Here is a 57213-nt window from a genome sequence, read left to right on the forward strand (position 1 = left end):
ATATCACAGTTAACAACGATGCTAAAAAAGCCAATATAGGAGTTTATTCCAAAGGTGAAAAGGTAGTACTGTCTTTAGAAAAAAATCTAAAATCAGAAATAAATGAGATAGATACTTATTTCAATACACCTATTTCGACAGATATTAAACTTTTACTCAACCAATGGGATGATGATTTATTAAAAACTTTGCAGAAAGATTTATCATCTAATTCTACAGGAGGTGAATTAAGACAGCTTTTAAAGACAGAAGACGATTTCCTTAAATGGAAATTGATAAAAGAAGACCCTGCCTATGCCTTTGAACTTTCTAAAGAAAGTAGTTCTTGGACAAAATGGGGAAAAAGTAATTTCTTTAAAACAAATACACAGTTAGGAAGACAATTTGAATCTTTAGTAAGTTCTAAAATTAGAAACATACCTCCTTTTAGTACTCTTTATAAAGACTATACACACTTAAAACAAGTATATTTAAAAGGAGTAAAAGACAATATTATTGCTGATGATTTGTTTGTAAAAGAACTACGCGATGAACGAGGAAGGAGCTATTTTAGAGCCATAATAAGTGACAGCAAGTTAAACGCTACCTCGCCTTGGACAGCTAACCAGAAAAGCGAATTAATAGATGTCTTTAAGAATAACCCTAATAAAAAATACATAGAGTTTCAAGTAAGAACAAATAATACCCTTTTGAAAGAAGCAAATGCTCCTGAAAAATTCAGACAAGGAACAACAATTAGAATATATAGAGAGGATGTATATAAAATCATTAGCGAAGGAGAAAATATAAAGATTCCACCAATAAAAATGAATAGTATTAATTTTAAGAACTAACATAATGAAAGAGTTTAGAAAAGTTTTAATCTATATTGATAGTATTCTACTACCAAAGGGATTCAAATTATTTGAGAGTGAAGAAAGTGGTTGTATAATTTGTGATTATAGAAAAAGTACAAATCAATCTATAAATAGTATAGCCTTTTTGAAAAGAGAAGATAAAATAAAAGGATTTTACTATGCTGTTAATTTTATAGAAATGGAACTCATAATAATACCTATTCTGACAAAAAACAAGTTATTTGGCGATGTAAAGCCTGAAAATATTGATGAATCTTTTTGGGTTCAAAAAGATACAAGATACACACTTTCTGATGATGGAAAAGACATCTCAGAATATGAAGAGGTCGTGAATATATTTAATCTTTTTTATAAACAAGAAGCCCTTCCCTTCTTTGAAAAATGGAAAGATTTAAATGTTTTATATGAGTATATTAAAGATAAAACAGAAGAAGAGTTATGGGATATCTTAGGGCAATTTGCACCAATGAAAAAAGCGGTTATTTTAAAACTTTGTAATGATAGTAACTATCAGGGATTTATGGATAGCTATTTTCAAAAACAGAAGGAATATTTTGATGAAGACCCTGAAGATATTGATAATATAAGATATTACAGTGCCTCTAAAGAACTTAAACAAGTTTTAGACAATACAAAGCCTATTTACAATGTGTAAGTAATTGCAGAATAAGTGTTTATAAAATCATTAGTGAGGGAGATAATATAAAAATTCCACCTATCAAAATGAATGATATCAACTTTAAATAATCAAAAAATGGAATTATCTTTTATACATAATTTTTTAACTAATGAAGGTTTCATTCTAACTAAAACGAAGGAATTAAATAATAATGTGTTTAACTATCGTAAAGAACAAGATGCAAGTATTTTTCGTATAGGGTTCATTATTAAAGAAGAAGATGGAAAAAATCTTTTTTGGGGTTTTTCTATTTATATCAATTTTCTAAGTATTGAGAATATCTTAGTGCCAATACTTGCAAAAAATAATTTAGTAGGAAGAGCATCATCTCCAAAAGATATATATAATTCATTTTTCGTTGATTCCGATTTTAAAATTCCTACTATAAAAAAAGAAATAAAATCAGATAATGACATTAAACAAATAGAAGATGATTTCTATCTATTCTTTAATACAGAAGCCCTTCCCTTCTTTGAAAGATGGAAAGATTTAAATGTTTTATATGAGTATATTAAAGATAAAACAGAAGAAGAGTTGTGGGATATTTTAGGGCAATTTGCACCAATGAAAAAAGCGGTTATTTTAAAACTTTGCAATGATAGTAACTATCAGGAATTTATGGATAGCTATTTTCAAAAACAGAAGGAATATTTTGATGAAGACCCTGAAGATATTGATAATATAAGATATTACAACGCCTCTAAAGAACTTAAACAAGTTTTAGATAATACAAAACCTATTTATAATGTGTAAGTGATTGCAGAATAAGTGTTTTTGAAATATTAACGAAGTTAATAATATCTTCGTTTAAACAAATTGTTCAGGGAGCAACTGCAAAAGTTAAAAATGACCTAAAAGCTTATATAGTAGCAGCTAATATGGAGTATGAAATAGCTTCTTTGCGCTATTTAGATGCTCTTGACGGTCAAAAATTACTCCTTACACCAAGTGTTGTAATAGTTGATAACACATTAGGTTACAAAAAAATAGGCACTTTAGAAAACGTTTATATCACAGTTAACAACGATACTAAAAAAGCCAATATAGGAGTTTATTCCAAAGGTGAAAAAGTAGTACTATCTTTAGAAAAAGAAATTAATTTATCTGATGAAACAACTCTGTATATTAATAATTTATTTAAAGGAGCTAGGGAAAGAGCAATAGCTAAATTTGGTAAGGAAGCAGAAGAACTTATCTATTTCAAATTTAATAAAGACGGAGGTGCTGTTGCTGAAATTATAGACCACTATGGAGCAGAAGGACTAAAAGCTCTTAAAAAAGCAAATAAAATAGATGATGTAGCAAATGAATTAATAAAAGGAAAAATAGCTTACAGACATATAGGTTCTAATGCTAATTATTTAGAGCAATTAAAATCTTCAGGTATTATTCCAGAACAAATAGGGCAAGGACAAACATATTTCTCATTAGATAAAATAGATGATCCCCTAATCGCTATTGATAAAATGCAGTTAAATGCAAAATATACAGACGCTGTTTGGCGTGCAGAGTTTGATGCTAACCAGCTAATAAATAAGACTCATATTCCAAAAGCAAAATGGAACAATGCTGAATATATGGAAGTTTTAACAAGGAGCTATCCAAATTTTGGAAAAGGAGGAGCAACGCAATTTATAACACAATCTCAAATAAAGTTGAAAAGATTAATTAACTTAAAAACAGGTGAAATAATCAATTTTAAATAACACTATGCTATGAAACGTTCAAAAATAATAGAGATAATAATTGATAATATTTGTTATGATCCCTCTGCCTATAATCCTAAATGGAGATGGAATGCCTTCTCTAAAAATATCAAAGCTGAATATCAAAAAATTTTGCCAATTCTCAAATACTGGGAAGAAAAAAACTATATTTCTATAATAAATGATGATGAATATATATTTATGTTATTTCCCGAAAATTTACCCGCAAGAGATGTTCTATTATTAGAAAGTTTATCTTATGAAAACAAAAGCAATAATCGATAATTTTCTATATAAAATAGAATTGTTTTATAGGAATTTTGGGAATGAATGGTCTATTAATGATTTTGCTGAAGATAAAAATCAAAAAAATGTAATAAAAGAGTTTTTACCTTTTTTAGAAAGCAAAGGAATTATTGAAATTGTATCTGAAGAAAAGTTTAAAATTATAGACTTACCTTCTAATAGATTATGACTCTTTCATAAATTATTAAAAACGTGAGGAAAATAATAATATTTAAAGAAATATGAAGCGTAAAAATCTTATCAAATTATTAGTAGACACTATTTACCGTGATAATATTTATTTAATAACTCCAATAATAGATTGGGATTTAATGGATATAGTGAATAAACATTTCAGAGATAATTATAACAAAGTGCTACCTGTTTTATTGAAGTGGCAAGAAAAAGAATATATTTCATTGATAAATGATGATAATGTTATTTTTATTTTTTATCCTGAAAAATTACCTTTAAAAGAAGATTTGTTAGCAGAGAGTATTCTATAAAATATTAATGTTTTTATTTTTAAGTTGAAGTCGTGTTGTTTTTCTAAAAATATTTATAATACATTCAATTAGTAAAAAATGTACTAAGGTGAAGAATAGTTCTTGTTTTATCATACTAATTTCATTTCTATTACTTTTACTTTCATTTAGTAAGCATAGAAAAACCCTAAAAAATATACGCCTGAAAACATTGAGCATTTAGATATGAAGTTTGAAAAAGGTTTAGATGATATCTGTGCCAACTGCCGTTATGACGTGAAGTTTAGGGAAGGACAAAAACCTTTATATGAGGAATTTAAAAGCTATAACAGCGAAACGTGGAGTAAAATAGCTAATGATAAAGGGTTTATCAAACAATTTGAAAGCTATTTACAAGAAGTTAACAAAATAGAAGATTTAGCTTATATGATCAACAGTAATAAAGCTAATATAAATGAGGTAAAACAAGCTTTTAAAGAATTGTTTAATCGTAGCAGTGATGAAATTTTAAAGTTTATGAATCCTAAACTAAAGAAAAGTTTAGGTATTATAAATCCTAATGATAAAGTAAGATTAGAAAAGTTGATAAACGATACAAATTCAGCACTCTATAACTTTATAAAATCACAATAAAATGTTTAAATTAATTTCTAAAATAGGTAATGTAAGAGATTATGTTATCTATAAAGGCAAACCTTATTACATCAATACATCTGATGAAATTCAATGTGGCGAAAAAAAACAAATGCTTTACAAAACTCCACTAAGTCCGCTTGCTACTTTTAATGGTAAATTCTATTGTAGTGAGTGGGAGAATAATTATAAAATCTTTGACGAAAATTTAGAATTAATAGAAGAAGGAAAAGACAAAGCTTTTTTGTATTTATCTAAAGAGTTTTTAGAAACTTATTTTTTAGATGAACAACAAAAAATATTCATTACAGCTCTTTTGGATAGAGAAGGGAATCTTATGGTATTGGGAAATATTGACAAATTTTCTATAAGTTTTTTCCAAATGGGTATATATATATATATATATATACAAAAAGGATAAAATATACGATGATGTAATGTCTATCAGAGCCTTTTCTATTCAAAAGAAAGAACATCTTTGGGAATTTCCTCTTTCTTCTCTTGGGAAGTGGAAAAACCCATATACCGATGAAGAGATAGATTTTCAGGTACGGAGATTTATAGGTATATACAACAATATTTTTTGGGTTTTTCTAAATGCAGAAGGTTTTATAGGTTTAGATATTGAAACAGGAGAATTAAGATATCGTATCCCTGAATATCACCAAGCTATAGGAAAAACAAGTACGAGTTCTTATGATGATAGCAAAGGCTTTTTTAGAAGTGATTATCTCTTAGACAATGAAAAAGGAAAAATTTTAGGCTTAGCAGTAGATGTCTTTATTGAAATAGATTTAACCCAAGAGCCTCCTTTTGTTACTCAATATGGTTTACAAGAGGAGTTTGAAAAGTACAACATCAAAAAAGCAAATGATACTGCAGGAAGTTATGTTGTTCAAGATAATTTATTGTATTTTTATCTTGCTGAACAACTAAAATTTGGCATTTTAGACATCAATACCAAGGAAATTATCTATATTTCAGAGCCTATTGCAGTAGTGGAAAGGGATGATAGTTTTACTCGCCTTAGAGATTTAAAAGTCTCAGAAAATAAGGTGTATATCTTAGATAGTAATCATACGTTACATATTTTTGAAAGAGAAGAATAGTTCTTGTTTTATTACTTTTACTTTCATTTAAAAGCATAGAAAAACCCTAAAAAATATACGTCTGAAAACATTGAGCATTTAGATATGAAGTTTGAAAAAGGTTTAGATGATATCTGTGCCAACTGCCGTTATGATGTGAAATTTAGGGAAGGACAAAAACCTTTATTTGAAGAATTTAAAAGCTATAACAGTGAAACGTGGAGTAAAATAGCTAATGATAAAGGATTTATCAAGCAATTTGAAAGCTATTTACAAGGAGTTAACAAAATAGAAGATTTAGCTTATATGATTAACAGTAATAAAGCTAATATAAATGAAATAAAACAAGCTTTTAAAGAATTGTTTAAGCGTAATACTGATGAAATTTTTAAAACGAATCCAAATATATGGAAGCAATTTGATAGAGTTGATGGAACTGGTAAAATAAATAGTCTTAAAAATTTCAAAGATTTAGTAGAAGACATTTCTTTTGATGCTAAACACCCTATTTTTAACTTTATAAAAGCTGAATAATTATGTTTTGTGAAAGTAGAACAATAAACAATGTAATAGCTTATGTGAATGAATATTACATTAATAGCAAAGGACTCTTTAATGCTCAATCAAATGAATGTCTATTAGAAATTTCTGGACAGCAAGAACTATATCCCTTTGGAAAAGACCATTTGATATCAAGAGAGATTGTGTATGGAGATTCTGCCATAATCAATATTAACGATTTAACTATTGTTATTAATAATTATAGGATAGAAGCTCAAAATTACCCTTACTTTTCTTTTTATGAAGTTGATGATAAACCACAAGAAGGGATTTATGATTTTGAAAAGAAAAAAATACTTTTTGAAGCTACAAGTTGGTTAGGAAGAAGTATTATAGACAAGTATATATTTCGTAATTTTAAAAAGAAAATAGCTTGTAGAAAAATAGATTCAGATTCAATTCTTTGGGAGTTTCCTCTTTCTTCTCTTGGTAAAGGTAAAGATTATAGTACAGATGAAGAATTTGACTATGAAGTAGAACAATTTGTAGGAATATATAACAATATTCTTTGGGTTTATATAGAAAGAGGTGGATTTATTGGTTTAGATATTCAAACTGGGGAATTGAAACATCGTATTCTAGGGATACCCAAGGGGAATTTATTAGGCAAAGTTGATAGTTATGTAGATAGTGAAGAGTTTTACATTTTTTATCGTGCAAAATTTATTTTGGATGAAAAAAAAGGAATAATTATCGGTTTAATAGCTGACAGATTTTTTGAAATAGACCTCAATAAAGAAAAAATAACTCCTATGCTATATGGTATGTGGGATAAAATGGAGAAAATGAACCTAAAAAAATATGGAGTTAATGGGAATACAAGTCTACAAGAAGATTTATTGTATTTTTATAATGACAAAGAATTACAATTCGGCATTTTAGACATCAATACCAAAGAAATTATCTATATTTCAGAGCCTATTGCAGTAGTGGAAAGAGATGATAGTTTTACTCGCCTTAGAGATTTAAAAGTCTCAGAAAATAAGGTCTATATCTTAGATAGTAATCATACGTTACATATTTTTGAACGTGAAGAATAGTACCTAATAACAACATAAAAACAACAACTATGAGTTTATACCGATATTTTACCATTTGCTTAATAGCTTTTTCAGTCGTTTCTTGTTATCAAGAAACAGAAGTTCCTGTGAAAGCTTCTTTTCAAATGAGTTTTAAAAATGGTGATGAATCTGTACCCGTTTATGTAAAGATGAACAACACCTCTTCAGGGGGAGAACATTACTTGTGGGAGTTCGAAAGTGGTACTCCTAATACCTCTACTGAAAAATCTTCTGAAGTGCTCTACACACAACACGGCTCATACAAAGTAAAACTAACAGTTACTAACGAGTATAAAGAATCAGATACTCAAGAGCAAACTATCACAATAAAAGATGCTATCAAAAAAGCAAGCTTTACAAAAGAGATTGTAATGAATAGCTACCCTCCTGTAACGGTGAAGTTTACTAATACTACTCAGGGAGAGAACCTCACTTATAAATGGCTTTTTAAAGGAGGTATCCCCGAAACCTTTGAAGGAAAAACACCTCCTGCTGTGGTTTTTTCTACAGAAGGCAAACACGAAATAACTTTAGAAGTTTCTAATGGGTATGATCGTCAAACTTTTTCAGATTTTGTAGAGGTAAAACCTGCTATTAAACCTACTTTTTCTTGGAAGATACCTATTGAGGATGAGGATTTACAAGTGCCTGTAAATATCACCTTGCAAAATAAAACTGAAAATGCTATTTCATACCAATGGACGTTCCAAGGGGGTGTTCCTAACACTTCTACTGAAGTAAATCCTAAAGTAACTTATACTAATGCTGGTACTTATACTATAATACTTGTAGCCTCTAATGGTAAAACTACCCAAACTTTACAAAAACAAATTACAGTATATCCCGATACAGGGATTTATGTATTAGAAAATGTGAAATTAGGAATTAATTACGCCCATAACAGCGAAAAAGTAGCAGCTTTCTATTCCACAAAACTGAAGAAATCTTTTTTCTCTAAAGAAGTTACTGCTGAAAATGCTCCTTTGATAGATATAGTTTTTCAAGGAGGTAGCCCTACTTTTGCAAGCAATAAATTTGTATCTCCAACTGAGGCACAAAAATATGCTTTCTTTCCTATTACAGGAGCTAAAGCTACTATTTTTGTCAATTCACAAGAAATATGCAATTGCGGGCTCAATTTTACTGAAGAAAATTTTAATGCAATGGTAAACGATACTCCTTTGAAGGCACTCACCATTGTACATTCGGCAGCAGGAGCACAAGCATTTACAAATACATTACCTCGAATAGTGTTATTTCAAACCCACGATGGTAGAAAGGGAGCTATCAAAATAAAACAATTTGTAAGTAAGGGTGCAGAAAATTCATATATTTTGTGTGATATAAAAGTTCAAAAATAAATAGATAATGAAACTATTATTAAAGTATATGCTTTTGGGAGGACTTTTGTGTATATCTTTTGGTACCAATGCTCAAGATTTAGACATAGAAGCAATGACTAAAGATACAAAGTTTAGAGTAAGTGGAGGCGTCAATGCTGATGCTATGTTTTTTAATTCTTCTGCTGAAAAAAGTACCTTTACTTATATGCTTACAGGAAGTTTGAATTTTAGCTTTCTTACATTTTCAATGCCTGTGAGCTACTCTATTACCAATCAAGGAAATGCTCTGAACTATAAAGTCCCTTTCGACTTTAATAGATTTAGTATTGCTCCTAAGTACAAATGGATAAAATTGTACTTAGGCGACCACACCCTCACTTACTCTCCTTATACGCTCAACGGACACCCTTTTCGTGGAGTAGGGCTAGAATTAACACCTAAAGGAGCATTGAAATTTAGCACAATGGGGGGGCGCTTGCTCAAAGCAGTAGAAGAAGATAAAAATATAGGTCAAATGGCTGTTTTTGAGAGATATGGTTCAGCTATGAAGCTTAACTTTGACAAAGAAAAATATAAGATAGAATTTAGTAGCTTATACGCTTGGGACGTTAAAAATTCATTGGAACATCCTACTGATATTTCTCCCAAGTCTAATTATGCTAATGCGTTAAAATTTGCCACAACTTTTGTAAAAAACTTGAGCTTAGAAGTACAATATGCACTTTCTATCATTCAGGAAAAGACCCCTCATAAAACTGAGGATAATTCGTTAGACTATTTGCTTTCAACCTCCAAAAGTAGGGCTTTTGATGCCCGTTTAAATTATCTGATTGGAAAAGCAAATGTAGGAATTGTATATGAGAATATTGATCCTACTTATCGTACTTTTGGAGCTATGTATTTCAATAATGATTTAGAGAATATTTCTCTTACATTTGCCCGTCCGTTTTTTAAAGATCGTATAAGTATAGCCACTCAATTGGGATACCAACGCGACAATTTAAAAGAACAGAAAAATCAAACCTCTGTGAGACTAGTAGGAAGTGCAAATCTGAATGCAAAGATTTCAGAAAAATTAAATGTATCAGGTTCATACTCTAATTTTACATCCACTACTAACCGCCGTTTAAACGAGTTCGACTATATCAACACCCCCAATATGAATCCTGCCGATACACTTACTTATCGCCAGCTTTCTCAAAACGGAAATGTGAATATGAATTATGTTTTTGGAAAAGATAAAAGTCAAAATGTGAATTTCAACTACTCTATTGCAGGACAAGCCAATGAACAAGGAGGTATTATCGGTAGAGGACAAGCCAGTTTGGTGCAGAATTATAATGCTGCTCATACCATTAGCTTTTCATCTCTGCAAATGAATGTAAATACTTCTGCCAACTACACTCAAAACAAAGTAGGGAGAGAGATAACCGATTTTTATGGTGGGAGTGTTACAATCGCCAAAAAATTCTTTGAAAATAAGCTCAATACAAGTTTAGGAACGCTTTATAATCGAACAAATGACACTTTTGGAAATAGTGTTTTAGGTATCAAGTGTAATGTGTCGTATGTACTGCTTGAAAAACACAATTTTTCATTCTATGGAATGCAGATGTTTAGGCACTCACAGCAAAAATCTGCTGAGGATATAACGCTTAATATAAATTATAGCTATAGCTTTTAAAATAGTTTCACCTTAAAAAATAACATACAATGCGAAATATATTTTTATCCATACCTTTTGTTTTTTTTAGCTTCTGGAGTTCTTCTCTCTTAGGGCAAAATACTGATAACAATGAACTTACTACTGAATATGCTGCACAACAAATGCAGAAAATAGAAAGGAAGGAATTGTGGGTAGATAATTTGTCTTTACAGAATATTACTTCTTTGCCCATCGGTATAAAAACGCGTAAGAGAGGTGAGAATGCTGCGGATAACGCTACTTATTCAATAGGTATTATAAAGGCTACACTGCACTCTGATTATACCGAGTTACAAGTGTTTGCCAAAGTAGATATTCCTCAAAAAGGGGATGATGGTCGCCCTATTTCTTTATTTTTTGGTGCAAACAACATCAAACTCTCTCATAGTGGGGGTATCATAGGAGATGCCAAATTGGCTTTGCTGGGAGATGTAGCCATTCCTATCCATAAAGATGCTTGGCAACTTACCCTCTATGGCGGGTTTAACAAACAAACAGGTCAAACTGAAGATTTGACTTATGCAGTAATTGATTGTGATGGTTTTAAAGAATTTCGCCTCTCAGGAACTGTTGAGTTCTCAAGAGAGCTTATCCTCCCTTTAGAAAATGGAGTTGTAAATGAAGCCCAACAAACAGTACCAATTACATTGTCTAACGGACGTGTTGTTGAAGCTCCTAACAGAGTAAGAGGTGATTTTAGCATCACAGCTTCCGCTTGGAATGATTTGATAATGAACGTATCTCTTTCTCCTTTTGTATTAGCTAAAAAACAAAATGGAAGAGACTACGATGGCAATTTTCAGTTTTTAGTATCAAAAGCGGTTCTTGACGTAAGCGATATAAAAAACGACCCTTCTGTTGTTTTCCCAAATATGTACAATACCAAAGGGCTACTCTTTCCTGCGCAAGAGAGTTGGAAAGGAGTGTATGTCGAGAACTTTTCAATAGGTCTCCCCTCTCAGTTTAAAACAAAATCAACCGCTGAAAATGGTAAACGTATAGAGTTCTCTGCCAAAGGACTTCTTATAGATAAGTTTGGCGTTTCGGGGGTCTTTTCTGCAGAAAATATATTTCCTTTGAAAGAAGGAATTACTGATAAGAACAATGCTTGGGCATACTCATTAGAGCATATTGAGGTACAAATAGAAACAGGCGAATTTGTAAAAGCAAATTTTAATGGAAAAATACTACTTCCTATTACCAATGCCTCCAAGAACAAAAATATAGAACAGTTGGGCTTGCAATACGACGGACTGATTTCAGAAGAAAGATACAGCTTGAATGTAACGACCACTGATGAAATACAATTTGACCTTTGGCAAGCAAAAGCCTCTCTTTATAAAAATAGTTCCATAGAACTAAAAGTAGAGAACAATCGTTTTCTTCCTAAAGCTGTTTTACACGGTAATATAAACTTTGCCGCCAACAAAACTGCAGAAAAAGAAACTCAGGAAAATCAGGAGGAAAGCAAAACCGTAGATTTTAAAGGAATTACTTTTGAAAATTTGAAATTACAAACAGTTTCTCCTATGATTTCTGTGGGAAATATGAGATATAAAAATGAGGTTTCTTTTAGCAACTTTCCTGTAAGTATTAAAAGCGTAGAAGTGAGAACTTTAGATAACAGAGCAGATGTGTATTTTGATGTAGCACTGAACCTAATGGATAAAAGTGAACTTTCAGCACGAGCTAATATTGGTATTTTAGGTGAGCTAACTTCAGAAAATCACACTTACAACTATAAATTCAAAGGCTTAGACCTTTCTGCTATAGCTATAAAAGGTTCTTTCTGTGGATTTTCTATGGATGGTCGGCTTGATTTACTCGAAAATCACCCTATATATGGCAACGGATTTAATGCCGATTTAAAAGTAGAAATCAAAGGAGCTTGCAAGGTAAAAGCTAAAGCTATTTTTGGAAAAAAAAGAATTTAGATATTGGTATTTTGATGCCAGTGCCAAGATATCAACGGGTTATTTCATCAATGGTTTTGGTGGAGGAGCTTATTATAATATGAAACGAAATGCACTCGCTGACCCTGCTGAATTTTCTCCTTCAGGACTTACTTATGAACCTTACCAAGAAGGAGGGTTGGGACTAAAAGCATTAGTGAGTTTTGCTATAGGTTCAGACAAGGCTTTCAATGGAGAAGCTGCTTTTGAAATGTTATTCAACAAAAATGGAGGATTAGATTTTGCAGCCATCTATGGAAAAGGAAATGTCTTAGCTGATATACCTGGAATAGAAAATATACAGAATTTAGTTTCAAAAGTATCAGGAAGTTTAGAAAATAAAGCCTCTTTCTTAGGTTTAGAAAGTAATAACGATAAACGTACAGGTTTTGAAAAACGTTTCTTACCTCTTGCTGAAAAAGCAATACCTACTACTCCTGATAATAAGGCTACTATCCAATTCAAGACAGCTATTCAGTTTGATATAGTCAATCAAACTACACACGGTACTCTTGATGTCTATATCAATGCAGGGTTCATCTCAGGGGTAGGTGAAGGAGGTAGAGCAGGTTGGGCTGTTTTTCATAAAGACCCTAACGATTGGTATCTACACATTGGCACCCCTGATGATAGGGTAGGTATAAAAATGGGGGTAGCAGGTATTTCTCTTAAAACAACTTCTTATCTTATGGCTGGTACAAAATTACCTGCTTCTCCACCGCCTCCTCCCAATGTAGCGAGCATTTTAGGAGTACAAGCACAGGAACTCAATTATATGCGTGATGAAAATGCTTTAGCCAATGCAGGAGGTTTTGCCTTTGGTTCTGATTTAAGTATAGATACTGGTGATTTATCATTCCTAATTTTCTATGCTAATTTCAAAGCAGGTGTTGGATTTGATATAATGCTTAAGAATTACGGAGAAGCATCGTGTAGAAATACAGGCAAACAAGTAGGTATAGACGGTTGGTATGCTAACGGACAATCTTATGCTTTCTTACAAGGTGAATTAGGAGTACGTGTAAAGTTGCTTTTTATAAATATGAGAATTCCTATTATATCATCAAGCGTAGCTGTATTAATGCAAGCTAAATTACCTAATCCTGTATGGTTACGAGGTTATGTAGGAGGTGAAATGGATGTCTTAGGCGGACTTATCAAAGGAAAGTTCAATTTCAAAGTTACTATTGGTGAACAATGTGACTTTGGAGCAGCAGGAGGTGCTTTTGAAGGAATGAAACTCATTGCTGATGTATCTCCTAAAAACAATAGCAATGATGTAGATGTATTTGCTGTACCTCAAGCCACTTTTTCAATGAAAGTAAACGAACCTTTTGAAATTCCTGAAGATAATGGAAAAAGTACTTATAGAGTAGTTCTTGAAAAATTTAACGTTCTTGATGATAAAAATCAGGAAGTTAAAGGTAGATTAGAATGGTCACACTTAAAAGATAGAGCTAACTTCATCCCTGAAGATATTTTAGCTCCTCAAAAGAAATTTAAAGTACAAGTAGAAGTTAGTTTCCAAAAACAGGAGGGAGGTATATTTAGACCTATCACCCAAAACGGACAAGTAGCTAAAGAGTTTGAAGAACGTACATTTACAACAGGCACAGCTCCTAATTATATCCCATTACAAAATATAGAATACGCTTATCCCGTAGTATCACAAAAATTTTTCTTAAAAGACGAGTTTGAACAAGGGTATGTAAAACTCATACAAGGACAAGACTATCTATTTGAAGGTAATCAATGGGAGAATGGAGTAAAAATTATAGATAATCAAACCCATAAAGCACAAGAGGTAGCATTTATCTATAACAAAGATGCTAATGAGATTACTTTTGCTATGCCTAAACTACAGACAAAGTCAGTTTATAAAGTTAGCTTTTTTAGTAAGCCTGTAAAAACTAATACAAAAAATGAAAAGAGAAAAGTTACTGAAAATGTAAAGAGAACTCAAGAAGAGGGTAATGATTATGAGGTCTTGCAAAAACAAGCACAATCATTAAGTAAAGAAGGTGAGATAGAACGATTAACGTATGATTTCAGTACTAGTAAGTATAAAACGTTTAATGAGAAAATAAAAGCTATCAAAGTTTCTCATTACAATTTTGTAATACGTCGCTCTAATGCAATTTCTCTTGCTAATACTCTTCAAAAATCAGAACCTTTTGAAGTAGTAGACCTTGTAGGTAATGAGTATTCTAAGAAAAAACCTCTAATTGCAGTAGAAGCTACTTTGCAGGATGCTTATTTTAAACAATACATAAATCCTACTTTGTATAGCCAATTACCAATTGCTGGAAAATATCAATTAAGAAGAGATACAAAAGAGTGGGGACAAATACCCTCAAAAGCAATTTCTATTGATAATAAGTATTTAACTAATGTACAAAACGAAATTTTCTCACAAGAAGTAGAAAATTATTTTCCTTATCAATATGATTTAGCATTAGCTTATAAGATGGATTTTGTAGATATCTTTAGGCAGATTACCAATGATTTAAGTAAAGGGATAATATCTTTCTCAAGTCCAGCACATCAATTTCTAAAAAATACTTCTTTTATACCTATGAGAAAAGGCGATTATTACATCAAACTTATATATACCTTACCTGGGGATAAAAAATCATCAGAAGCTTTACAGATGTATAAAAATCCTATTGATGATTAATAGTATTTACACAACAAAAACTCCTGTTTATAGCAGGAGTTTTTTGTATATAGCAGTTAAAAAGCGTATTGCAATGAAATTCTAAGAGAGTTACTTAATGGATTAACTGTTTGAGCAGTTGAAAAAAGATAAGAAAAGTCAAGTTGCCAATGAGACACATTAAAACCAGTCCCAACGGTAAGATATTTTTTATCTCCTTTGTTTGGGTGTTGATAGAAATAGCCAGTGCGCAAACACCAATGTTGTAAATAGGTATATTCAAATCCTAATGCCCAAGAGATTTCTCGCATCTCTTCTGAAAAACCATTGGGAGCATCTGTAAACGAAGTAAAAATGCCTTCTAAAAAATCAGTCTTTTTATGTTTCTGTGTATCAGAAGGGACTAATAATTTGTTGAGCTCTACAAGTAAAGAAATATCATTTTCGCTATCTACTGATAGGGTGTAACTCCCACTGAGTTTAAGATTAGTGGGCAGGAAAAACGATTGACCTAAGTCCTCGTATTTGATTTTGCTTCCTATATTGGAAATTTGGAAACCTAATGAATAGCTTCCAAAATGATTACCTACAAGATGTTTTTCAGAAGTATAGTAACCTGAAATATCAAATGCTATCCCTTGGGCAGTAGCTTTTTCTTCTGCGGGTGATCGTAAATTGGAATGTAGATAACGTACCAAAATTCCCATTGAATAATATTCACTTAATTTCAGATTATATGAAAGATCTAATAGCCACTCAGATGGTAAAAAGTTTCCTAATCTATATATATCACTTCCAAAAAGTTGAGTTTGTTGGACTTCTCCTATACTAAAATACCTAAGGTTGCTCCCCCAAGCACTTCTGCTCCCTTTTCTATAATAACTGATGTTTGCTAAGAAAATGTCACGAGATAGTTTGTTTAAGTAAGGAGTATAACTCATTCCTATTCCTGATTTTTGCAGAGAGAAAACATATTTTGATGAATTCCAATATTGTGAGAAAACATCAGGAGAGGAAGCGCCCCCTATATCTCCTCTGCCTGAGGCTATAGCATCAGGACTTATAAGTAAGAAAGGAAATGCCGTAGTAATGGGGTGTTCTTTCTCTTGTGAAAAAACATAAGAGCAACTTAATAGTATAATTAGGAGATAAAATTTCATAGTGAATATTCAAAATATTTTTCAAAGATACAATATTATTTTAAATATCTCCTCTTTTGGTAATTTTTTTGAAATATTTTTTACCAAACTACTCACATAGCAAATTACTCACATAGTCTACTATAAAAAGACATACAAGAACGATTGTAAGTGTAATCATCCTCAAAAAGATTTCCAGAGGCTTTAGTAAGGTAGTTCACTACATCTGCTACACTTGCATAGGTTTCTTATTTTTATCAACAAGAGAGCAATATCACTCTACATTGGGCTAATTTTCTTTTTTAAATCTCTAAACTTTGAAGTAGCCATACTCACAACACAACGCTCAGAGAGAATGCCCCCGTGTCGGTTCTTGGAAATGATGATTTCTACCTCATTTTTGGTACTTTCATTGTTGTATTCCTTATCCCAATGGTCAATTCCGTAATATTCAGGACGATAGAGGAATACCACTTCATCGGCATCTTGTTCAATAGCGCCAGAGTCTCTTAGGTCAGAAAGAAAAGGACGCTTGTCTGTGCGCTGTTCTACATTTCGTGACAGCTGAGAAAGAGCAATCACAGGGATATCGAGTTCTTTTGCAAGTCCTTTCAAACTGCGAGAAATAAAGGAAATCTCCTGCTCTCTATTACCAGCTTTAGGATAGGTAATAAGCTGTAGATAATCAACAAACAATATGTTGATATGATAGCGAAGAGCCATTGACTTTGCCTTCATTTTAAGATTTTCAATTGAAATAGACGAAGTGTCATCTATATGTATTTTCATTTGGGTAAGATTGTCTTTCAGAGAGATATAGCGATACACTTCCTCATCTTTAAGTCCTTTGCGAAGGATGGAAGAATTAGGAATGTCAGTATAATTAGTAATAATTTTAGAGGCAATTTGCTCTGCCGACATTTCCAACGAAAATACCCCTACCGAATATCCTTGAGCTACCATATCTACAATTTGTTGTACTAAAAAAGTAGTTTTCCCCATACCAGGGCGACCCGCAACAATGGTAAGATTAGATTTCTGCCAACCTCCAAATACTTTATTGATAATAGTTAGAGAACTTTGTAATCCTGTGAGCTTCCCTTGATGAATACTCTCGAAATTCTTTTGCACAGCCTCTACTAATTCAGGGAACTCACGCGTTTGACGGTTATTTTCAATAAACTTATCAATAAAAAGGTTATTAAAGCATTCAAAAGCCTTATCGCGTATATCGAATATATCATTCTCTTTCTTTTGAGCCATACTGAGAAGTAAGGAGAATTTATTGATAAAGTCACGCTTTACAGAGGCTTGTACCAAAAGCATTATATGGTACTCTATATTAGCAGATGAAATCGCAAAATTAGCCAAATCAATACAGTAAACAGTGTATGAATTTAGCTTTTTCTTCTCAAATTCTTTTCCTAATAGTATCAAATCTACAGTGCCGTATTGTTTCCAAACTCGCACAATAGTTTCGTAAATAGCTTGATGTTGTGGTGCAGAAAAAAGATAAACACTCAGCATATTATAGTATTGTGCAATGAGTTGGGACTCACTCACAAGATTGCCAAGCACGTATTTCTCTATATCTATGTTTTCATTCATTGTAAGTAGATTTAGGTCTGTTTATTTTTGGAACATTAAAGATGTTTTTATTGTTTGACCTCAGATAAGGCATAGTGTTCTTAAGAGTTTGCTTCCAATTTACAATAGGTTTGTTATATCCACTTACCCAGCCATCATCTTTCCAAGTTTCATATTTTATTTTTAAGTGTACATCTAACCCTTCTTCATAAATATCTAAAGTTTTAGCAAAGTTCATAAATTCTTCAAAAGAAGGAATATCAATGTTTTTAGAAATGTTTTCTTTAGGAACTTCTCTTGGAAGTGTTAGACTTTCTTTTTTAGGCATTTCACTTGTTTTTAGAAATTCTCCTAATTGAGAAACAGACTTCTCTTCCCGTTTTTTAATAACTTGTTTAACGATTGTTTTTTCTCTTTCTACAACAAAATTTCTAACAAGGTAGTCAGGAATAATTCTGTATAAGGTAGGAAATCCATTAGTAATCTGATAACTAATAAGACCTAAATTCCGTAAAGTATCTTTACTTGTTTTTATGGTCTTTCTATTTATTTTCAATCTTTTACTCATTACTTTGTCAGAAAATTCAAAATCTTTACTCCCTACCTTATCCCAATTGTCTAACAGAAAAAGATAAATAGCCACTATAGGTGCTGATAGTGGATAAACATCATTAAAAGTCCAAAACTTTTTTGTTAAACTGAGATAGTCCATTATTCTTTGCTTTTTTTGAGTAGCTCTAAGGCTTTTTCTTTATCAATTATTATGAGTTTACCATTCTGACAAATAGCTTCATCTAAAATCCCCGAACTCTTTATTTTACTTGCTGTACTACGCGAACAACCTAATAATTTTGCTAACCCCTTCAGTCCATACTCATATCTTTTGCTCTTGGTTACCAATGCAAGTTCTATTTCTGTTTTCTGAAGTTCCAAGAACTCTCCAACAGTAAGTTGCCATAAAGGCGTATTGTTATTTAGTATACTCATAGCTTCTTTGTAAATACTTAAAATACTTTTATTCCTTTGTGATAACCATTCCACTTTTTAGGAGGAAAAAACTGTTTCCTTTTCAGAAGCTCTCTAAGAACAGTTACTTCTTCCAAAAGCTCTTCAGGAACTTTCTTTAATTTTTCCCGAGACTCTTCTATCTGTTCTTGCTCTGAACCTTGTAACATAGCAATAAGTGTTTGAGTGTCTTTTTTGGACAATTCAAACTGATTAACGGTTTTATAGGCTATCTGTACAAGAGAGTTCATTGGTTAAATCGCTATACAAAAGCAAACTATTACACTTATTTTATATATAAAAATAATTTTTTAATACAAAATATATTATATTTTATATTTATTATTCCCCTTCTTCTGATGTGGTTTCTGAATTTTTTGTATTAGAATTACAAAAAATCTCTTCCTCAGTAAATCCCTGTTCTTTGTAAAATAGAACAGCTTCCCAAAGAGTCAAATTCCGACTGTTTCTACGAGCTAAACCTAACACTGACTGTTGTTGGTTACCTAATCTTTTAGCTAACTCAATGCTAAAATTATTGTCGTTCAAAATTTTTTCGATGATAATTTTACTTACTTTCATTTTTTATTTATATATTTGCAAAATAAATTTAAATACATTTATATTTAAAAATGTATAAATACTTTTGTTTTCGGTTGCAAATATATAACAAGTTATATAAAATAGCAAACTTTTTTGATGCGAAAATCAATTAAAAATAATTAAAATGTTAGAAATCAATGATTTATTATGGAAGAAATAGAAAGCTTATTAGTGAATGTGTTAGAATTAATGAAAGAATACAAAATTACTGCTTATGAAATTGAGCGAAATACGGGCTTAAGTGCTGTTGGAGTGCAAAAAATAATAAATGGAGAGACAAAAAGGCCTCAACCTAATACTTTAAATACCATTATGGAATACATAAATGGAAAGTATATAAATGTGAAAATATCAAAGAGTAATTTGTATGCTGGAGGTAAACATAAAATAAATCAGGGAGGAGTATACAATGATGGTGAAAACACTAAAGAACTCATCAGTGATTTAATGAATATGATCCGCGAGAAAGATATACAAATTTCAAAGAAAGATGAACAGATACAACAACTGCTACAAATCATAGCAGGGAAAAGTTAATCGCTATAATTTTAGTAAATCCAAAATTTATAGAAATAAACAATAGTTTATGAATCATTGTAACACAGATATTTCCATGTATTAATTAACACTAAAATAGAGTATATAACCGAGTATTTTTATTAGGTTTTTGGGGGTTTTTTGAACCTAAAAAGCATTGATAATCAACATATTTTTAAATCAATGCAAAATTCATAACCCAAAGGTCACGGGTTCAAATCCCGTCTTCGCTACGAAATAGGCGTAATTAGTTTGATAATCAACTAATTACGCCAAGTTTTTTTTTTAAAATAGATGTGTCAGTTTTTAGATTTCTCTATGTTCATTATCACTTTTTCAAATGTTCTGCTATAAGTTCTAATTCTTTATACCATTCTTCTCCAAATTTTCTAATAAGGGCTTCTTTTACAAACTTATAAATTGGCATCTCTAACTCTTTCCCTAAAGTACAAGCTTCATCACATATAGGACTCCAACGATGATAATTTACCGCTGTAAATGAACTATACTCTTGCAAACGTATGGGATATAAATGACAAGATATAGGTTTCTTCCATTCTATTTTTTTATCATTATATGCTTGTTCAATAGCACAAAGTGCCCAACCTTTTTCATTTCGTACTACATAAGCACATTCTCCCCCATTTATCAATGGGGTTTCCCATTCTCCATCTTCTCCTTTTACATATATTCCTTGCTCCTCTATAGCTCTCTTTCCTTCTTCAGTAAGGTATGGTGCCACTTCTGGATAAATACGTTTCATTATATTGAGTTCTCGCTCTTCTATAGGCGCTCCCGCATCTCCTTCTATACAACAAGCTCCTTTGCAGGCGCTAAGGTTACAAACAAAATCTCTTTCTACTATATCTTCTGAAATAATAGTATTAGCTACTTGTATCATTTTATTAAATTATTATGTTAACAATAAAAAAATAAAAGAGTAAAATGTTACTTTTAACTCTTTTATCTGTTTTAAAAATTTTAAAATCAATATACTGACCTACTCTTAATTTAGATTTTCTTAAGTTGTTGTTGCATCATTTTTATCTGTTCGGTCATAAGATTTTGCTTGTCTAACTTTTTAGCTTCTGTAAGAAGCTCTTGGGCTTCGCGTTTTTTGCGTTTTTGCATCATTATACCTGCTAAACTCAATTTTGCCATTGCTACATCGTAACTCATTGTGAGCCCTAATTGCAAGGCTTTACGAAAGTATTTTTCAGCTTGTGTAAGATTTTTTTGTGAATAAATAATTCCGTACATATAGTTGTAATAGCCTTGTTGTTTACGTAATAAGGCTGTTTCAGGGTCTACGATTTTGCCAAGCCATTTTTCCATTCCTGCAAAATCTTGTTTTCGCAAACGCAAAAAGGTAAGCAATATAAACTCATTGCGAAAATACAATAAAATAGGAATAAGTGATAGAAAAATGAGAGCAATGCCATTTCCTATATTTCCTCGAGTGAATTGGTATATTGCCCAAGCTACAATAAGGACAGCTACAACTATTTTTAAGTATTTGTTTTGTAGATATTTCATTTATAGTTTTATTTAAAAAGTTTGCAAAAGTAGTGAATTTCACTGAATAATACTAATATTTAATTGATTTTTTGAATAAAGAGCTCTTCAGGATACTCTATATGAGTGAGAAACAATCCACAAGCTGGCACTGATGCTCCTGCTTTATTTCTATTCTTGCTGAGAATAATATCTTCAAAGTCTGTAAGTGATAGCTTTTGTAATCCAACATCTATAAGAGTTCCTACAATAGCACGCACCATATTGCGTAAGAAACGATCAGCTGTGATGGTAAAGATAAGTTGTTTGTCTATTTTCTCCCAATGTGCTTTATAAATTCTGCATATAAAAGTCTTTACATCAGTATGAGTTTTAGAAAAACATTGAAAATCGCTATAATCAAGGAGTATTTGAGCAGCTTCATTCATTATTGCTACATTTAATGGATGAGTGAAAAACATTGCATAATCATACGCAAACACATCTTTTTGAGTACTAATATGATACTGATAGGTACGTTTGAGAGCATCAAATCGGGTATGAGCATTTGGTTTCATCTCATATATGTTGTGAACAGCAATATCTTTTGGTAAGAAAGCGTTTAATCTGTGTACAAAGTTGGTAGGTAAAGGTTCGGTTACATCAAAATGAGCAAACATTTGTGAAGCATGTACACCACTATCAGTACGTCCTGCTCCTACTACACTTACAGGAGTTCGAAGTATTGTTGAAAGTCCTTGCTCTAAAACTTCTTGCACAGAAATAGCCTTCGGTTGAGATTGCCAACCGTGATAGTTTTTACCAAAGAAAGAGAGTTCTATAAAATAACGCATTTCGACAAAATAGAATATTTTATTGAATAGGAATAAAAAAATAGGAATTAGACTTTTCTCTCTAATTCCTATTTTTCATTTTCATAGGATTCAATTATTGTCCTAAAAGTTTTTTTACACGTTGGAAATTAGCACTATCTCCTAAAGCTCCATAGATGTTTTTCAATTGTTCTAAGATGTTTTCAACATTACCATTTGCTTTGGTATAGTTTTCTAATACTTCAGCACCTTTTTTGAATAAACTATCTTTTTGATCTCTCAATGCTTCAAATTTAGCAATATCAGCTTTAGAGTTTCCTAATTTGTTCATTTGCTCAATCAAACTATTTCCCTCGTTGATGTAGGTAGTAGAGATATTCAAAGCGGCATCGGCGTAGTTAGGTTTAATTTTAAGCGCTTGTTCAAAACCTTTGCGAGCTTCTAAAATATTACCTTGTTGCATATTGATTACCCCAATATTGTAGTGAAGGTCAGCATTATTTGGATCAAGTTGAGCAGCTTCTTGCATTAGTTGTTTAAATTTTTCTTTATTGTCTAACTGCAAGTATACATTAGCTTCAGCAAGGATGATGTTCGCATCTTTAGGATATGCTTTTTTAGCATCTTCAAATGCTTTGATAGCCTCATCAACTTTCTTTTGTTCTACATAGATAAAGGCTATGTTTTTTATGATATCGGCACGTTTAGAAGGCGTTTTTTCAACTCTTGCTTTTTCGTGAGTCCCTGCTTTTACCATTAGTTCAGCTTGGTTTTTATCAGCGAAAGTCTCATCTTGTTTAGTTTGTTTATTGGTTGCGATATAAAGTGTTTCAGCTCCATCATAACCAAGGTCTTTAAGTTCTGAGTACAATTTCACGGCTTTATCATAGTCTTTACCTTCCACTGCTACTACAGCAGCATTGTACAAGAACACAGTATCGCGAGCGCTAAGACGATATACTTGTTCAAAAGCTATTGAAGCATTTTTGTAATCCTTAACTTTATACTTCTCTTGAGCTTGCCCTACTGCAAAGTTTATAGCTTCATCAGCTAATGATTGTAACTGATTAGTATATTTTCCTTTACCGCCTTCTAATTGTTTTACTTTAGCAAAAGCAGCGGTAGCGTTTTGCAAAGAAGCTAAACTTTTGTTTTTCTTAGTAAGCTCAATATTAGCTTGAGCTTCTAAGAAATAGAACTGAGGAGCGAACTCAGTACCTTCTATACTTCCTTTAATGGCATTTAAACCACTTTGAGCTGATGTTAAATCACCTTTACGGATTTGCTTTTCAATCTCTTTAAGTTCTTTTTTTTGTCCGAATGCGACTGCCGAAATAAGTAGAGCAGCAGCCATTAATAATGGTTTTCTCATATTGTTTTGCAATTTTAAAACAGTTTTTTGTTTTATGTATTCATTTATAAGTCGCAAATGTAGTGCTTTATTTTAAAAATACCAAATATTTTTAACTTTTTATTTAGAAACAAATATTATACCAATTGTATTATTTTGATTATTAGATTATTACTTTTTCAAAGGAATAGATTACATCCCTAAGAACCTCATCACTTTGTTGTTATGACGGGTAGTAACATTGAGTTGTTGTGTGAAACTAATTCTAAAAGTAGAGTTTTTAATACTTACAAGGTCGGAATCATTAAAATATACACGCTTGTTGTTATGCAATATTGAAAAATCTATTGTTGAACTTTTAATTTTGTAAGTAAGAGCTATGTTATATCTAAAATTTACATATTGATTGATTTTCATTTTACTTATAGGAGCTGTTTCTCCACCAAAATAAAATCCTAATCCTATTAAGCCGCTAAAAGTGAGATTGGGGGCAAGTTGCCAAAGATTGGCTACCCCTCCACTAAATCCAGCTTGTATATGTTTAAAATCGTCAGTTCTATCTGGATCCACAAGAGGCAAGCTGAGTTTATGATGGAAAATACCTCCTCCAAAATAGAAACTGAAAAAAGGTTTTAGCGGTTCACCTTCTGGATTAAATATATTTTTTAAAGAGGTTTCTCTCCATTTGGTAAAATACAAAAATTCACTTCCTATCTGTTGTACACGAGCATCTTTGAGAAGGTGTATATTTTGACCATTTTCATAATAGAAACCTTTATAACTTTGATAATAAATATCTAACAAAAACTTATTGCTAATAAAGGAATGTAATTGAAAATCAAAATAGCTCGTTTTTCCATATTTATTTTCGTTGCGCAAAGGCATTAAACCTCTAGCATAATCAAGGTTTACATAGGTATTATGTACTCCTAATCCCAACCCCATTGTAAGAGGATAGTTAGGTAATATTGTTTTATTTTTCAAATCTTTATTAATAGGAGCGTCTTCTATATCAACTGCGAGATAATTGATACTCAATGAAGGTTTTATCCACACTTTATAGTGGTATCTTTTAGTAGCTGTGGTATCTTGTGCCCATAAAGTAGTGATTGATAAGAAAAAAAGAATTATGTATTTCATTTTGTCAGAAGTTAAAGAAAAAGGAGTTAGGGCTTGTAGAACCTTTGTCAAAGTCGTAAAGGACTTTGACAAAGGTTCTACAAAGTTTATACCTTAAATTTTAGTAACCTAAGATTTTTAGCATTTCATCAGCTTTTTGTTGTTCCATAAAGAGACGGGAGGTAAGGTTACCATTTTTATCTTTATCGATAAGTACGATTTTAGGTTGTGGAATGAGGCAGTGTTGCAATCCCCCTACCCCACCAATACTATCTTGGTATGCTCCTGTATTGAAGAAACCTATATAGAGTGGTTTATTTTTGTTATATTTAGGCAGATAGATAGCGTTCATATTTTGTTCGCTGTTGTAATAATCATCACCATCACAAGTGAGTCCTCCGAGGAGTACGCGTTCGTACTCATCATTCCAACGGTTGATAGGTAATAATACAAAACGTTTATTAATAGCCCAAGAATCGGGTAAAGTAGTAATGAAAGAGGAATTAATCATATTCCATTTCTCGCGGTCGTTTTGTTGTTTTTGGTACATTATCTCGTAGATAGCGCCTCCTGCCTCACCCACTGTAAAACTACCAAATTCAGTAAAAATGTTGGGTACGGGTACTTTTTCTTGGTCGCAAGTAATTTTTATCTGACGGATAATCTCATCAACCATATAGGCGTAGTCGTACTCAAAAGCTAACGAACTCTTGATAGGGAAACCTCCACCTATATTAAGGCTATCAAGTTCAGGAGCTACTTTTTTAAGTTGGATATAGACGCGCAAACACTTCAAGAGTTCATTCCAATAGTAGGCATTATCTTTAATACCTGTATTGATAAAGAAGTGCAACATTTTGAGGCGTACTTTAGGGTTATCCTTAATCTCTCGATTGTAGAAAGGTACAATATTTTTGTAGCCAATACCTAAACGACTGGTATAGAACTCAGAACGAGGGTCTTCTTCAGAAGCAATGCGAATACCAATATTGTATGAGCCTTTTATTTTTTCTTCAAACAAATTGATTTCCTCATAGTTATCAATGATAGGAATACAATTTTGATAGCCACGATTGATAAGATCGGCAATGCCATCAATATAAGCATCGCGTTTGAAGCCATTACACAAAATATAATTCTCTTTGGTAATCAATCCTTCGCTGATAAGGTTGTTGATAATGTTGATATCAAAAGCTGAAGAGGTTTCCATGTGGATATCATTCTTCAAAGCTTCTACCATTACGTGTTTGAAATGAGAACTTTTGGTGCAATAACAGTAGTTATAAGCCCCTTTGTATTTGTGTTTTTTAATAGCTTTTTCAAACCATTTTTTGGCACGTTGAATATTCTCGGATATTCTGGGTAGATACATAAATTTGAGGGGAGCTCCATACTTGCGTACAAGTTCCATCAAATCAATATTGTGAAAGCGAAGTTCATCGCCATCTAAAGTAAATTCATCTTGTGGAAAATAGTAGGTTTGGTCAATTAGGTCGATATATTTATTTTTCATTTGTACAGTGTAAATTAAATAATGAGTAATTTTCTATAAAAAAACATTTGAGGCAACCTTAATTTGTTACCTATTTATTACCTAACTACACCTGATTCAAATACGAAGTGGTGAAAGACTACTTTTAGCCTTAAATTTAATTTGTAGAGAATGAGTGCGTGCAGAGTGAAAATAACTTAAAAATAAAATGTTCATTTTCAACGACCAAAGGTTTTAGTAATTAAATTATCTTATACTTCAGAAATAGTATATTACTATTTGAGTGCAAAAATAATTATTATTTTTGAATTACAAACACATTGGATAGAAAAAAGTGAGGAATATTTTATAGTCTGGAACATTCATTTAGATATTTTTAAGGTTCAAGTTGTGGAATATACTCATTTTATAGAGGACAAAAATACCTCCAGAAAGGATAAAATTTCTTGGAGGTATTTTTTATAAAAACAAATACTATTTTGATTTTCCTTGATTTGCAACGCTGTTAATAGCAGCTGCAATTGCTTCTTGGTCACCTAAGTAATAGTGTTTGATAGGTTTTAAGTTAGCATCAAGTTCATACACCAAAGGTACCCCTGTAGGGATGTTAAGTTTAAGGATTTCATCCTCAGAAAGTCCATCGAGGTATTGAACTAATGAGCGCAAACTATTACCGTGAGCTGCAATGATCACACTTTTACCAGCTTTGATGTCAGGAGCTATCTCGTTGAACCATATAGGCAACATACGATCATAGCAATCTTTAAGGCTCTCTCCGGGAGTTTTTTCCTCTTTAGTAAGTGAGTTGTAACGACGGTCGTGTGAAGGGTGACGTTCATCGGATTCTTCGATAAATGGAGGGCGTACATCGTAAGAGCGACGCCATAAAAGTACTTGGTCTTCACCATATTTAGCAGCTGTTTCAGCTTTGTTTAAGCCTTGTAATGCTCCATAACTTTTCTCGTTGAGTCTCCAGCTTTTGTGAGTAGGTACCCAAAGGTCACCCATTGCTTCTAAAGCATTGTTCAAGGTTTTGATAGCTCTTTTAAGTACAGATGTGTAGGCAACATCGAATTTGAAACCTTCTTCTTTCATAACACGTCCTGCTTCACGAGCTTCTTGTACTCCTTGCTCAGTTAAATCTACATCTTGCCACCCTGTGAATAGGTTGAGCTTGTTCCATTCACTTTGTCCGTGGCGTAAAAGTACTACTTTATACATATATAATTCAATTAATTTTGTTTTTATTCGCCTTCATTTTTTCCACCTAAGCCTTTAAGGAAGTTACCTAATTGTTTTTTAGCTTCCTTTTTAGCCTCTTCTTTGGCTTTTTCTTTCACTTTAGTCATTGTGCTATCTCTGTTTTTCATCAGTCCACCAACAGTTTTTGTGATTTCGCCTGCTGTACCTGAACTGGTTTTACCTCCTAAAGCCTTTTGTAATGCGTCGGTGCCTTTAGCGGTAAGGTTGTTAATTTGGTTTTTAGCTATTTGGGTAGCCAAATCTTTTACTACGGTTTTGGCATCAGTGCTTACTTGAGGTTTTTTGAAAGTTCCACCTACGGTTGCTACCACAGGCAAGTTGGTTATTTTTTTCTGATTTTCAGGAGTGAGTTTTGACAACAAACCTTCAGCCTCTTTACCTAACATTTGAGGAGGAACATTGAAAGTGAGCTTATAATTCATCTGTTGGTCAAATCCGTGAGAACCTGCCACTTCTATGGCTACATCTTTATATTTGATAGTAAAAGGTTTAATTTTTACTTTTCCATCCTCAAAATCAACCGCTGCTTTTACATCTTTCAGGTTGAGATTGGCTAAATTTAATCCTGTAAACTGACTGTCTAAGGCTGAGAGTAGAGGAGAACCGTGGCTGTCAATCTTAGAGTCTATAAGCGCGGCAAATAGGTCGCCAGAGATACTGTTAATTTCAGGAGTTAAATCGTTTTTCAAATTACCTTTTACATTGATAACTGTATTCACTTTTCCTTGTACGGCTTTTGCAATAGGAGCTATCTTTTCGAGCATAGTAATTTGTGTAAAAGCATCGGATATGTTAAGGCGATTGAGGTTCAAGTCTACGTCAAAGGTAGGTATTTTTTCTTTGGTAGACACATCACCTGTAAGTGCTATATTCCCTCCAAAAATATCTGATTTTAAGTTTTCTAAAGCCACTTTTTGGTCTTTTATAATTAGCTTACCTGATACGTTGCTTAATTTTAAATTGTCGTATAACACCGTATTAGCTTTGGCAGTAAGTGCACAATCTAAGAAAGCGGGTACTTTTATAGCTGATTGAGCAGGAGCTTTAGCAGTTGTTTTAGGAGCTTCTTTAGTTTCTTGTTTAGGAGTTGCTGTTTCGGCAGTAGCAGGTTGCATAAAATCATTTACCACCAATTTGTTAGAAGAAAGGTTAAAGTTCCCTTTGAGGATTTCTTTTCTGAAAGCAAAACCATATAGATTATCGATTGTTCCTGTTAGATGCAAATCGGTTTCACCCGTACGGGCATCGAATTGAGACAGCCCAATGTGTGAAGGACTAAATGCTACATTCAAATTATCGATATGGAAAGGTTTTACGAACTCTTCTCCTGCGTATACAAATTGAGAAAGCGACAAATTACCCTGCGCTTTGATATTTTGGTAGTTTTTAGTTTCTACTGATTTCATATCCAACTGTGTAGCGATATCGGCACGAAGAATACCGGAGAACTTCTTATCCAACGAAATAGGATAAGCTTGTGATAAGTTAGCCAAATTGATAGTACCTTTTATCGCTAAATCAACAAATGGATTTACTACCATATTGCTCACATTGGCACGAGCTGAGAAGTGGTCTTGGTCGATACTCATTGTAAATTTATTGAGGTTTACTTTGGTATCATTAGTAATACCTGTAGCATTATTCACTTTGAGGTCGATAGTGATATCACGCACTGTTTTAGGGAGGTTTGGATATTTGAAAGAAGCATTATCAGCATACATTTCAAGACCAAAAGTAGGGATTTTATCACCTACCATATCTCCCTTAGCAAAGCCTTTGAGTGTGAGATTACCTGTAGTTTTTACATTTTCAATACTTTTAGCATACTCTTCAGGGATAAGAGCTAAGAAGTTTTGAAATGAATTAGTAGGGGTGCTAAAAGTAAGGTCGTAATGTTGTCCTTCCTCTAACAGTTGAATAAAACCATCAAATACTAAATCTAATCGATTTACGGTAGCTTTATTTTGTTTGAAAGTGTACTTTTGATTTTTTAGGTCGATGCCTAAAATAGCTTGAAGTGTAATGGGAACTTGTTTCATAAAAGTACTTTTATCCATTGCAAAAGTTACATTGGCTTTAGTTTGTGTATCTAAATCTAATACTTCTTCAGCAAAGTTACCTTTTCCGCTATGGTAGATGTCGGCTACTTCCATAAATAGGTTACCATCATCCATTTTGAAAGTGAATTTCAAATTCTCGATGTTGTATTGTTGAATATCAAGTTTAATAGGGGCAGATTCTTCTTCAGGTTTATCGGAAGGGATAGCGATATCAAAGTTACCAGCTCCTTCTTTATTGAGGTGAATGTATACAGAAGCATCTTTTACATTAGCTCCTAACAAATTGTAGTTACCCGCTAATAAATCTTTGATACTCAAAGTTACATCAATATGTTTAGCAGCAAAAAGGGTATCGCCTACAAAAGGCTCTTTATTTACTAATACAAAATTGTTGAGAGTAACGTGTGCCTTAGGAAAGTTTTTGAATAGACTGATATCTACATCTTGTAAAGCAATATTCGCTTTCAAATTCTCGTTTGCCATCTCAATCACCTTTTCTTTGATAGTATCTTTAAAGAAAAAAGGGATAGCAAGCATTGCAATAATGAGGAGTAAAAGTGAGATACCTCCCCATTTCAGTATTTTTTTAGCTATTTTCATTGTGTTTATGATTATGTTTTATAGAGGGCAAAGGTACAAAATAATTTTGAATTGTTACAATCGTTCTACAAATAAAACAGTATCGTCTACAGAAATTATTTTCACGATGGTGTTAGAAGGGAGGCGTTCACCGGTGGTCATAGCATCTAATTCGTGTATAGTACCGCGCACACTAATGGTTACTTTGCCTCTTCCCTGTTTGTATTCAGGAATAGGGATATAAACCTCGGCAGTTTTGCCTATGGTTTCAGAGAATTTGAAAGTATTATCTTCTGAAAGTTTCATCAGAGCTCTGATAATAAGGAAGAAAAGATATACAAACAAAGCTCCTACTATAGTAGCTAAGGCTATGAGTAAGAGCTGATTGTGTATAATTTTATAAAATGAAATACCAGTCCAGCTAAATCCTAACAAGAAGTTAATCAAATTGCGGAAAGAGAAAAGCTGGAAAGGTGTGTCGCCTCCGTTGAGATCACCGTCAAAATCGGCAGAAGTACCATCGGAGGCGTCACTTCCTATGAATGTAAGAATCATTTGAATGATAAAAATCACTGAAGTAGGAATTGCTATCATCCAAAATCCTTTTAAAAGAGTATCAAGGTTATTGAAAACTTCTAACATAGTATATTGTTTTTTATGGTTATTTATCGTATTGATTTAGGATCTACGCCTGTATTGATAATCGCTTGACGAATATCGGTAAAAGTTTTTAGATTTGCTTTTCCTTTTACAATATCGAAATTATTTCCTTTTTTAAGGAAATAAATAATATTTGATTGTCCACCAAAATAAGGAGGTTTAAGATTATCAATACTACCTCCTGTTCTTACAGCTGTAAAGAAAGCTACGTATTGTTTGACACGTTCTTCGATTTCGTTTTTATTTTGGTTAAAATCGTAAGATACCACTTCCCAGTCACTATTGCTTAGGCGTTTTGCATTGATTTTTACCTTATCTACCACACTTTCAGAGCAAGATGGAGAGTTGAAACGTTTCAAATCAGCAATAAACTCTTCGGTAAGGCTTACATTTGTAGCTTGAGGCCTTGCACCTGTTCTGATGTGTCTCACTACAGTTTTACCATCAGTTTTTTCTACTATAGTTGTAGTAGTTCTTTCGACAGGGGGAGTATTCTTAGGTTCAGGATTATTTTTAGGAGCTGCAACAGGTTTAGGTTCTCTTGTAGGTTCAGGTGCAGGAGTAGCTATTTCAACTACATTATCCTCCTGGTTTTCACGGTTTTTAGTTTGAGAAATAATTTGCTCTAAATCTTTTTGATAAGATTTCAACTCTGAAGCTCCACCTCTTAAATAAGGGCGTAACAAGCTATCAACTTGTTCGCTATTATAAGCAGAATAATCAAAATCTTTTAAGAAATTTTCCCATACAGCTTTTTCAAATTCAGGGCGCAATTTTTCGGTGAGGTAATTGCGTTTTTTTGCTTCGGCTAAGAAAAGAGTTCCTTTAGGGTCGGCATGAGTACTTTTCCAATTCTGCACTTCAGCAAGGAAGAAACGAGCTGGAGATACTACATCAATTTTAAGAGTATCTTTATTGCCTTCCTGTACCATTGTAGCTAATTTAGCAAGTTGTTCTTTATTGAACACAACAGTATCTTTTCCTTCTTCAGCAAAAGTAATTACCAATTTAGTTTCAGTTTCAGGTAAGCCTTTTTTGAGACGAATGTAAGTACTATCAATTTCATAATTATGTTCGTCTATGTTTGTTAAGAAATGGATATCTTCGATTTTGCTTTCCGATTTGAAAGCAATGTATGCCTTGGTAGGGTCTTTAAGCATAGGGAAAATAAACCAATAACCTATTCCCACTAATGCCAAAACAAACACCACTATAGATGCTATTTTGAGCCAGAAGAAGCGAGATTTGTGTATAGGTTCATTTTTATTGTCACTCACAGTAGCTAAGCTGTTGTTTATCACAGCAAGTTGATTTTTTGCTCTAGGACTTTCGGAAGCAAGCATTTGAGGATTGTGTACATTACCCTCGATTTCATAGTTTATTTCACCACTTTTAGAGATACTTATCACTCTTTTAGTTTCCTGATTTTCAAACTCAAAGTGATATAAGTGTTCAGGGAGAACTATCTCTATAGGCGAATCACTACGCAAAGAAGTGCTAAACACAATCCCGTTGATTTTCAATGCTACAGCTACTATTTTATTAGAAACGACTGTAAAGTGATATTGCTCAAAAGGTATAGTGAGAGGGATTCTCTCATCCACTACATAATTACTTCTAAAGACAATGCCATTATAGCTAATATTAAATATTTTTTGAGCCTCATCACCTTTGAAGAGGAAATAAAAGCCTTTGCTATCACTATGAGGTTTTATCTTGAAACTACCACTTTCTAAGGATAAGAAAGTGATGTATTTTTGGAAGTCGTACTGAGGAGTTTCTACATAGAGTTTGGTTTCCTTTTCTACAAAAGGAATAAATTCTAAGCTATAACTATTATTAGTACGCTTGATATATCCTTTTTTGATTGCTTTCTTAACGGTATCGTTATAGGAGAACATTTGGTAATACTTAGACTTCTCGAGGAGTAACTCTATAGTATCATCATCAGAGAAAATCTCGCTTTCATAAGTAGTACTCACATCTCTACCATTTCTCATAAAAGCCAGAACTTTGATTCTCTTGTCGGCAATAGTAAAGTGAGATGTACCACTATTATTAGTAGTTGCAGTTGTATTTTGCTGAGTTCTATATTCAGGAAAGAAAAGTTCTATACTATAAGCACGAGGATTCTCTACAAATTCTTTTCTCAAGAAAACAACGTCCTGAATATTATCGAACTCTGGGCGATAAGGCATATTGAAATACTTATCTACTTCATAAATATCACTATAAGGAAAAATTTTAGGAGTATATGGCATTTCTAAAGTACAAGGCTTAGGCTGAAGTTCTTCAGTAAGTTGTTTTTCATAGCCACGTAGGAGATTGAAATAAGGGAAGATATCTTCTTTTTCGTTGAGCAAAGGCGCACCATTCTCGTAATTGATATGTTCAGCGAAGTACATATCCATCAATAAGTTGAGTACTTGTCGTATTCCACGCCATTGCAAAGTGTGAGGAACATACAACGATATAGCAATATACACTCCTGTCTGACCATTTACTTCACGAGAAGAACGGTACTGGGTGTATATTTTGTAGTTTTGCGTAAATTGAAGTGTGTAGAAATCTACACGAGGAGTGTGGATACGAATAAAAGCACTAAGGTCTTTTAATCTATCTTTAACCTCTTTAAGTTGAAAATTAACTCCTTGAGAAGCTAATACTTTACAACCTTGTTTGTAGCCCCATATAGTTAGGCCGACTGTATTAATTTTTGATTCCATTGTAATAAGAAACTTGCTAAAAAACGAGGCAAAGGTATATATTATTTTTGAGAAAAAAAAATATATTTGTAAAAAAAATACCTACCAAAGATTTCACGTCTTTAATAGGTATCAAAAATTATAATTGATATGAACTATTTACTACTTATAATTTATTAGTTTTCAGCAGATTGCTCAGCTGGAGCCTCAGTTTTAGGTTCCTCCACTTTTTCAGCAGGTTTAGCTTCAACTTTGGCTACTTCTGCTACAATTTCGAATGGGAAATCAACGATTACTTCACGGTGTAAACGGATAGCTGCGCTGTATTTACCTGTACGTTTGATAGTGTTACCTGCGATAGAGATAAATTTTTTATCGATATCGTGACCAGCTTTAGCTAATTCTTGAGCAACATCAGCGTGATTAACAGAACCGAAGAGTTTATCACCTGCACCTACTTTGGCTACAATTTTCACTGCCAAGTTAGCAAGAGCTTTAGCAGTTTTCTTAGCTTCTTCGATGATGTGTTGCTCTTTATAAGCTTTTTGTTTTAAGTTTTCAGCTAATACCTTTTTTGCTGAGGGAGTAGCTAAAATTGCGAATCCTTGCGGAATGAGGTAATTACGACCATAGCCGTTTTTTACAGTAACGACATCGTCTTTAAAACCTAAATTATGTACGTCTTGTTTAAGTATAATTTCCATAGTTTCTACTCCTTGTTATTATTTTAATAAATCGGCTACATAAGGCATTAAAGCTAAGTGGCGAGCTCTTTTCACAGCGGTAGCCACTTTGCGTTGGAACTTCAATGAAGTACCAGTAAGGCGACGAGGTAGCAATTTACCTTGTTCGTTCACAAACTTCAAGAGGAAGTCAGCATCTTTGTAATCAATGTATTTAATACCTGATTTTTTAAAGCGACAATATTTCTTTTGTTTAGAAGTGTCGATGTTTAGTGGAGTGAGGTATTTGATATCTCCTTTTTTTTGTTCTACTGCCATTTTCTTACGCTTTTTTAGTGTTTAACTTAGCTCTTCTTTTTTCAGCCCACTCGATGGCGTGCTTGTCTAATTTCACAGTGAGGTAACGCATAACACGTTCGTCACGACGGAATTCCAATTCGAAAGCGTCGATTACTTCACCAGCTACTTTAAATTCAAAGAGGTGATAAAATCCGCTTTTTTTGTTTTGGATTGGGTAAGCTAATTTTTTCAAGCCCCAATTCTCTTTTGCTACAAATTCTGCCCCCCTTGAAGTAAGAAAATTTTCAAACTTTTCTACTGCTTCCTTTATCTGAGTTTCAGATAAAACGGGATTCAAAATGAAAACAGTTTCGTATTGATTCATAAAAATAAAATGATTAAATGATTTTTAATTCAGGGCGCAAAAGTAGTATATTTATTTGAAGTAACAAAATAAAATATATTTTTTTTGCAATAAATCAAATTAATTGACTGATAATAAATATATTAATATTCTATTTCTTTCTCTATTAACATCTCTCCCCTATATATTTTTTGGTAACGAATGAGTTGCTCCTCCTTGTAATAACCTATATAATAGGCACGTTCTTCTTGGTGTACCTCAGCATCCTGTTGGCTTACTTCATCATAGAGATAAGTAGGGTGGTCTGTAGCCTGTTTGTGTAGGTCAGAACAGCGAAGGAAATAACGTTGTACAATATTGTCCTTATACAAATAAAGTTTTTGTCCATTCATAGGGATTTCGGCAAAGACTCTTTCTTGTTCAACGGGGGTAATAGGTATTTTAGGCTCAAAAGGGGGATCAGCGTGGAAGGCATATTGAGGATCAATGTGTATTTCTGAGCTTTTTACTTTGAACACCTTACGCTCCCATTGGTTGCCTAATAAGAAATATTGGAAGCCGTCCTTTTCTCCGCAATATTCATAGGTGAGTAGGGATTGCAGGGGAAAGGCTTCGGTGGTTTTTCGCTCTTCTGGGGAACTTTTGCAAGAAAATAGGGCTAATAAAGAGGCTAATAAGGTCATTTTTTTCATTCTTTTCTACTAAATATATAGATGTCAGCTTCTTCAAAGTTCGGATATTCCTCTCCAAAGACTTCTCTTATTACACTCTTACCGAGGTAACGTTCTAAAGGTAAGTAAATATCCTTTGCATCTGTACAAACAAACTCTAAATAAGGCATTTTCAGCAAAGGAGAGGCATCCTTTATAGGGTTAAAACATATCTTTAAGTTCCGAAGGGTCTCTATACCTACCAAATCACTAAGGTCTTCTATCTTGTTTTGCTCTAAGTTCAATTCCTCTAAAGATAAATGCTTCAAAGGAGAAAGGTCTTTTACTTCATTGTGATACAAATATGAGGTGTTGAGCTTCTTGAGGGCTTTCAATGGAGATAAATCACTGATTTGGATCCTCTCTAATTGCAAATATTCAAGATTGGGCAGCCACGCCAAAGGAGATATATCTGTAATTTGGTTTCTATCCAACCAAAGTTCGGTAAGGTTTTGTAATCGTTGTATGTCCTCCAAAGAAATGAGCTTATTGCACGATAATCTTAATTCTTTTAGCTTAGAAAGTTCACAAAAAGGAGTTATATCCCCCCACTCCACTGTCATAAACTTCTACTTTTTCAAGTTTTTTATACTTGGCAAGAGGCGTATAATCTGTTGCCTTGACACTCAAATAGAGTTTTTGTAGTTTTTCCAAGGGTTGCAAGGCTTCCAAGTGAGTTATATTGTCCGATGGCAACTGTAATTCCTTTATATTGGGGAACATTTGCAAGTCGGCTAAGTCCTCCGAGTGCAAATCATCGTTATGAATGAGCATTTTGGTAATCAAAGGGGCGCCTTCTTCTTTGACCAACAACCTCCTCCCCTCTTTTACAAGAAGGTCAGCGTGTTTCTTTTTCAGATATTGCTTTACTTTTTGCTCTATGAGCTTGCTTTTAAAGGTAATGTAACTCATTTAGTTTAATTTCAATACTTCTTCAAAACTAAGTATCTCGTATTCTTCGTTCAAGTGATATTTTTCTTTGGTTTGCTTATACCAAACATCGTATTCTTCCTGAAAGCCATTAGTATCAGAGGGTGTTCCGTCCTGCCAATACATATTTCCTTTGGCTATCTCCATTGCGTTGTGATAGGTGAGCTCGTGCGTAATGCAAAATAGATTATCAAGATCTTTAGGTGGGGTTGTAAACAGGCTATTTTGAGCTAATTTTTCAGTAGCATCTTCCCTGCTAAGTCCTGCATAGTGCATCATATTGTGCTTAAGCCATTCGCAATAGGAATAGTGGTTATAAATCCAATAACATTGGTCTTCTGAGTCTTCATATACTATTCCATCACACAAGCCATTTTCGTGAGGTTCCGTTCCTATTTGTGCTAATCGTTTTTGTAAGGCATTCATTTAGTTGTTTTTCTAAAAGTAATTCCATAAAATTTGTTATTCCAGAACAATTCTGTTTTCTTTTCAGTCACTGACGCTGGGATACATTGTTCTATGGCGTTCAAATCAACCGTTTTGCCTTCAAAATAGGATTTAGAAAAGACGCTTTTCTTGTATTGGGTCTCCACAAAGTCGGCTGTCTCATCAGCGATAAGGAGTTTACTACCTGGTTTGGCAACTCGGAGCATTTCGTTCATAGCAAGGGCTTTATCGTTGAAAAAATTGACACCTCCGTTGTGAAAAACAATATCAAAAGTATTATCGGCAAAAGGCAATTCCTCGGCAGGGCACTGCACAAGGGTAAGGTTTGTTTTCTTTTGCCACTGCTTCTTACATCTTTTGAGCATTCCCATAGAAATATCGGCTCCTACAAGGTTTATTGTTTTCAAATCAATCCCTTGGGGTAGATAACGCAAGTCTGCCCCTGTACCTATGGAAACATAAAGCACAGAAATATTATTTTTCCATTCCAAACGGCTCATTAATTCCGTACGCAGGCGGTCAATGGCGTTTCCATACTTGATTTTTCCTATCCATTTTTCTCCAAAATCATAAAAGAAAGACATCCAATCGTACATTTTCATATACTTTTGATTGTCTCCACTGACAAAATGGTCATTCATACAGCAAAAAATACCATTTTCTCGTCTCACATCTTCTATTTTTATGTCTGATTTAAATATTTGAGATATATCTTTCATTGTATTTATATTTTTGAATTATCTTTTCTTAATCAAAATATCTCCTTCACAAAGCCAAATGGGTTTATTTTCTATCTTTAACTCCTCCCACCATTGTTTTTCTTCTGTTTCAGCATCATCTACAAGACGGAAATTAGAAAAATCTGTACGAGGCGGAGGCAACACAATAATATGCTCTATCTCTTTAGGTTCCAAATGATAAGTATCCGAAAGTTTTTTGAGGAACAATAGTTGTTCTAACTCCTTTTTATAGCTTAGAAGTGCTTGTTTCTCCTCTTGCAAAAGAGAAACTTCTTTAAGCTGATGAATTATTTTCTGAAGTTCGTCTTCTATAAGTTGTTTTACTGTTTTCATTATTATAATCCGTATTTAGTCCAGCCCCCATCGTGCCATTGACATTCGTCAATGTTCCACTCCCCCTCTTTTCTGATGATGAGAAAGCGAAACTGACAATTATGTCTGTCTTGAGTGTAGAGGTATATCTTATTCTTAGTAACCACCTCACTATCGATAATTTGATGTTCACCATAGGTGCCGCCTTTATCTAAAGAATAACTAATTCCTTCAGGGCGATAGCCTGCCCTACGCTTGTCGGTACAATACTTTTTGAAGAGGACTTTGCATTTTTCTCTTACCAAAAGATCGCCCTCTCGGGTATCGTCATTTTTGGTAGCGAAAGCCTCCCACTCGGTCATTGCCACAAAGAAATCTAAGAGTAATTGCTTTACTACAGGCAGATCATCGGTAGGAGTTGTCGTTGGTTTCTTCTTGCCTGCAGTGCGTTGGGCTTGTTCAAAGGCTTTTATCTGATCGGCGGTGAAAGGTTTATCAAGGTAGAAACTCACCTTGTTGTAATGTGCCGCAGCCATTAGCCCCTCAAAAGTAACCCGTGTTCTCTTTAGCGAAAGAGACTTTAGGCGTGGTACTTGTAGGACAATTTTTAGTGTCTCATCAGTTACGGGGCAACCGTCCAGCGAGATATGGTCAATAGGTTTGTCGACAAAGTACTTAAAGCCTTCGCCTGTAACTTGTTTGTTGCCCTCTAAGAAAAGGAGTTTTAGTTTGGGCAAAGTCGCTAAGTACTGGAGCGCCTCATCGGTAATCTCGGTATTGATAAAGCCCATATTGACCAACGACTTTACTTGCACGATCTGTTCAACCATCTCGTCGGTTAGGGCAACATCTTTGTAATGATGTCCTTTACAAAAGCGCTCCTCGGTTACTTCTTTGAGCGCGGTTTCTAAGGTAATGGGGCGTTTGTATGTTGCCATAATATTTTATTTTTCTTTTATAGCATTGTAGTAAAGAGCTTCATACATCGGTATAATTTTCTCTTCATCAAAACGTGCTGCTACTTTGCGGGCATTCTGTTTGAATTGTGCCAAGCGGTCTTTGTCACTCAAAATATAAATAGCTTTTTCAGCCATTGTTTGCACATCGCCTATTGGACATAAATAACCTGATACACCTTCTTCATTTACCTCCGATAAGCCTCCTGCATTACTTGATACTACGGGTACACCTGCAGCCATTGCCTCTAAGGCTGAAAGTCCAAAGCTTTCGGATTCTGAGGGGAGTAAAAACAAATCTGTAAAACATAATATACGGTCTATATCAGATGTATTTCCCAAGAAAAGCACCTTTTTCTTAATACCTAAATCCTTACATAGCTGGTCGGCTATCTCACGCTCAGGTCCGTCACCTACCATTATCAATTTGGCAGGAAGTTGTTGCTGAATGCCATAGAATACCCTTACCACATCGTCTACACGCTTCACTTTCCTAAAGTTGCTAATATGAGTTACAATTACCTCATCGGGAGTTGCCATTACTGTTCGTTTGCAAGGAGAAATAGATTCAGTTTTTTTTAAGGCAATAAAGTTTGAAATAACTTTTATATCTTTATTTACATTGAAAAGGCGCAATGTATCTCGTTTCAAACTCTCGGATACCGAGGTTACCACATCCGATTCGTTGATGCTAAACGTTACTGCTTCTTTATAAGTAGGGTGATTACCTACAAGAGTAATATCTGTGCCGTGTAAAGTGGTAATCATAGGCACTTCTATCCCTTCACGTTTGAGCATCTGCTTTGCCATATAGCCTGCATAAGCGTGTGGAATAGCGTAATGCACGTGCAAAATATCAATGTTGTAAGTCTTTACCACATAAGCCATTTTGCTTGATAACGCTAATTCGTAAGGTTGATAATGAAACAAGGGGTACTCCTCTACGTGTACTTCGTGAAAGTGAATGTTCATTTCCAAGAAGTCTAAACGCACAGGATAACTATAAGTAATAAAGTGTACCTGATGACCTTTACGGGCTAAGGCGAGTCCTAATTCGGTAGCAACAACACCGCTACCTCCAAAGGTAGGATAACACACTATGGCTATATTCATTTTTTGATGTATTAGATAGGCAAAAGTACTATTTTTCTGTTGGGTATAAAAAATATTAACAAAAAATTATATCTTTGCAGTTGAGTAACAAGTGATAAAATGAAAAAAACAGCTTCTTTTTTAAACACTCATAATGGAGATTTCCTTCTCATAGAAAGTGAAACTATTACAACTAATACAACTTTTTCTAATCTTAGAGAACGTTTTCCAAATAATGAAATATGGGAGGTAGGTACAGGATACTATTGGCTATATTTTTACAATTGTTCTTTTGAAGGAAAACTCTTTGATGTTTCACTTTGTTTTAAAGGTGAGCAACTTGAATGTTTATGTTTTGCGATGAACGAACGACAGACTTCGTGGGAAGATTGGAGTGAAGAATACGAATTGAAAACTGAAAAATATTACAAACAATGGCTCACAGCCCACATTGGTGATAATCACTCTTTTGATTGGGGAAAGATTGAGGCTCTTTATGACCGTAAAGGAGGGGGTACAGCTATTTGGTTAAGTTACAAAAGATGAAATATTCAAACAAATTAAGTCCTTATATAGAAGAAGCCTATAGCTTTTTTTTCTTATTCGATTGATAAACATTTATCAGTATGTGATTGTGACAATTGCATTACTCCTACTGAAATAGATAATTTATGCCGTATTCCCCTTAGGGAGCTCTCACTTCAACAAATTAGCACCTATGTAGAGCTATGTTAGTGAGTATAGTTAAGGCTATTGTAGAATTTCATTATTTTTTACCACGTATGCTTGAACTCCTTTGTGAGGGTAAAATATTTTATATAGACGAGGGATTATCGCTCTCTAAATGCTATTTTGAACGTCTTGACTTGTGGAAAGCTCCCGAAATAGATTTTTTAAAGCGGTTTTCTCTCGCTTTTTTTGAAGAAGTTCTCAGTGAAAGACACTCCGAAATCACCACGGCTGAAGATTGGTTGGTTTGTTTTGGATTAGCAGGATTGCCCATTCAACCTTTATTAGACTGCTGGATAGCTAATGCTTATAAAATAAATGCAATTCGTTATTTTGAAGAAATTTTTATGTATAGCTTACAAGCTAGAGGAATAGAGTATCATCATACCTATTTTAAGGACAAACATAGAGAACTGAATATACAAATTACAGAATGGCTTAACAACAGTAAAACATTAAAGATTTTTTATGAAGCTATAGAAAAATTATTATTATCAGATATAGTTTTAAATGAAAAGGTTGTATATCAACTTGAGAATATGTATAATATATTAGAATTTGAATTAAAAAATCGCTAATCATCAATTGATAATAATAAAAAATCCATTATAACACTTTATTTTGTTATAATGGATTTTTTTGCGGAGAGAGAGGGATTCGAACCCCCGGAGGTGTTACCCTCAACGGTTTTCAAGACCGCCGCATTCAACCGCTCTGCCATCTCTCCAATTGCACAATTGCTATTGTTATTTCAATTATGCGGGTGCAAAGATACAACTATTTTTATTACTTGCAAATTTTTGAGACAAAAAATTGCGATGTTTTTTTAACTTATTTTATAACTTATTGTTTTACAAGAAATACAAAAATAACTTTTTAATAATTAGTTATTCATTGTCGCTAAAAACTCTTCGTTATTTCGAGTTTGTTTGATTTGTTTTTCCATAAATTCCATTGCTTCTATAGGATTCATATCGGCTAAATATTTACGTAATACCCAGATGCGATTGAGCGTATTTTCGTCTAAAAGCAAATCGTCGCGACGAGTAGATGAAGCCATTAGATCAATAGCAGGGAACACACGGCGGTTGGCAATACGGCGGTCTAACTGCAATTCCATATTACCGGTTCCTTTAAACTCTTCAAAAATCACCTCATCCATTTTAGAACCTGTTTCGGTAAGTGCGGTAGCTATGATAGAAAGAGATCCTCCGTTTTCTATATTGCGAGCAGCCCCAAAGAAACGTTTGGGTTTGTGAAGTGCATTGGCATCTACCCCACCTGTAAGCACTTTACCTGAAGCAGGCTGCACAGTATTGTAAGCACGAGCCAAGCGTGTAATAGAATCTAACAAAATTACCACATCGTGACCACATTCTACTAATCGTTTGGCTTTTTCAAGAACTATATTGGCTATTTTCACATGTTCAGAGGCTTCTTTATCAAAGGTAGACGAAATAATTTCACCACGTACACTTCGTTGCATATCGGTTACTTCCTCAGGGCGTTCATCAATGAGAAGCACCATCAAATATACTTCAGGATGGTTTTTGCTAATAGCATTAGCTATATCCTTTAGTAACATTGTTTTCCCCGTTTTAGGTTGTGCTACAATCATCCCACGCTGTCCTTTTCCTATAGGCGCAAAAAGGTCGATGAGGCGTGTAGAAGGCGTTGCTCCTTTTCCTGCTAATTCAAATTTTTCAGTAGGAAAAAGTGGTGTAAGGTGTTCAAAGAGCACACGATCTCGTACCACTTGAGGATCTAAACCATTAATTTTGATTACTTTGAGAAGAGGATAGTATTTTTCACCATCTTTAGGTGGACGCACTTCACCGTGAACTGTATCACCTGTTTGTAAGCCAAACAAACGGATTTGAGAAGCTGATACATAGATATCATCGGGGGAAGCTAAGTAGTTATAATCAGACGAGCGCAAGAAACCATACCCTTCTGGAGTAATATCTAAAACTCCTTCGCAATCTACAATACTATCAAACTCAAAATCAGGAGCTCTATAACGATTCTTTTTCTCCTTATCGAAGTTTTCATTATTGATATTCAAATAGTTATTGCTGTTATTGTTTGCAATATTACCATTATTATTATTGTTATTGTTGTTATTATTTGAAAGAGGGAGTGTTTTAGATTGATTATTGTTAGTAGAAGAAGGGGTAGGAGAATTATTTTTTCGTTGAAAATTAGATTTAGTATCTGTTTTTATTTCTACCTTATTATCTTCTGCAGTTTCTTTATTTATTGTATTTTTAGACAAATTTTCTTGTTTAGAGCTTCCTACTTTTTGAGGGGCATCTATTTTTTTCTTTCGTTCTTTTTTAGATGGTGAATTAGTGTTTTCGGCTGTTGTAGCAGCATTTTTTTTAGGAAGTTCTTGAGAAGTTTGATTGGTTTGTTTTTCTTGAAAATCAATAATTTGATTAATAAGTTCAGGCTTGTTTAAGTAGCGATACTTAGGCACATTTAGCCCCTTTGCTATTTCCTGCAACTCAGGTAGCTTTTTAGATTTTAAATCTGTAATGTTAGACATTTTATAAAATAGTTGTTAATAAAGTAAATGATTTTTTTCAGTAGAATAAGATAGTGTTTTTCCTCTTTTTAAATTAAGATATTATTGAATAGAATTTTGTAGAGGAACTGAAAACGCGGCAAAGGTACGAAATATTTTTGATATACAAAATATTAATTTGCTAAATTGATAGATTATTTATATCTTTGCCGAATAATTTAGATTTTTAAACTAATCAAAGATGAGTAAAGGACCTATTTCTCAATTCATTGAGAAAAACTTTTTACACTTCAATGCAGCAGCTTTAGTAGATGCTGCTAAAGGGTATGAAACCCATATTACTGAAGGCGGAAAAATGCTCGTGGCACTTGCTGGAGCAATGAGTACGGCAGAATTAGGAATTTCACTTGCTGAGATGATTCGCGCAGGTAAGGTAGATATCATCTCGTGTACAGGAGCTAACCTTGAAGAGGATGTAATGAACCTTGTGGCACACTCTCATTACAAACGTGTACCTCACTATCGCGACCTCACTCCTGAGCAAGAAAGAGAACTCCTTGATGGTCATTACAACCGTGTAACTGATACTTGTATTCCTGAGGAAGAAGCTTTTCGTCGTTTACAAAAGCACTTGGAAGATGTATGGCACGCAGCCGAAAATAAAGGTGAACGCTATTTTCCTCACGAATTTTTATACCAAGTAGTAAAATCAGGAGTATTAGAGCAATATTACGAAATTGACCCTAAAAATTCTTGGATATTAGCAGCTGCCGAAAAGAATTTACCTATCGTTTGTCCAGGTTGGGAAGATTCAACCACTGGTAATATTTTTGCAGCCAATGTAATCAAAGGGAATTTAAAAGCCTCTACTGTGAAAACAGGTATTGAATATATGATTTACCTCACCGAATGGTATCGTGCAAATTCAGGAGGTAAAGGTGTAGGGTTCTTCCAAATAGGAGGTGGTATAGCAGGAGATTTTCCTATTTGTGTAGTACCTATGATGTATCAAGACTTAGAATGGGAAGGCGTACCTTTCTGGTCGTATTTCTGTCAGATTTCTGACTCAACTACTAGCTATGGCTCATACTCAGGAGCTGTGCCTAATGAGAAAATCACTTGGGGTAAATTAGATATTGACACCCCTAAATTTATTGTAGAATCAGATGCTACTATTGTAGCTCCACTTATTTTTGCCTATCTTCTTGGCAAATAAGAAATAGAAATAAGAGGTAAGATTTTATATTTCTTACCTCTTATCTTATATAAAAAACTTCTTTAGGCTGTTCTCTTCTTATAAAAATATACCCTTGATAATATACATCTATACAAGCGGTAACTTTTTCATTTTCTATAACTTTTTTCCATAAAGGTTCATTTTCTTTTCGGTGAATATTATTGATGATGAGAGTGCTATCGTTGTGCATATAATTCAGATAAAAATCCAAATTCTCTTTGGGATAATTGATAAAAATAAGATCGTAAGTCGTTGCAGTTTGTAATTCGGTTATAAGACTGCAATTTTCGTTTATATAGAGTCCCTTTTTATCTGTAAAAATAGTTTTTACTTTCAAATAACGAATAATCTTCAGCAATGAAATAAATTGTTTTTTAGATATAATTGATGAATAATCAGTAATTTCACTTGATTTTACCAACTGTTTATTGTACAAGCAACGAGTTACAAAGTTGTAGATAAAAGGAGAATGCACTCCGTGTTGATTCGTTGATTTTATAAAAAATTTTAAATAACTTATGAGCGACATATTTTTCTTTGTTTTACAAACACGGCAAAGATAAAGAAAATTCACGAGTTTATAAATTTACAATTGATTATTTTTTTGCGGATGTAAAATATTATTTGTACATTTGCAGACTATGAGAGAAATTTTATTTAAATATTTACCCGAAAACGCTGTAACTCCTTGTTTCGAACTCATTAAGGCAAACAATATTTATTTACGTATTGTAAACGAGCGAAAAACAAGGCACGGAGATTATCGGCAACTTCCTAACGGGCAACATCTCATTACAATGAATGCTTCTGCTAATAAATACCGCTTTTTGATAACCTTTATTCACGAAGTAGCACATTTGATAGCTTTTGAACGGTTTGGCAGACTTATCAAGCCACACGGTAATGAATGGAAATACACTTTCCAACAACTAATGAGACCTTTTATCACTCCAGAAATATTTCCTCAACAATTATTAGGCGTATTGCAACGACATTTTTTAAACCCTATGTCCAGCAGTGATGTTGACCCTGTGTTGGCTATAGCCCTCAAACAATTTGACACGAGTGAAAATGTAAGTTTTATTTATGAAATTCCAATAGGAAGTACTTTTCGTATCAAGGATGGACGTGTATTTCGCAAAGGGCAACGCCGTGTGAAATGTTATGATTGTATAGAAATAAGCTCTGGCAAAAAATACATCTTTCAACCTCACGCTGAAGTTGAACTTATTAAAAGTTAAAAAACTGAATTAAAATATTACAAATATATGGTGAACAATTATTATGCAGTGATTATGGCTGGCGGAGTAGGTTCGCGCTTTTGGCCTGTAAGTACTACTGAATACCCTAAACAATTCCACGATATGCTCGGCACAGGGCAAACACTCTTGCAACGCACCTATTCCCGCTTGCAGAAGTTTATCCCTCAGGAAAATATCCTCATTCTCACAAACGAGCGATACAAGGAAATTGTAGAAGAACAAATCCCTAATATATTGCCTAAAAACTTGGTATTAGAACCTTGTATGCGCAATACAGCTCCTTGCATACTCTATGCGGCAATGAAAGTGAACAAGCGTAACCCTAATGGAGTAATGATTGTAGCCCCCAGTGATGCGTGGATTGAAGACGAAAAGGCTTTTATGCACAATGTGATTACGTGTTTCAATGCTGCACAAAAGGCTAACAACATCCTCACTTTAGGAATCGTACCTACTTTCCCTAACACAGGTTATGGCTATATACAATACGACAAAGACGACAATACTAACATCAAGAAAGTAAATCAATTTCGTGAGAAACCCGATTATGCCACTGCCAAAGAGTTTTTAAAACAAGGTAATTTTTTATGGAATGCAGGTATTTTTATATGGAGTACCCAAACCGTACTCAACGCTTATAAAACCTATCAACCTGCTATGTATGAACTCTTTGAAAAAGGGGAAGACACTTATAATACCGAAAACGAAGTAGACTTTATAGCTAAAGCCTACCCTGAAGCTGAAAATATATCGGTAGACTACGCTATTTTAGAGCCTTCTACTAATATTTATGTACTCCCTGCTAATTTTGATTGGAATGACTTAGGATCTTGGGGCTCTTTACACGAGAAATCACCAAAAGATAGTGCTCAAAATGCCGTTATCAACGCAAGAGTATTACTCAAAGATGCTGAAAACAATATTATCCGCACTGAAGGAGCTAAATGTGTGGTAATAGATGGACTTAAAAACTACATTGTAGTAGATAGAGATGATGTGTTACTTATCTACCCCAAAGCAAAAGAACAAAATATTAAGGAAATAGTAAATGAAGTAAAAAGCAAATGGGACTTACATTAAACAAATTACTCATAGAGAAAGGATATATTGCTATTCCGCTTGAGTTTACTCTTACCCAACACCTTGTAGTGCAAGCTAAAATTAATGGTATTGAAGGACGTTTTATTTTAGACTCTGGAGCTTCTAATACTTGTGTAGGAATAGAGTGGATAACCTATTTCAATTTAGAAGCTGAAGCCTCAGAGATAAAAGCTGCTGGTGCAGGAGCAAGTGCTATGGAAACACAGGTCGCTATAAAAAATCACTTAGAAATAGGTTCATTAAGCATCCGTAGAGTTCCTTTAGTTTTATTTAATTTGACCCACGTAAACGAAGCATTACAACAATTTAACTTGCTTCCTGTACACGGTGTTATAGGAGCTGATTTACTACTGAAGAAAAAAGCTGTGATAGATTACTCAAAAAAAAAGTTATATTTACTTCGTTAAAACTTATAAAAAGAGGCTACCTGATTTTGTTTAGGTAGCCTTTTTTCTTCTATGATTTGATATGGGATTTTCTTACTTCATTGTCTCTAACTTCCCTTGTGATTTTAGCAGTTCAATTTCTGCCAACTTATAGTCTAACAAGGCAGTAGTATAGTTATTCTTAGCATCGGATAGAGAGCGTTCAGCTTCTAATAAATCAGTGAGAGAAGCTAACCCTTGTTGATAGTTGTTTTGAGTATTGAGTAACACCTCTTCAGCGAGTTTTACGTTTTCTTTTTGTGAATCAATAGTAAGGAGGTTGTTAGTGAGTTGGCTACGAGCATTTTCATAAGCCAAATCCATTGCCAAACGAGTATCTTTGAGTGTAGCTTCAAGCGCTTGACTTTCTATCTGAGCTTGACGTATTTTAGCACGTGTACCAAAACCTGAAAAAATAGGTATATTCACTCCTAAAGTGATAGCTGAATAATCAGAACCGTATACTTTATCTTTTTTACCGTAAAAAATTGGTGTTTTAGGTCCCATACTCAAATAACCATAAGTTGCTTGCAATGCTAATGATGGATAGAGCGCTGCACGTTGTACCTTTACATTAATATCTAAAAGTTGTTTTTGTTTCTCAAGTACTTGTAACTCTATACGGTTATTGGTATTTCCTTTATCGAAAGCCAAATCATAATTAGCTTCAAATCCTTCTTTAGGCAATGTAATAGCCTCATTCATAGGCATACCAATCATATATTTAAGTGCATTTTCGGAAAGTTGTAATCCGTTAAGCGCTTGCTGGCGTGCCGATTTAAGATTGTTTACAGCTACTGTAGTACGATCGACATCTATTTTTTTAGATAAACCTGATTGGTTTAATCCTTTTACTACATTAGCTGTTTTCTCAGTAAGAGCTAAATTACTTTCTATATTTTCTAATGTTTGTCGGGTTTGGTATACTTGATAGTAAGCTTTGGCTACCTTTTCTATAATGTCATTTTCAGTAAGTTGTTGATTGAGCATATAGAACTCACGGGTAGTACGCGCTGCTTTTAGTCCCATAAATACCGATTGATTGAAGAGTACTTGGGTAAGTTTAGCTTCGGCATTAGCTGTCCATTTTTGTCCCATTTCCATTTTTAATGGTTCATCACTTGCGGGCATACCTGGAAAAGCAAAGGTACTAGCATCAATATAAGTAGCTTGTAGTTTATGATTATAGACCATACCTCCAGAAGCTGAAATATTAGGAAGTGCATTAGCACGTACTTCTTGTATTTGGTATTCGCTTTTCTTTACTTCTAAGCGAGCTTTTTCGGCATCAGCTTTATTTTCTAAAGCATAACGAATAGCATCTTTTAAAGTCAATTCTTTTTGTTGTGCAAAGCTCACAAAACTGAGGCACAACAAAGCACTCGTAATGATTTTTTTCATTGATATTTGTTTTTAGTCATTAGTTGTTAGCAACTGAAATTAGTTTATTTTTTTTTGCTTTCTTTCTTGTTCTAATACCCGTTCCAATTCTTTAAGTCCTTTTTCATTGACGAGTATTCTGAAAAAGTACTCTATAATAGTATAGATAGTTTCCCAGAAAGGAAATTCTCTTTCAGGAAAAGTGCGGGTTATAGAACGAAGACGTTGTACACTAGTATAAAAAATCTTATAAAAGTCTACATTAATATCTTTTCTAAAAAGACCTTCTTTCCATCCTTTTTCTAAGAGTTTATCTATAAAAAGTGCATCAGATTTAGCGAACTCACTTTCCATACGTTCGTATGTTTTAGGATAGTATTTTTGTAGTTCCCAGATAGGGCGATCGCTATTGATGTTGAAAACTTCCTGAACCTTTTTTTGGTTGCGGTATACATTTTCTATCACTGAACCTTCTCCTTGTACAAAAGTATCTGCATTTTTACAGCTCATTTCTAAAACGTAATCTAATGTAGCTTCTACCAAGTCGCTTTTAGAGGGAAAATGTTCGTAAAGTGTCTTTTTAGACATCCCCATTTTGTTAGCCAAATCGTCCATTGTAAAGGTTTTAAACCCGTACTGCATAAAGTCGTTTAAGGCTCTTTTCACGATTTCTTCTTTCATACGCTGTTTTCTCTAATTCGGGGGCAAAGGTATAACAAAAAAACTTAATAAACAAAAAAAGTTTCCTTTATTTTAGATAAGAAGTAAGAGGTAAGAGATAAGATTGGTTTATTTAAAGGCTTAAGAAGGTAAATCCTACGCCTACAACTGTTTGTTTATAATTATAATCGATGAGGGAATCGCCATAACCGTGAGATGCTTGCAACAAAATACGCAGGTCGCGACTCAGCGGATATACCCAATTCAGCTCTATGTGTCCGCGATTATGATTAAAATTTAAATTATTTCTCACTCGCAAATTAAAAACATTTTTACGGAATGGATAAGCAATGCCCAATTCACAACGTCCTATATAATTCTCAATATCGGGATTGTCATCTTCTCTTGCTTTTTCTGAAAAACGCCACCAGAAACGGCTATTAATCATTAAATCATTCCATAGGAAAATACCTGATAAAATAATTCTGTTCCAACTGCGGGAATGTGCCGCTTCTTTACCATTAGATTGGTGATTTACGGATAAGCCTATCATTTTCATTTTTAGGTTACCTGCTGAGAAGTTTAGCGGATAGGTAAAGATGAGTTCAGGTTCGTAATTCAGTTCCCTAAACGGACGTGAAAGCTCACCGTTGTACATCTGCCAATACGATTGCTGGGTGAAAGCGACCCACACATCGCCTTTACCAAAAGCGTCTTGCATAATTTTAGCTTTTAGGCTGACTTGGAATTTTGTTTCTACGTGTTGATAATCTCTCCATTCGGGGATGGGGCGGTCGGGGTTGAGACTTATGGGTTGCTCGGTAGGGACATCGGTATAGCGGAAGGGCATTATATACATAGGGAGGTATTCTACGAGTTTAAAAGTACCGCGTTGGTCTTCGCGCGGTCGAGTTCCCACATTTTTGACAAAGTACGTTCTAATTGTGCTTTTCTATGAGCTTTCTGTTCTGCTTTAGGGAGTTCTTGTAGAGAATCATTTATTGCTTCTTGGGCAAAAATGAAAGGTGATGCTGCTAAAAATAGTATAAATAAGGAGTGTTTCATTATTCTGTTCTTTGTTTTGCGGGTGCAAAGGTATGGATAAAAACTTTATAAACAAAAAAAGTTTTCTTAAATAAAAAAGAAGGTCACTTACTTTTTAAAACAAAATAACGCAGAGCGGAAACTCTGCGTTATTTCGAACATAAATTTTAATACAAAATGAAACAAATTCTCGTGATCACGACAGGATTCGAACCTGTGACCGTCTGCTTAGAAGGCAGATGCTCTATCCAGCTGAGCTACGTGACCCTATATTTCAAAAAAAATATTTCAAAAATGCTACTTAAAGGAACATTAATGAAATATTTTATTGTCGGGGCGGCAGGATTCGAACCTGCGACCTCCTGGTCCCAAACCAGGCGCGATGACCGGACTACGCTACGCCCCGAGAAACTTATCTAATGAGTACATTTAGATGCGGAGAGACTGGGACTCGAACCCAGGCGACGGTTACCCGCCGACAGATTAGCAATCTGCTCCGTTACCACTCCGGCACCTCTCCGTTTATGTATATGAACTTATTATTTCTGTTTTGCGGTTGCAAAGGTATAACGATTTTTCATTTCTTGCAAGTTTTTCGCAAACTTTTTTTAATATTTTTTATAAAATATTTATTAAACAGTTATTTATCAAATACATAGTATTTATATATTTTTATTTTAGAAAGAATATATCACTTATTTTTCTATACATTTCTTCTTCAAAAAATGCACTTCATCATTTATTTATACTAAATGTAACAATCAACAAAATATTAAAAAACTCCAAGCAATTGTATTACTTGGAGTTTTTAGATATTTGTTTAAATTTGTAAGTACTAATTAAATATCAATAGCTTCACCATAAGCAGCGGCTACAGCTTCTTTTACGCCTTCGCTCATAGTAGGGTGAGGGTGTACAGCTTTGATGATTTCGTGACCTGTAGTTTCTAATTTACGAGCTACTACAGCTTCAGCAATCATATCGGTAACGCCAGCACCAATCATATGGCAACCTAACCATTCACCATATTTAGCATCGAAGATTACTTTGATAAAACCTTCAGTAGTTCCTGCGGCATTAGCTTTACCAGAGGCTGTGAATGGGAATTTACCTACTTTTATTTCATAGCCTTTTTCTTTAGCTTGTTTCTCAGTAAGACCTACTGAAGCAATTTCAGGAGTACAGTAAGTACAACCAGGGATATTACCATAGTTAAGTGGTTCTACGTGCATTCCTTTAATCTTTTCAACGCAAATAATACCTTCGGCAGAAGCTACGTGTGCTAAGGCTTGACCTGGTACTACGTCACCAATAGCGTAATAACCAGGAACGTTAGTTTGATAGAATTCGTTTACTTGAATTTTGTCGCGTTCGGTTTTGATACCAACTGCTTCTAAACCAATATTTTCTATATTTGTTTTGATACCCACAGCAGAGAGTAAGATATCAGCTTCGAGTATTTCTTCACCTTTAGCGGTTTTTACGAATGCTTTTACTCCTTTACCTGAAGTATCTACTTTTGTTACCTCAGCAGAAGTCATAATATTAATACCTGATTTTTTGAGGCTCTTTTCGAGTTGTTTTGAAATATCCTCATCTTCTACAGGAACGATATTAGGCATAAACTCTACAATAGTTACTTCGGTACCCATAGCATTGTAGAAGTAAGCGAACTCAATACCAATAGCACCACTACCTACTACAATCATTTTTTTAGGTTGCTCAGGAAGAGTAAGTGCTTGACGATAACCGATAATTTTTTTACCGTCTTGAGGAAGTGCAGGTAACTCACGTGAACGAGCTCCAGTAGCGATAATGATATGGTCGGCACTATATTCAGTTACTTTACCGTCTTTATCTTTTACATCTACTTTTTTGCCAGGTTTAAGAGTACCATAGCCCATAATCACGTCTATTTTGTTCTTTTTCATTAAGAACTGTACCCCTTTGCTCATTGTAGAGGCTACATCGCGACTACGTTTGATAACAGCAGGAAAATCTTTGTCGAAAGAGCCATCTTTTACTTTGATACCATAGCTTTCAGCGTGTTTAAGATATTCAAACACTTGTGCTGATTTTAGCAAAGCTTTAGTAGGGATACAACCCCAGTTGAGGCAGATACCTCCGAGGTTTTCTTTTTCGATTACAGCGGTTTTGAAACCTAATTGAGAAGCGCGAATGGCAGTAACATAACCACCAGGACCACTTCCTAATACAATAACGTCGTATTTACTCATTTCTTTTAAAATTTATCAATTTTGATATTTAGGATACAAAGTTACGAATAATATTTTGATTAGTTGCTATATAAAGCACTTTTTTTCTTAGTTATTTTTTTAGTTGTTTGAAAAATAGTAGATTAAGAGTAATTTAGCTTTTGTAAAATTCAAAGTTATATTTTTAGTTATGCACCAGAATTGTATTTTTGTTTTATCGGATATTTCTACAAACCAATAGTTGTTTCATAACTATAGATTTTTAGTGAGTAACTCTACAATCTTATTATTAGGAAAAAATTCTTTTAAAACTACTTTCAGTACGGTATAGGCTGGGATAGCCACTACCATTCCTACCATACCGAAAAGCGTACCACTGATAAGCGTGATGAGAAAAATCTCTAAGGCAGTAGATTTTACGGAGTTTGAAAATATAAGAGGTTGTGAGAAAACATTATCTATAAATTGTCCTACAATAAAGCCTATAAGTACATAGATAGTAGTAGGTAGACTTACCGTCATAAAATCGTTTTGCAGATTACTGCTCATTGTAAGGAGTGCCATTAATACAAAGCCTATCATTGGCCCTACGTAAGGAATAAGGTTGAGCAATGCACAAAGTAGTGCGATAATAAAGGCGTTCTCTACTCCAAAAATAAGCAATATAACAGTGTAAATCACAAAAAGTATGGTGATTTGAAGTATCAATCCTACAAAATAACGTGATAAGAGGTTGTTTATTTTGAAAATAGAGGTTTTGAGTTTTCGTTTTCTGTGAGTAGAAAAGGTAGAAAGAAGGGCTATAAGAATTTTTTCACCATCTTTCATAAAGAAAAAGCTAATAAAGAGTACTGAAAAGGCTCCCACTCCAAAATCACTAATAAAAGAGATAAAAGAATTAAGAAAGTTAGGAATGTCAATAAAATTTAACATTTCTTGTACTCCAAAAGAATAATCTTCTTTTTGAAGACCTACCTTACTGAGGGTTTGTTGAATAAGATTATCTATATTGGTTTTGAGCAAATCGATATTAAGCCCTGATAGATTCTTGCCTTGTGAAACAAGTAGTGGGATAAACAAGCTAAACACACTCAAGGCTAATAAGATAAAAATTGTCATTGTAAGGATAACACAGAGGGTACGGCTCTTTATATGCAATCGTTTATAAAAAAACTGAATAAGAGGTTTCCCCATTAATGTCAGTACCAATGATACAATAAGATAAATAATAATAGATTGTAGTAAATAGAGTGTATACAGCCCTAATACTACTAAAGCAATGATTCCTACGGCACGGAGTATGCCATTTGCTATTTCTTTTGAATTCATAATTAATTTATTGATAACCAAAATCCTCTCCGTCTTCATCTTGAAAAACGATAGGAGTTTGCTTTCTTATCCAATTTAAAAATTGAGTGAGGGTTCTTTCTATACTTAGGGGGTGTGCTGTGATTTCTATAAAAATATAGTCCTCTCGATCTAAAAAGATACGTACATTGTATGGCCAATCAGCTGGTGGAGGCTTACTCTCAATACCTTTTAGCCAATATTCGCCTTCTTTCATTAGATAGGAGCCTATTTGCTTTGGATGATATACATAAGTATCTAATGAAATAATCTGTTCTTTAATTTCCTCTTTATGCTTTTGATACCAAGTAGCATCTTCAAATATTACATATCCTTCGGCTGCCATAGTTAATGTGTAAAAAATGAAAAACTTACAATTTCTTTATTTGTCCAAGCTGATAGAATATCTATTTGGCAAATGGTATCATTTTCTTCTTTCCAAAAAGAAGAATGTATCTCACTAATATCTTCATTGAGATAATTCTCAAATGATAATGCAAAAACCTTTTCAAAAAGGTACTCATATATTATATTTTGATAGTCTTTTAACGCTAATAGTAAAGTTCCTTTCTGATAAGATACATCTACTATCTGTGCATCACTCCAATTATTTTTGAGGATATCAAGCTCCATAATTGCTAATAAAACTATAATAGGTTGCAAATATACTTCTTTTAGATTTATAGTTCCAAATTTTTAGTTAGTTTTTTATCTTTTACCATCTTACCTAACAAGCGAAGAATCAATGTTAAATTTGCTAATTTGCTAATTATCTCTTACCTTTGCGCGGTGATTTTAGATAAGCCGTTATGCAAATACCTAACACTTTCAATATCAATGTCAAAGCAAACATTTACCTCCCTATACACAGCGAAGAGGTTTTAGTTGAGGCTTTGCAACAACACAAAAATCCTTTTGTTTTAGGTGGAGGAAGCAATATGTTACTCACCCAAGATATCACACAACCTGTATTACATATTCTTCTAAAGGGTATTAGCATTGTAAAAGAAAATAACGATAATGTATGGATTAAAGCACAAGCAGGTGAAAACTGGCATCAGTTTGTGCAATATACTTTATCTCAAGGTTATGGTGGACTTGAAAACCTCTCACTTATCTATGGAAATGTAGGAACTACCCCTGTGCAAAACATTGGAGCCTATGGGGTTGAAATCAAAGATGTAATGGAGAGTTGCGAGGCTATCAATATTCACAGTTTACAAAAGCGAAATTTTACTAACGCTGAATGTAGTTTTGGCTATCGTGAATCTATCTTCAAAGGAAAAGAAAAAGGCAATTATATTATTACAGCAGTTACCTTTAAACTCACCAAACGCAATCATCTTTTGCATACCGAATATGGGGCTATCCAACAGCTACTCGCCGAAAGAAGGCTCTCCTCCCCTACTCCTAAACAACTCTCGGAAATAGTAATAAGTATACGCCAAAGCAAACTGCCTAATCCTGATACATTAGGGAACTGTGGTAGTTTTTTCAAAAATCCTATCATCTCAAAAACAAATTACGAAGAATTAAAAATTCAATATCCAGATATTCCTTCTTATTCTATTGATGAAACACAAGTGAAAGTGCCTGCTGGTTGGTTGATAGATCGCGCAGGGCTCAAAGGATATAGAAAGGGAGATGCAGGAGTACACAACTTGCAAGCCTTAGTGCTTGTGAACTATGGAAAAGCTACTGGCAAAGAAATTTTAGCTGTGGCTCATTATGTACAAGCAACTGTACTCAAGCAATTTGGCATCACTTTAGAATTTGAAGTAAATATTTTCTAATGAATATATCAATTGTCATACCACTACTCAATGAACAAGAATCATTGCCCGAACTTTATCAGTGGCTACATAAAGTACTTACTGAGCATAGTTATTCCTACGAAATTATTTTTGTAGATGACGGTAGTACTGATAATTCTTGGCAGGTGATTGAAGAATTATCGGCTAAAGATAGCAACATAAAGGGTATTCGCTTTTTGAGCAACTATGGTAAATCACAAGCACTACACGCTGGCTTTAAACAAGCACAAGGAGATGTGGTGATTACTATGGATGCCGACCTGCAGGACAGTCCTGATGAGATTCCTGCTCTTTACAATATGATTACCCAAGAAGGGTATGACCTCGTATCAGGATGGAAGAAAAAGCGTTACGATTCAGTTTTAACAAAGAACTTACCTTCTAAACTTTTCAACTGGGCAGCACGCAAAACCTCAGGTCTCACACTTCACGACTTTAATTGTGGGCTTAAAGCCTACAAACAAGAGGTTGTAAAGAATGTTGAAGTATCAGGAGAGATGCATCGCTATATTCCCGTATTAGCAAAGAATGCGGGGTTCAATCGTATTACTGAGAAAGTAGTGCAACATCAAGCTCGCAAATATGGTGTTACGAAATTTGGTATGAGTAGGTTTATCAACGGATTTTTAGACCTTATCACTATTAGTTTCTTGTCACATTTTGGCAAACGACCAATGCACTTTTTTGGAGCATTGGGGGTACTGATGTTCTTTATAGGTTTCTTATTCTCAGCTTACCTTGGAATTGATAAATTATTTATCAACCCTAATGGTCGCCTTATTGCTGATAGACCTCAGTTTTATCTTGCACTTACTACTATGCTTATTGGTACACAGTTATTTATTGCTGGTTTTTTAGGAGAAATCATCTTAAAGACTAAGAGTAATGAAGAGAGGTATAAAATTAGAGAAAAAACAAATAACAAATAACGAATTACAAGTTACGAAAAAATAGTAAATATAAACTTAAATAATATCAGAATGAATCATCAATTAAAAATATTCAATTCCTTAACAGGAGAGAAAGAAGTATTTGTACCCTTACACGAAAATAATGTAGGGATGTACGTATGTGGACCTACCGTATATAGCAATGTCCACTTAGGTAATGTACGCACCTTTATGTCGTTTGATTTTGTGTATCGCACACTTAAATTTTTAGGCTACAAAGTGCGTTATGTACGTAATATCACAGATGCTGGTCACCTTACTGATGATGGAGATGTGAACAACGACCGTTTTGTGAAACAATCTCGTCTTGAAAAACTTGAACCTATGGAAATCGTACAAAAATACACCGTTGATTTTCACAAGGTTTTGGAGATATTCAACTTACTGCCTCCTACTATTGAACCTACTGCTACAGGACATATACTAGAACAAATACAACTTACCGAAAAACTACTAAAAGACGGCTTTGCTTACGAAAGCAATGGTTCTGTATACTTTGATGTACTTGAATACAACAAACGAGGGCTCAACTATGGAGAACTTTCTCGTCGTAACATAGAAGAACTCTTT

Annotated in this window: 61 protein-coding genes, 4 tRNA genes and 1 pseudogene (1 of these 66 only partly in view); 26 read left to right on the forward strand and 40 right to left on the reverse strand. The window is 33.7% G+C overall.

Annotated elements, in window-relative coordinates; all coding sequences use genetic code 11:
* From JMN12_RS15140 to JMN12_RS15155, 16 genes are all read left to right on the forward strand, one after another.
* Positions 1-833: hypothetical protein (locus tag JMN12_RS15140; protein WP_238423799.1), on the forward strand; the 833-nt coding region annotated here is incomplete at its 5' end.
* A gap of 4 nt (positions 834-837) precedes the next feature.
* Positions 838-1512, forward strand: coding sequence for a hypothetical protein (locus JMN12_RS03150; RefSeq protein ID WP_238423800.1), 675 nt, complete (start codon positions 838-840; stop codon positions 1510-1512).
* Between the two features lie 99 nt (positions 1513-1611).
* Positions 1612-2289 (forward strand): hypothetical protein, encoded by a 678-nt coding sequence (locus tag JMN12_RS03155; protein ID WP_203137098.1) that lies wholly within the window; start codon positions 1612-1614, stop codon positions 2287-2289.
* Between the two features lie 125 nt (positions 2290-2414).
* The gene (locus JMN12_RS15145) at positions 2415-3242 is read left to right on the forward strand and encodes a hypothetical protein (RefSeq protein WP_238423801.1); all 828 of its coding nucleotides are present in this window, start codon (positions 2415-2417) and stop codon (positions 3240-3242) included.
* A 9-nt stretch (positions 3243-3251) separates the two neighbouring features.
* Positions 3252-3527: a hypothetical protein gene (locus JMN12_RS03165; protein WP_009412282.1), complete on the forward strand. Its 276-nt coding sequence runs from the start codon at positions 3252-3254 to the stop codon at positions 3525-3527.
* The gene (locus JMN12_RS03170) at positions 3502-3717 is read left to right on the forward strand and encodes a hypothetical protein (RefSeq protein ID WP_009412281.1); all 216 of its coding nucleotides are present in this window, start codon (positions 3502-3504) and stop codon (positions 3715-3717) included. Before JMN12_RS03165 ends, JMN12_RS03170 begins: the two co-directional genes overlap by 26 nt.
* 52 nt (positions 3718-3769) lie before the next feature.
* Positions 3770-4033, forward strand: a complete 264-nt coding sequence (locus JMN12_RS03175) for a hypothetical protein (RefSeq protein ID WP_009412280.1) — start codon at positions 3770-3772, stop codon at positions 4031-4033.
* Positions 4034-4237: 204 nt separating this feature from the next.
* Positions 4238-4645, forward strand: coding sequence for a hypothetical protein (locus JMN12_RS03180; protein WP_203137100.1), 408 nt, complete (start codon positions 4238-4240; stop codon positions 4643-4645).
* Position 4646: 1 nt separating this feature from the next.
* Complete coding sequence (locus JMN12_RS03185; RefSeq protein WP_238423802.1) at positions 4647-5066, forward strand: hypothetical protein; 420 nt, start codon at positions 4647-4649, stop codon at positions 5064-5066.
* Between the two features lie 16 nt (positions 5067-5082).
* On the forward strand, positions 5083-5754 hold the full coding sequence (locus JMN12_RS03190; RefSeq protein WP_203137102.1) for a hypothetical protein: 672 nt from the start codon (positions 5083-5085) through the stop codon (positions 5752-5754).
* Positions 5755-5838: 84 nt separating this feature from the next.
* Positions 5839-6267, forward strand: a complete 429-nt coding sequence (locus tag JMN12_RS03195) for a hypothetical protein (protein ID WP_203137104.1) — start codon at positions 5839-5841, stop codon at positions 6265-6267.
* Between the two features lie 2 nt (positions 6268-6269).
* Positions 6270-7334 (forward strand): hypothetical protein, encoded by a 1065-nt coding sequence (locus JMN12_RS03200; protein ID WP_203137106.1) that lies wholly within the window; start codon positions 6270-6272, stop codon positions 7332-7334.
* A 29-nt stretch (positions 7335-7363) separates the two neighbouring features.
* Positions 7364-8716 (forward strand): PKD domain-containing protein, encoded by a 1353-nt coding sequence (locus JMN12_RS03205; RefSeq protein WP_203137108.1) that lies wholly within the window; start codon positions 7364-7366, stop codon positions 8714-8716.
* A gap of 7 nt (positions 8717-8723) precedes the next feature.
* The gene (locus tag JMN12_RS03210; protein WP_203137110.1) at positions 8724-10382 is read left to right on the forward strand and encodes a hypothetical protein; all 1659 of its coding nucleotides are present in this window, start codon (positions 8724-8726) and stop codon (positions 10380-10382) included.
* Positions 10383-10411: 29 nt separating this feature from the next.
* A complete protein-coding gene (locus JMN12_RS15150; RefSeq protein WP_238423803.1) occupies positions 10412-12337 on the forward strand; it encodes a hypothetical protein in 1926 nt (641 codons plus the stop codon).
* Complete coding sequence (locus JMN12_RS15155; protein WP_238423804.1) at positions 12318-15032, forward strand: hypothetical protein; 2715 nt, start codon at positions 12318-12320, stop codon at positions 15030-15032. The genes JMN12_RS15150 and JMN12_RS15155 overlap by 20 nt, the downstream gene beginning before the upstream one ends.
* 56 nt (positions 15033-15088) lie before the next feature.
* Here the strand turns inward: JMN12_RS15155 and porV are convergent, their stop codons facing one another.
* From porV to JMN12_RS03245, 6 genes are all read right to left on the reverse strand, one after another.
* A complete protein-coding gene (gene porV, locus JMN12_RS03220; protein ID WP_088594367.1) occupies positions 15089-16171 on the reverse strand; it encodes a type IX secretion system outer membrane channel protein PorV in 1083 nt (360 codons plus the stop codon).
* 258 nt (positions 16172-16429) lie between these two features.
* Positions 16430-17758: a replicative DNA helicase gene (locus JMN12_RS03225; RefSeq protein WP_203137112.1), complete on the reverse strand. Its 1329-nt coding sequence runs from the start codon at positions 17756-17758 to the stop codon at positions 16430-16432.
* The gene (locus JMN12_RS03230) at positions 17751-18449 is read right to left on the reverse strand and encodes a transcriptional regulator (protein WP_088594369.1); all 699 of its coding nucleotides are present in this window, start codon (positions 18447-18449) and stop codon (positions 17751-17753) included. The genes JMN12_RS03225 and JMN12_RS03230 overlap by 8 nt, the downstream gene beginning before the upstream one ends.
* Complete coding sequence (locus JMN12_RS03235) at positions 18449-18724, reverse strand: DUF3853 family protein (RefSeq protein WP_088594370.1); 276 nt, start codon at positions 18722-18724, stop codon at positions 18449-18451. Before JMN12_RS03235 ends, JMN12_RS03230 begins: the two co-directional genes overlap by 1 nt.
* A 17-nt stretch (positions 18725-18741) precedes the next feature.
* The gene (locus JMN12_RS03240; RefSeq protein WP_088594371.1) at positions 18742-18993 is read right to left on the reverse strand and encodes a hypothetical protein; all 252 of its coding nucleotides are present in this window, start codon (positions 18991-18993) and stop codon (positions 18742-18744) included.
* 91 nt (positions 18994-19084) lie between these two features.
* Complete coding sequence (locus JMN12_RS03245; protein WP_088594372.1) at positions 19085-19324, reverse strand: hypothetical protein; 240 nt, start codon at positions 19322-19324, stop codon at positions 19085-19087.
* Positions 19325-19492: 168 nt separating this feature from the next.
* Here JMN12_RS03245 and JMN12_RS03250 point away from each other — a divergent pair, with 168 nt between their 5' ends.
* On the forward strand, positions 19493-19882 hold the full coding sequence (locus JMN12_RS03250) for a helix-turn-helix domain-containing protein (RefSeq protein WP_088594373.1): 390 nt from the start codon (positions 19493-19495) through the stop codon (positions 19880-19882).
* 328 nt (positions 19883-20210) lie between these two features.
* Here the strand turns inward: JMN12_RS03250 and JMN12_RS03255 are convergent, their stop codons facing one another.
* The 21 genes from JMN12_RS03255 to bshA form a co-directional block, all read right to left on the reverse strand.
* A complete protein-coding gene (locus JMN12_RS03255; protein WP_088594374.1) occupies positions 20211-20783 on the reverse strand; it encodes a DUF3109 family protein in 573 nt (190 codons plus the stop codon).
* A 110-nt stretch (positions 20784-20893) separates the two neighbouring features.
* Positions 20894-21418: a DUF2892 domain-containing protein gene (locus JMN12_RS03260; protein WP_203137114.1), complete on the reverse strand. Its 525-nt coding sequence runs from the start codon at positions 21416-21418 to the stop codon at positions 20894-20896.
* Between the two features lie 59 nt (positions 21419-21477).
* Positions 21478-22230 (reverse strand): tRNA pseudouridine(38-40) synthase TruA, encoded by a 753-nt coding sequence (gene truA, locus JMN12_RS03265; protein WP_203137116.1) that lies wholly within the window; start codon positions 22228-22230, stop codon positions 21478-21480.
* A gap of 94 nt (positions 22231-22324) precedes the next feature.
* A complete protein-coding gene (locus tag JMN12_RS03270) occupies positions 22325-23581 on the reverse strand; it encodes a tetratricopeptide repeat protein (protein ID WP_009751045.1) in 1257 nt (418 codons plus the stop codon).
* A 171-nt stretch (positions 23582-23752) separates the two neighbouring features.
* Positions 23753-24700, reverse strand: coding sequence for a DUF4421 family protein (locus JMN12_RS03275; protein ID WP_203082139.1), 948 nt, complete (start codon positions 24698-24700; stop codon positions 23753-23755).
* 100 nt (positions 24701-24800) lie between these two features.
* Positions 24801-26192 carry a Pyridoxal-dependent decarboxylase sheet domain protein gene (locus tag JMN12_RS03280; RefSeq protein WP_009751043.1) on the reverse strand — a complete coding sequence of 464 codons (1392 nt, stop codon included), beginning with the start codon at positions 26190-26192 and terminating at the stop codon, positions 24801-24803.
* A gap of 453 nt (positions 26193-26645) precedes the next feature.
* Positions 26646-27392, reverse strand: coding sequence for a 2,3-diphosphoglycerate-dependent phosphoglycerate mutase (gene gpmA / locus JMN12_RS03285; RefSeq protein ID WP_009751041.1), 747 nt, complete (start codon positions 27390-27392; stop codon positions 26646-26648).
* Positions 27393-27415: 23 nt separating this feature from the next.
* Positions 27416-30094 carry an AsmA-like C-terminal region-containing protein gene (locus JMN12_RS03290; RefSeq protein WP_203082138.1) on the reverse strand — a complete coding sequence of 893 codons (2679 nt, stop codon included), beginning with the start codon at positions 30092-30094 and terminating at the stop codon, positions 27416-27418.
* 54 nt (positions 30095-30148) lie between these two features.
* The gene (locus JMN12_RS03295) at positions 30149-30715 is read right to left on the reverse strand and encodes an NfeD family protein (RefSeq protein WP_009751039.1); all 567 of its coding nucleotides are present in this window, start codon (positions 30713-30715) and stop codon (positions 30149-30151) included.
* Between the two features lie 23 nt (positions 30716-30738).
* The gene (locus JMN12_RS03300; RefSeq protein WP_203137117.1) at positions 30739-33459 is read right to left on the reverse strand and encodes a hypothetical protein; all 2721 of its coding nucleotides are present in this window, start codon (positions 33457-33459) and stop codon (positions 30739-30741) included.
* A gap of 155 nt (positions 33460-33614) precedes the next feature.
* The gene (gene rplI, locus JMN12_RS03305) at positions 33615-34142 is read right to left on the reverse strand and encodes a 50S ribosomal protein L9 (RefSeq protein WP_088594379.1); all 528 of its coding nucleotides are present in this window, start codon (positions 34140-34142) and stop codon (positions 33615-33617) included.
* 18 nt (positions 34143-34160) lie between these two features.
* Positions 34161-34439: a 30S ribosomal protein S18 gene (rpsR, locus tag JMN12_RS03310; protein ID WP_002671374.1), complete on the reverse strand. Its 279-nt coding sequence runs from the start codon at positions 34437-34439 to the stop codon at positions 34161-34163.
* A gap of 4 nt (positions 34440-34443) precedes the next feature.
* Positions 34444-34785 carry a 30S ribosomal protein S6 gene (rpsF, locus tag JMN12_RS03315; protein ID WP_002679068.1) on the reverse strand — a complete coding sequence of 114 codons (342 nt, stop codon included), beginning with the start codon at positions 34783-34785 and terminating at the stop codon, positions 34444-34446.
* A 122-nt stretch (positions 34786-34907) separates the two neighbouring features.
* A complete protein-coding gene (locus JMN12_RS03320) occupies positions 34908-35447 on the reverse strand; it encodes a hypothetical protein (protein ID WP_238423805.1) in 540 nt (179 codons plus the stop codon).
* Between the two features lie 5 nt (positions 35448-35452).
* Positions 35453-36037, reverse strand: coding sequence for a leucine-rich repeat domain-containing protein (locus JMN12_RS15160; RefSeq protein ID WP_238423806.1), 585 nt, complete (start codon positions 36035-36037; stop codon positions 35453-35455).
* Positions 36000-36386 carry a hypothetical protein gene (locus JMN12_RS15165; protein WP_238423807.1) on the reverse strand — a complete coding sequence of 129 codons (387 nt, stop codon included), beginning with the start codon at positions 36384-36386 and terminating at the stop codon, positions 36000-36002. Before JMN12_RS15165 ends, JMN12_RS15160 begins: the two co-directional genes overlap by 38 nt.
* The gene (locus tag JMN12_RS03330; RefSeq protein ID WP_009751034.1) at positions 36387-36830 is read right to left on the reverse strand and encodes a hypothetical protein; all 444 of its coding nucleotides are present in this window, start codon (positions 36828-36830) and stop codon (positions 36387-36389) included.
* Entirely contained in the window at positions 36827-37570 is a 744-nt protein-coding gene (locus JMN12_RS03335; protein ID WP_203082134.1) for a class I SAM-dependent methyltransferase, read from the reverse strand. Before JMN12_RS03335 ends, JMN12_RS03330 begins: the two co-directional genes overlap by 4 nt.
* Positions 37571-37588: 18 nt before the next feature.
* Positions 37589-37924, reverse strand: coding sequence for a hypothetical protein (locus JMN12_RS03340; RefSeq protein ID WP_009751032.1), 336 nt, complete (start codon positions 37922-37924; stop codon positions 37589-37591).
* A 2-nt stretch (positions 37925-37926) separates the two neighbouring features.
* On the reverse strand, positions 37927-38841 hold the full coding sequence (locus JMN12_RS03345; protein ID WP_203137121.1) for an NTF2 fold immunity protein: 915 nt from the start codon (positions 38839-38841) through the stop codon (positions 37927-37929).
* A 6-nt stretch (positions 38842-38847) separates the two neighbouring features.
* On the reverse strand, positions 38848-39972 hold the full coding sequence (gene bshA, locus JMN12_RS03350) for an N-acetyl-alpha-D-glucosaminyl L-malate synthase BshA (protein WP_203137128.1): 1125 nt from the start codon (positions 39970-39972) through the stop codon (positions 38848-38850).
* Positions 39973-40071: 99 nt separating this feature from the next.
* On the opposite strand from bshA, the gene JMN12_RS03355 reads away from it, so the two are divergent.
* Entirely contained in the window at positions 40072-40497 is a 426-nt protein-coding gene (locus JMN12_RS03355) for a hypothetical protein (protein WP_203137130.1), read from the forward strand.
* A gap of 182 nt (positions 40498-40679) precedes the next feature.
* A complete protein-coding gene (locus tag JMN12_RS03360; RefSeq protein WP_238423808.1) occupies positions 40680-41258 on the forward strand; it encodes a hypothetical protein in 579 nt (192 codons plus the stop codon).
* Between the two features lie 64 nt (positions 41259-41322).
* Here JMN12_RS03360 and JMN12_RS03365 read toward each other — a convergent pair.
* Positions 41323-41407, reverse strand: a tRNA-Ser gene (locus JMN12_RS03365).
* A gap of 156 nt (positions 41408-41563) precedes the next feature.
* Positions 41564-43228, reverse strand: coding sequence for a transcription termination factor Rho (gene rho, locus JMN12_RS03370; RefSeq protein WP_203137132.1), 1665 nt, complete (start codon positions 43226-43228; stop codon positions 41564-41566).
* A gap of 220 nt (positions 43229-43448) precedes the next feature.
* Between rho and JMN12_RS03375 the strand changes: the two genes are divergently transcribed.
* Positions 43449-44423, forward strand: a complete 975-nt coding sequence (locus JMN12_RS03375; RefSeq protein WP_203082130.1) for a deoxyhypusine synthase family protein — start codon at positions 43449-43451, stop codon at positions 44421-44423.
* A 40-nt stretch (positions 44424-44463) separates the two neighbouring features.
* Here the strand turns inward: JMN12_RS03375 and JMN12_RS03380 are convergent, their stop codons facing one another.
* Positions 44464-44802: a hypothetical protein gene (locus tag JMN12_RS03380; RefSeq protein ID WP_238423809.1), complete on the reverse strand. Its 339-nt coding sequence runs from the start codon at positions 44800-44802 to the stop codon at positions 44464-44466.
* Between the two features lie 283 nt (positions 44803-45085).
* Between JMN12_RS03380 and JMN12_RS03385 the strand changes: the two genes are divergently transcribed.
* From JMN12_RS03385 to JMN12_RS03395, 3 genes are read left to right on the forward strand one after another with little or no spacing between them, the layout of a single operon-like run.
* Complete coding sequence (locus JMN12_RS03385; protein ID WP_009412092.1) at positions 45086-45685, forward strand: SprT-like domain-containing protein; 600 nt, start codon at positions 45086-45088, stop codon at positions 45683-45685.
* 27 nt (positions 45686-45712) lie between these two features.
* Positions 45713-46786: a mannose-1-phosphate guanylyltransferase gene (locus JMN12_RS03390; protein WP_009412093.1), complete on the forward strand. Its 1074-nt coding sequence runs from the start codon at positions 45713-45715 to the stop codon at positions 46784-46786.
* Positions 46771-47214 (forward strand): retropepsin-like aspartic protease, encoded by a 444-nt coding sequence (locus JMN12_RS03395; protein WP_009412094.1) that lies wholly within the window; start codon positions 46771-46773, stop codon positions 47212-47214. The genes JMN12_RS03390 and JMN12_RS03395 overlap by 16 nt, the downstream gene beginning before the upstream one ends.
* A 72-nt stretch (positions 47215-47286) precedes the next feature.
* Here JMN12_RS03395 and JMN12_RS03400 read toward each other — a convergent pair whose 3' ends face one another.
* From JMN12_RS03400 to JMN12_RS03445, 10 genes and pseudogenes are all read right to left on the reverse strand, one after another.
* Entirely contained in the window at positions 47287-48633 is a 1347-nt protein-coding gene (locus JMN12_RS03400) for a TolC family protein (protein ID WP_203137135.1), read from the reverse strand.
* Between the two features lie 39 nt (positions 48634-48672).
* The gene (locus JMN12_RS03405) at positions 48673-49293 is read right to left on the reverse strand and encodes a TetR/AcrR family transcriptional regulator (protein WP_203137137.1); all 621 of its coding nucleotides are present in this window, start codon (positions 49291-49293) and stop codon (positions 48673-48675) included.
* Between the two features lie 112 nt (positions 49294-49405).
* Positions 49406-50340: pseudogene (locus tag JMN12_RS03410) on the reverse strand (phospholipase A).
* Positions 50341-50509: 169 nt separating this feature from the next.
* Positions 50510-50583, reverse strand: a tRNA-Arg gene (locus tag JMN12_RS03415).
* Between the two features lie 64 nt (positions 50584-50647).
* Positions 50648-50722, reverse strand: a tRNA-Pro gene (locus tag JMN12_RS03420).
* Positions 50723-50752: 30 nt separating this feature from the next.
* Positions 50753-50836: transfer RNA gene (locus JMN12_RS03425), tRNA-Ser, on the reverse strand.
* 319 nt (positions 50837-51155) lie between these two features.
* Complete coding sequence (lpdA, locus tag JMN12_RS03430; RefSeq protein WP_009412098.1) at positions 51156-52553, reverse strand: dihydrolipoyl dehydrogenase; 1398 nt, start codon at positions 52551-52553, stop codon at positions 51156-51158.
* Between the two features lie 231 nt (positions 52554-52784).
* Positions 52785-53861, reverse strand: a complete 1077-nt coding sequence (locus JMN12_RS03435) for an AI-2E family transporter (RefSeq protein WP_203082126.1) — start codon at positions 53859-53861, stop codon at positions 52785-52787.
* A gap of 7 nt (positions 53862-53868) precedes the next feature.
* A complete protein-coding gene (locus JMN12_RS03440) occupies positions 53869-54225 on the reverse strand; it encodes a hypothetical protein (RefSeq protein ID WP_203137139.1) in 357 nt (118 codons plus the stop codon).
* Positions 54226-54227: 2 nt separating this feature from the next.
* Positions 54228-54542, reverse strand: coding sequence for a hypothetical protein (locus JMN12_RS03445; RefSeq protein ID WP_238423810.1), 315 nt, complete (start codon positions 54540-54542; stop codon positions 54228-54230).
* A gap of 146 nt (positions 54543-54688) precedes the next feature.
* Between JMN12_RS03445 and murB the strand changes: the two genes are divergently transcribed.
* The 3 genes in view from murB to cysS are tightly spaced (at most 51 nt apart) and all read left to right on the forward strand, a layout consistent with a single transcriptional unit that may run on beyond the window.
* Positions 54689-55672, forward strand: coding sequence for a UDP-N-acetylmuramate dehydrogenase (gene murB / locus JMN12_RS03450; protein ID WP_203137151.1), 984 nt, complete (start codon positions 54689-54691; stop codon positions 55670-55672).
* Positions 55672-56622 (forward strand): glycosyltransferase family 2 protein, encoded by a 951-nt coding sequence (locus JMN12_RS03455; protein WP_203082123.1) that lies wholly within the window; start codon positions 55672-55674, stop codon positions 56620-56622. The genes murB and JMN12_RS03455 overlap by 1 nt, the downstream gene beginning before the upstream one ends.
* A 51-nt stretch (positions 56623-56673) precedes the next feature.
* Positions 56674-57213, forward strand: partial view of a cysteine--tRNA ligase gene (gene cysS, locus JMN12_RS03460; protein WP_203137153.1) — the beginning only. 933 nt of this gene lie beyond the right edge of the window; 540 of the gene's 1473 nt are visible here — the first part of the coding sequence; it begins with the start codon at positions 56674-56676; the stop codon falls past the right edge of the window.

It is taken from the genome of Capnocytophaga genosp. AHN8471 (genome assembly GCF_016806945.1).
In the GTDB taxonomy this organism is placed as follows: domain Bacteria; phylum Bacteroidota; class Bacteroidia; order Flavobacteriales; family Flavobacteriaceae; genus Capnocytophaga; species Capnocytophaga periodontitidis.

What these genes read in the sequence shown, in the direction of transcription:
- lpdA (WP_009412098.1), bottom strand. Translation starts at nt 52,553, where the DNA reads ATGAGTAAATACGACGTTATTGTATTAGGAAGTGGTCCTGGTGGTTAT.
- JMN12_RS03345 (WP_203137121.1), bottom strand. Translation starts at nt 38,841, where the DNA reads ATGGCAACATACAAACGCCCCATTACCTTAGAAACCGCGCTCAAAGAA.
- murB (WP_203137151.1), top strand. Translation starts at nt 54,689, where the DNA reads ATGCAAATACCTAACACTTTCAATATCAATGTCAAAGCAAACATTTAC.
- JMN12_RS03210 (WP_203137110.1), top strand. Translation starts at nt 8,724, where the DNA reads ATGAAACTATTATTAAAGTATATGCTTTTGGGAGGACTTTTGTGTATA.
- JMN12_RS03260 (WP_203137114.1), bottom strand. Translation starts at nt 21,418, where the DNA reads ATGAAATATCTACAAAACAAATACTTAAAAATAGTTGTAGCTGTCCTT.
- JMN12_RS03245 (WP_088594372.1), bottom strand. Translation starts at nt 19,324, where the DNA reads ATGAAAGTAAGTAAAATTATCATCGAAAAAATTTTGAACGACAATAAT.
- rpsF (WP_002679068.1), bottom strand. Translation starts at nt 34,785, where the DNA reads ATGAATCAATACGAAACTGTTTTCATTTTGAATCCCGTTTTATCTGAA.
- JMN12_RS03240 (WP_088594371.1), bottom strand. Translation starts at nt 18,993, where the DNA reads ATGAACTCTCTTGTACAGATAGCCTATAAAACCGTTAATCAGTTTGAA.
- JMN12_RS03150 (WP_238423800.1), top strand. Translation starts at nt 838, where the DNA reads ATGAAAGAGTTTAGAAAAGTTTTAATCTATATTGATAGTATTCTACTA.
- JMN12_RS03250 (WP_088594373.1), top strand. Translation starts at nt 19,493, where the DNA reads ATGGAAGAAATAGAAAGCTTATTAGTGAATGTGTTAGAATTAATGAAA.
- JMN12_RS03440 (WP_203137139.1), bottom strand. Translation starts at nt 54,225, where the DNA reads ATGGCAGCCGAAGGATATGTAATATTTGAAGATGCTACTTGGTATCAA.
- JMN12_RS03170 (WP_009412281.1), top strand. Translation starts at nt 3,502, where the DNA reads ATGAAAACAAAAGCAATAATCGATAATTTTCTATATAAAATAGAATTG.
- JMN12_RS03155 (WP_203137098.1), top strand. Translation starts at nt 1,612, where the DNA reads ATGGAATTATCTTTTATACATAATTTTTTAACTAATGAAGGTTTCATT.
- JMN12_RS03390 (WP_009412093.1), top strand. Translation starts at nt 45,713, where the DNA reads ATGGTGAACAATTATTATGCAGTGATTATGGCTGGCGGAGTAGGTTCG.
- JMN12_RS03435 (WP_203082126.1), bottom strand. Translation starts at nt 53,861, where the DNA reads ATGAATTCAAAAGAAATAGCAAATGGCATACTCCGTGCCGTAGGAATC.
- JMN12_RS03340 (WP_009751032.1), bottom strand. Translation starts at nt 37,924, where the DNA reads ATGAAAACAGTAAAACAACTTATAGAAGACGAACTTCAGAAAATAATT.
- rho (WP_203137132.1), bottom strand. Translation starts at nt 43,228, where the DNA reads ATGTCTAACATTACAGATTTAAAATCTAAAAAGCTACCTGAGTTGCAG.
- JMN12_RS03275 (WP_203082139.1), bottom strand. Translation starts at nt 24,700, where the DNA reads ATGAAATACATAATTCTTTTTTTCTTATCAATCACTACTTTATGGGCA.
- rpsR (WP_002671374.1), bottom strand. Translation starts at nt 34,439, where the DNA reads ATGGCAGTAGAACAAAAAAAAGGAGATATCAAATACCTCACTCCACTA.
- JMN12_RS03400 (WP_203137135.1), bottom strand. Translation starts at nt 48,633, where the DNA reads ATGAAAAAAATCATTACGAGTGCTTTGTTGTGCCTCAGTTTTGTGAGC.
- JMN12_RS03335 (WP_203082134.1), bottom strand. Translation starts at nt 37,570, where the DNA reads ATGAAAGATATATCTCAAATATTTAAATCAGACATAAAAATAGAAGAT.
- JMN12_RS03300 (WP_203137117.1), bottom strand. Translation starts at nt 33,459, where the DNA reads ATGGAATCAAAAATTAATACAGTCGGCCTAACTATATGGGGCTACAAA.
- JMN12_RS03375 (WP_203082130.1), top strand. Translation starts at nt 43,449, where the DNA reads ATGAGTAAAGGACCTATTTCTCAATTCATTGAGAAAAACTTTTTACAC.
- JMN12_RS03290 (WP_203082138.1), bottom strand. Translation starts at nt 30,094, where the DNA reads ATGAAAATAGCTAAAAAAATACTGAAATGGGGAGGTATCTCACTTTTA.
- porV (WP_088594367.1), bottom strand. Translation starts at nt 16,171, where the DNA reads ATGAAATTTTATCTCCTAATTATACTATTAAGTTGCTCTTATGTTTTT.
- JMN12_RS15165 (WP_238423807.1), bottom strand. Translation starts at nt 36,386, where the DNA reads ATGAGTTACATTACCTTTAAAAGCAAGCTCATAGAGCAAAAAGTAAAG.
- JMN12_RS03455 (WP_203082123.1), top strand. Translation starts at nt 55,672, where the DNA reads ATGAATATATCAATTGTCATACCACTACTCAATGAACAAGAATCATTG.
- JMN12_RS03165 (WP_009412282.1), top strand. Translation starts at nt 3,252, where the DNA reads ATGAAACGTTCAAAAATAATAGAGATAATAATTGATAATATTTGTTAT.
- JMN12_RS03270 (WP_009751045.1), bottom strand. Translation starts at nt 23,581, where the DNA reads ATGAGAAAACCATTATTAATGGCTGCTGCTCTACTTATTTCGGCAGTC.
- rplI (WP_088594379.1), bottom strand. Translation starts at nt 34,142, where the DNA reads ATGGAAATTATACTTAAACAAGACGTACATAATTTAGGTTTTAAAGAC.
- JMN12_RS03295 (WP_009751039.1), bottom strand. Translation starts at nt 30,715, where the DNA reads ATGTTAGAAGTTTTCAATAACCTTGATACTCTTTTAAAAGGATTTTGG.
- JMN12_RS03190 (WP_203137102.1), top strand. Translation starts at nt 5,083, where the DNA reads ATGTCTATCAGAGCCTTTTCTATTCAAAAGAAAGAACATCTTTGGGAA.
- JMN12_RS03230 (WP_088594369.1), bottom strand. Translation starts at nt 18,449, where the DNA reads ATGGACTATCTCAGTTTAACAAAAAAGTTTTGGACTTTTAATGATGTT.
- JMN12_RS03320 (WP_238423805.1), bottom strand. Translation starts at nt 35,447, where the DNA reads ATGACCTTATTAGCCTCTTTATTAGCCCTATTTTCTTGCAAAAGTTCC.
- bshA (WP_203137128.1), bottom strand. Translation starts at nt 39,972, where the DNA reads ATGAATATAGCCATAGTGTGTTATCCTACCTTTGGAGGTAGCGGTGTT.
- JMN12_RS03330 (WP_009751034.1), bottom strand. Translation starts at nt 36,830, where the DNA reads ATGAATGCCTTACAAAAACGATTAGCACAAATAGGAACGGAACCTCAC.
- JMN12_RS15160 (WP_238423806.1), bottom strand. Translation starts at nt 36,037, where the DNA reads ATGACAGTGGAGTGGGGGGATATAACTCCTTTTTGTGAACTTTCTAAG.
- JMN12_RS03255 (WP_088594374.1), bottom strand. Translation starts at nt 20,783, where the DNA reads ATGATACAAGTAGCTAATACTATTATTTCAGAAGATATAGTAGAAAGA.
- JMN12_RS03355 (WP_203137130.1), top strand. Translation starts at nt 40,072, where the DNA reads ATGAAAAAAACAGCTTCTTTTTTAAACACTCATAATGGAGATTTCCTT.
- JMN12_RS03180 (WP_203137100.1), top strand. Translation starts at nt 4,238, where the DNA reads ATGAAGTTTGAAAAAGGTTTAGATGATATCTGTGCCAACTGCCGTTAT.
- gpmA (WP_009751041.1), bottom strand. Translation starts at nt 27,392, where the DNA reads ATGTATAAAGTAGTACTTTTACGCCACGGACAAAGTGAATGGAACAAG.
- JMN12_RS03360 (WP_238423808.1), top strand. Translation starts at nt 40,680, where the DNA reads ATGTTAGTGAGTATAGTTAAGGCTATTGTAGAATTTCATTATTTTTTA.
- JMN12_RS03280 (WP_009751043.1), bottom strand. Translation starts at nt 26,192, where the DNA reads ATGAAAAATAAATATATCGACCTAATTGACCAAACCTACTATTTTCCA.
- JMN12_RS15150 (WP_238423803.1), top strand. Translation starts at nt 10,412, where the DNA reads ATGCGAAATATATTTTTATCCATACCTTTTGTTTTTTTTAGCTTCTGG.
- JMN12_RS03235 (WP_088594370.1), bottom strand. Translation starts at nt 18,724, where the DNA reads ATGAGTATACTAAATAACAATACGCCTTTATGGCAACTTACTGTTGGA.
- JMN12_RS03185 (WP_238423802.1), top strand. Translation starts at nt 4,647, where the DNA reads ATGTTTAAATTAATTTCTAAAATAGGTAATGTAAGAGATTATGTTATC.
- JMN12_RS15145 (WP_238423801.1), top strand. Translation starts at nt 2,415, where the DNA reads ATGGAGTATGAAATAGCTTCTTTGCGCTATTTAGATGCTCTTGACGGT.
- JMN12_RS03175 (WP_009412280.1), top strand. Translation starts at nt 3,770, where the DNA reads ATGAAGCGTAAAAATCTTATCAAATTATTAGTAGACACTATTTACCGT.
- JMN12_RS03385 (WP_009412092.1), top strand. Translation starts at nt 45,086, where the DNA reads ATGAGAGAAATTTTATTTAAATATTTACCCGAAAACGCTGTAACTCCT.
- JMN12_RS03200 (WP_203137106.1), top strand. Translation starts at nt 6,270, where the DNA reads ATGTTTTGTGAAAGTAGAACAATAAACAATGTAATAGCTTATGTGAAT.
- JMN12_RS03395 (WP_009412094.1), top strand. Translation starts at nt 46,771, where the DNA reads ATGGGACTTACATTAAACAAATTACTCATAGAGAAAGGATATATTGCT.
- truA (WP_203137116.1), bottom strand. Translation starts at nt 22,230, where the DNA reads ATGCGTTATTTTATAGAACTCTCTTTCTTTGGTAAAAACTATCACGGT.
- JMN12_RS03205 (WP_203137108.1), top strand. Translation starts at nt 7,364, where the DNA reads ATGAGTTTATACCGATATTTTACCATTTGCTTAATAGCTTTTTCAGTC.
- JMN12_RS03195 (WP_203137104.1), top strand. Translation starts at nt 5,839, where the DNA reads ATGAAGTTTGAAAAAGGTTTAGATGATATCTGTGCCAACTGCCGTTAT.
- JMN12_RS03225 (WP_203137112.1), bottom strand. Translation starts at nt 17,758, where the DNA reads ATGAATGAAAACATAGATATAGAGAAATACGTGCTTGGCAATCTTGTG.
- JMN12_RS03405 (WP_203137137.1), bottom strand. Translation starts at nt 49,293, where the DNA reads ATGAAAGAAGAAATCGTGAAAAGAGCCTTAAACGACTTTATGCAGTAC.